At 72.2% G+C, this 57,671-nt stretch carries 47 protein-coding genes (2 of these 47 cut by a window edge); 36 read left to right on the forward strand and 11 right to left on the reverse strand.

Features of this window, described 5'->3' with window-relative positions:
* The 3 genes from KUM39_RS03255 to KUM39_RS03265 form a co-directional block, all read left to right on the forward strand.
* Positions 1–268: the 3' end of an ABC transporter ATP-binding protein gene (locus KUM39_RS03255; RefSeq protein WP_308288025.1), read on the forward strand. 1,115 nt of this gene lie to the left of the window's left edge; only the last 268 of its 1,383 coding nucleotides appear in the window; its start codon lies beyond the left edge, outside the window; the stop codon is at positions 266–268.
* Between the two features lie 123 nt (positions 269–391).
* Complete coding sequence (locus tag KUM39_RS03260) at positions 392–1,786, forward strand: M1 family metallopeptidase (protein WP_217783818.1); 1,395 nt, start codon at positions 392–394, stop codon at positions 1,784–1,786.
* A gap of 135 nt (positions 1,787–1,921) precedes the next feature.
* A complete protein-coding gene (locus tag KUM39_RS03265) occupies positions 1,922–2,590 on the forward strand; it encodes a trimeric intracellular cation channel family protein (RefSeq protein ID WP_217783819.1) in 669 nt (222 codons plus the stop codon).
* On the opposite strand, the gene KUM39_RS03270 is transcribed toward KUM39_RS03265, so the two are convergent.
* Positions 2,490–3,839 carry an alpha/beta hydrolase gene (locus KUM39_RS03270; protein WP_217783820.1) on the reverse strand — a complete coding sequence of 450 codons (1,350 nt, stop codon included), beginning with the start codon at positions 3,837–3,839 and terminating at the stop codon, positions 2,490–2,492. The two genes, KUM39_RS03265 and KUM39_RS03270, sit on opposite strands and share 101 nt — an antisense overlap.
* Before the next feature lie 210 nt (positions 3,840–4,049).
* On the opposite strand from KUM39_RS03270, the gene KUM39_RS03275 reads away from it, so the two are divergent.
* The gene (locus tag KUM39_RS03275; protein WP_217783821.1) at positions 4,050–4,916 is read left to right on the forward strand and encodes a thioesterase family protein; all 867 of its coding nucleotides are present in this window, start codon (positions 4,050–4,052) and stop codon (positions 4,914–4,916) included.
* A 49-nt stretch (positions 4,917–4,965) separates the two neighbouring features.
* Here KUM39_RS03275 and KUM39_RS03280 read toward each other — a convergent pair whose 3' ends face one another.
* On the reverse strand, positions 4,966–5,598 hold the full coding sequence (locus KUM39_RS03280) for a TetR family transcriptional regulator (protein ID WP_217783822.1): 633 nt from the start codon (positions 5,596–5,598) through the stop codon (positions 4,966–4,968).
* A gap of 144 nt (positions 5,599–5,742) precedes the next feature.
* Here KUM39_RS03280 and KUM39_RS03285 point away from each other — a divergent pair, with 144 nt between their 5' ends.
* The 3 genes from KUM39_RS03285 (at position 5,743) to KUM39_RS03295 (ending at position 7,533) form a co-directional block, all read left to right on the forward strand.
* The gene (locus KUM39_RS03285; protein ID WP_217783823.1) at positions 5,743–5,904 is read left to right on the forward strand and encodes a hypothetical protein; all 162 of its coding nucleotides are present in this window, start codon (positions 5,743–5,745) and stop codon (positions 5,902–5,904) included.
* A 70-nt stretch (positions 5,905–5,974) separates the two neighbouring features.
* Positions 5,975–6,274, forward strand: a complete 300-nt coding sequence (locus KUM39_RS03290; protein ID WP_217783824.1) for a DUF4190 domain-containing protein — start codon at positions 5,975–5,977, stop codon at positions 6,272–6,274.
* Between the two features lie 89 nt (positions 6,275–6,363).
* Positions 6,364–7,533 carry a cysteine desulfurase family protein gene (locus KUM39_RS03295; RefSeq protein WP_217783825.1) on the forward strand — a complete coding sequence of 390 codons (1,170 nt, stop codon included), beginning with the start codon at positions 6,364–6,366 and terminating at the stop codon, positions 7,531–7,533.
* Positions 7,534–7,549: 16 nt separating this feature from the next.
* On the opposite strand, the gene KUM39_RS03300 is transcribed toward KUM39_RS03295, so the two are convergent.
* Positions 7,550–8,215: an N-acetylmuramoyl-L-alanine amidase gene (locus tag KUM39_RS03300; protein WP_217783826.1), complete on the reverse strand. Its 666-nt coding sequence runs from the start codon at positions 8,213–8,215 to the stop codon at positions 7,550–7,552.
* Positions 8,216–8,274: 59 nt separating this feature from the next.
* Here KUM39_RS03300 and mnmA point away from each other — a divergent pair, with 59 nt between their 5' ends.
* Positions 8,275–9,405, forward strand: a complete 1,131-nt coding sequence (gene mnmA, locus KUM39_RS03305) for a tRNA 2-thiouridine(34) synthase MnmA (RefSeq protein WP_217783827.1) — start codon at positions 8,275–8,277, stop codon at positions 9,403–9,405.
* A gap of 122 nt (positions 9,406–9,527) precedes the next feature.
* Here the strand turns inward: mnmA and KUM39_RS03310 are convergent, their stop codons facing one another.
* Together KUM39_RS03310 and KUM39_RS03315 are read right to left on the reverse strand one after the other, a co-directional pair.
* Entirely contained in the window at positions 9,528–10,313 is a 786-nt protein-coding gene (locus KUM39_RS03310) for an alpha/beta fold hydrolase (RefSeq protein WP_217783828.1), read from the reverse strand.
* A 51-nt stretch (positions 10,314–10,364) separates the two neighbouring features.
* A complete protein-coding gene (locus KUM39_RS03315; protein ID WP_217783829.1) occupies positions 10,365–10,688 on the reverse strand; it encodes a DUF427 domain-containing protein in 324 nt (107 codons plus the stop codon).
* A gap of 95 nt (positions 10,689–10,783) precedes the next feature.
* On the opposite strand from KUM39_RS03315, the gene KUM39_RS03320 reads away from it, so the two are divergent.
* The 11 genes from KUM39_RS03320 to KUM39_RS03370 all read left to right on the forward strand — a co-directional run bounded on the left by KUM39_RS03320 (position 10,784) and on the right by KUM39_RS03370 (position 23,215).
* On the forward strand, positions 10,784–11,323 hold the full coding sequence (locus KUM39_RS03320; protein WP_217783830.1) for an LOG family protein: 540 nt from the start codon (positions 10,784–10,786) through the stop codon (positions 11,321–11,323).
* Positions 11,324–11,351: 28 nt separating this feature from the next.
* Positions 11,352–12,029: an SDR family oxidoreductase gene (locus KUM39_RS03325; protein ID WP_217784008.1), complete on the forward strand. Its 678-nt coding sequence runs from the start codon at positions 11,352–11,354 to the stop codon at positions 12,027–12,029.
* A 149-nt stretch (positions 12,030–12,178) separates the two neighbouring features.
* Positions 12,179–13,135, forward strand: a complete 957-nt coding sequence (locus KUM39_RS03330) for a methionine synthase (RefSeq protein ID WP_246619531.1) — start codon at positions 12,179–12,181, stop codon at positions 13,133–13,135.
* A 15-nt stretch (positions 13,136–13,150) separates the two neighbouring features.
* The gene (gene ligA, locus KUM39_RS03335) at positions 13,151–15,346 is read left to right on the forward strand and encodes an NAD-dependent DNA ligase LigA (RefSeq protein ID WP_217783832.1); all 2,196 of its coding nucleotides are present in this window, start codon (positions 13,151–13,153) and stop codon (positions 15,344–15,346) included.
* Positions 15,347–15,654: 308 nt separating this feature from the next.
* Positions 15,655–17,880 (forward strand): putative bifunctional diguanylate cyclase/phosphodiesterase, encoded by a 2,226-nt coding sequence (locus KUM39_RS03340; RefSeq protein WP_217783833.1) that lies wholly within the window; start codon positions 15,655–15,657, stop codon positions 17,878–17,880.
* Positions 17,881–18,065: 185 nt separating this feature from the next.
* Positions 18,066–18,362 (forward strand): Asp-tRNA(Asn)/Glu-tRNA(Gln) amidotransferase subunit GatC, encoded by a 297-nt coding sequence (gatC, locus tag KUM39_RS03345; protein ID WP_006130840.1) that lies wholly within the window; start codon positions 18,066–18,068, stop codon positions 18,360–18,362.
* A 6-nt stretch (positions 18,363–18,368) separates the two neighbouring features.
* Entirely contained in the window at positions 18,369–19,868 is a 1,500-nt protein-coding gene (gene gatA / locus KUM39_RS03350) for an Asp-tRNA(Asn)/Glu-tRNA(Gln) amidotransferase subunit GatA (protein ID WP_217783834.1), read from the forward strand.
* The gene (locus KUM39_RS03355) at positions 19,865–20,104 is read left to right on the forward strand and encodes a hypothetical protein (protein WP_217783835.1); all 240 of its coding nucleotides are present in this window, start codon (positions 19,865–19,867) and stop codon (positions 20,102–20,104) included. The genes gatA and KUM39_RS03355 overlap by 4 nt, the downstream gene beginning before the upstream one ends.
* A gap of 16 nt (positions 20,105–20,120) precedes the next feature.
* Positions 20,121–21,635: an Asp-tRNA(Asn)/Glu-tRNA(Gln) amidotransferase subunit GatB gene (gene gatB / locus KUM39_RS03360; RefSeq protein ID WP_217783836.1), complete on the forward strand. Its 1,515-nt coding sequence runs from the start codon at positions 20,121–20,123 to the stop codon at positions 21,633–21,635.
* Positions 21,636–21,842: 207 nt separating this feature from the next.
* Positions 21,843–22,421 carry a GNAT family N-acetyltransferase gene (locus KUM39_RS03365; RefSeq protein WP_217783837.1) on the forward strand — a complete coding sequence of 193 codons (579 nt, stop codon included), beginning with the start codon at positions 21,843–21,845 and terminating at the stop codon, positions 22,419–22,421.
* Positions 22,422–22,546: 125 nt separating this feature from the next.
* A complete protein-coding gene (locus KUM39_RS03370) occupies positions 22,547–23,215 on the forward strand; it encodes a hypothetical protein (protein ID WP_217784009.1) in 669 nt (222 codons plus the stop codon).
* 32 nt (positions 23,216–23,247) lie between these two features.
* On the opposite strand, the gene KUM39_RS03375 is transcribed toward KUM39_RS03370, so the two are convergent.
* Positions 23,248–24,393, reverse strand: a complete 1,146-nt coding sequence (locus tag KUM39_RS03375) for a PQQ-dependent sugar dehydrogenase (RefSeq protein WP_246619512.1) — start codon at positions 24,391–24,393, stop codon at positions 23,248–23,250.
* Positions 24,394–24,708: 315 nt separating this feature from the next.
* Between KUM39_RS03375 and KUM39_RS03380 the strand changes: the two genes are divergently transcribed.
* From KUM39_RS03380 to serA, 6 genes are all read left to right on the forward strand, one after another.
* Positions 24,709–25,662 carry a 2-hydroxyacid dehydrogenase gene (locus tag KUM39_RS03380; protein ID WP_217783839.1) on the forward strand — a complete coding sequence of 318 codons (954 nt, stop codon included), beginning with the start codon at positions 24,709–24,711 and terminating at the stop codon, positions 25,660–25,662.
* 368 nt (positions 25,663–26,030) lie between these two features.
* A complete protein-coding gene (locus KUM39_RS03385) occupies positions 26,031–29,051 on the forward strand; it encodes a putative bifunctional diguanylate cyclase/phosphodiesterase (protein ID WP_217783840.1) in 3,021 nt (1,006 codons plus the stop codon).
* Positions 29,052–29,312: 261 nt separating this feature from the next.
* Complete coding sequence (locus tag KUM39_RS03390) at positions 29,313–31,163, forward strand: acetolactate synthase large subunit (protein WP_217783841.1); 1,851 nt, start codon at positions 29,313–29,315, stop codon at positions 31,161–31,163.
* A 26-nt stretch (positions 31,164–31,189) separates the two neighbouring features.
* Positions 31,190–31,714 (forward strand): acetolactate synthase small subunit, encoded by a 525-nt coding sequence (gene ilvN, locus KUM39_RS03395; RefSeq protein ID WP_018544678.1) that lies wholly within the window; start codon positions 31,190–31,192, stop codon positions 31,712–31,714.
* 111 nt (positions 31,715–31,825) lie between these two features.
* The gene (gene ilvC / locus KUM39_RS03400) at positions 31,826–32,824 is read left to right on the forward strand and encodes a ketol-acid reductoisomerase (RefSeq protein ID WP_217783842.1); all 999 of its coding nucleotides are present in this window, start codon (positions 31,826–31,828) and stop codon (positions 32,822–32,824) included.
* Positions 32,825–33,078: 254 nt separating this feature from the next.
* Positions 33,079–34,668 (forward strand): phosphoglycerate dehydrogenase, encoded by a 1,590-nt coding sequence (gene serA, locus KUM39_RS03405; RefSeq protein WP_217783843.1) that lies wholly within the window; start codon positions 33,079–33,081, stop codon positions 34,666–34,668.
* Between the two features lie 75 nt (positions 34,669–34,743).
* Here the strand turns inward: serA and KUM39_RS03410 are convergent, their stop codons facing one another.
* On the reverse strand, positions 34,744–35,940 hold the full coding sequence (locus KUM39_RS03410) for a PucR family transcriptional regulator (RefSeq protein ID WP_217783844.1): 1,197 nt from the start codon (positions 35,938–35,940) through the stop codon (positions 34,744–34,746).
* 178 nt (positions 35,941–36,118) lie between these two features.
* Between KUM39_RS03410 and KUM39_RS03415 the strand changes: the two genes are divergently transcribed.
* From KUM39_RS03415 to cimA, 6 genes are all read left to right on the forward strand, one after another.
* Positions 36,119–37,045, forward strand: a complete 927-nt coding sequence (locus KUM39_RS03415) for a proline dehydrogenase family protein (RefSeq protein ID WP_217783845.1) — start codon at positions 36,119–36,121, stop codon at positions 37,043–37,045.
* A 130-nt stretch (positions 37,046–37,175) separates the two neighbouring features.
* Complete coding sequence (gene pruA / locus KUM39_RS03420) at positions 37,176–38,807, forward strand: L-glutamate gamma-semialdehyde dehydrogenase (RefSeq protein WP_217783846.1); 1,632 nt, start codon at positions 37,176–37,178, stop codon at positions 38,805–38,807.
* Between the two features lie 380 nt (positions 38,808–39,187).
* Positions 39,188–39,319: a hypothetical protein gene (locus tag KUM39_RS28515; RefSeq protein ID WP_281425613.1), complete on the forward strand. Its 132-nt coding sequence runs from the start codon at positions 39,188–39,190 to the stop codon at positions 39,317–39,319.
* Positions 39,320–39,490: 171 nt separating this feature from the next.
* Positions 39,491–40,534, forward strand: a complete 1,044-nt coding sequence (locus KUM39_RS03425; protein ID WP_217783847.1) for a 3-isopropylmalate dehydrogenase — start codon at positions 39,491–39,493, stop codon at positions 40,532–40,534.
* 243 nt (positions 40,535–40,777) lie between these two features.
* Entirely contained in the window at positions 40,778–41,887 is a 1,110-nt protein-coding gene (locus KUM39_RS03430; protein ID WP_217783848.1) for a branched-chain amino acid aminotransferase, read from the forward strand.
* Between the two features lie 415 nt (positions 41,888–42,302).
* Entirely contained in the window at positions 42,303–43,913 is a 1,611-nt protein-coding gene (cimA, locus tag KUM39_RS03435) for a citramalate synthase (protein ID WP_217783849.1), read from the forward strand.
* Positions 43,914–43,938: 25 nt separating this feature from the next.
* Here the strand turns inward: cimA and KUM39_RS03440 are convergent, their stop codons facing one another.
* Both KUM39_RS03440 and KUM39_RS03445 read right to left on the reverse strand, forming a co-directional pair.
* Positions 43,939–44,571, reverse strand: coding sequence for a GPP34 family phosphoprotein (locus KUM39_RS03440; RefSeq protein ID WP_217783850.1), 633 nt, complete (start codon positions 44,569–44,571; stop codon positions 43,939–43,941).
* Positions 44,572–44,747: 176 nt separating this feature from the next.
* On the reverse strand, positions 44,748–46,631 hold the full coding sequence (locus tag KUM39_RS03445) for an RICIN domain-containing protein (protein ID WP_217783851.1): 1,884 nt from the start codon (positions 46,629–46,631) through the stop codon (positions 44,748–44,750).
* Positions 46,632–46,877: 246 nt separating this feature from the next.
* Between KUM39_RS03445 and KUM39_RS03450 the strand changes: the two genes are divergently transcribed.
* Both KUM39_RS03450 and KUM39_RS03455 read left to right on the forward strand, forming a co-directional pair.
* On the forward strand, positions 46,878–49,901 hold the full coding sequence (locus KUM39_RS03450) for a glycoside hydrolase family 3 protein (protein ID WP_217783852.1): 3,024 nt from the start codon (positions 46,878–46,880) through the stop codon (positions 49,899–49,901).
* A gap of 50 nt (positions 49,902–49,951) precedes the next feature.
* Positions 49,952–51,355: a hypothetical protein gene (locus KUM39_RS03455; RefSeq protein ID WP_217783853.1), complete on the forward strand. Its 1,404-nt coding sequence runs from the start codon at positions 49,952–49,954 to the stop codon at positions 51,353–51,355.
* Between the two features lie 93 nt (positions 51,356–51,448).
* On the opposite strand, the gene KUM39_RS03460 is transcribed toward KUM39_RS03455, so the two are convergent.
* The gene (locus KUM39_RS03460; protein ID WP_217783854.1) at positions 51,449–52,060 is read right to left on the reverse strand and encodes a YceI family protein; all 612 of its coding nucleotides are present in this window, start codon (positions 52,058–52,060) and stop codon (positions 51,449–51,451) included.
* A 299-nt stretch (positions 52,061–52,359) separates the two neighbouring features.
* On the opposite strand from KUM39_RS03460, the gene KUM39_RS03465 reads away from it, so the two are divergent.
* From KUM39_RS03465 to KUM39_RS03475, 3 genes are all read left to right on the forward strand, one after another.
* A complete protein-coding gene (locus KUM39_RS03465; RefSeq protein WP_217783855.1) occupies positions 52,360–52,884 on the forward strand; it encodes a hypothetical protein in 525 nt (174 codons plus the stop codon).
* Between the two features lie 316 nt (positions 52,885–53,200).
* Positions 53,201–54,784, forward strand: a complete 1,584-nt coding sequence (locus KUM39_RS03470; RefSeq protein ID WP_217783856.1) for an acyl-CoA carboxylase subunit beta — start codon at positions 53,201–53,203, stop codon at positions 54,782–54,784.
* Positions 54,785–54,807: 23 nt separating this feature from the next.
* Positions 54,808–55,005 carry an acyl-CoA carboxylase subunit epsilon gene (locus KUM39_RS03475; RefSeq protein WP_217783857.1) on the forward strand — a complete coding sequence of 66 codons (198 nt, stop codon included), beginning with the start codon at positions 54,808–54,810 and terminating at the stop codon, positions 55,003–55,005.
* Between the two features lie 26 nt (positions 55,006–55,031).
* Here the strand turns inward: KUM39_RS03475 and KUM39_RS03480 are convergent, their stop codons facing one another.
* Positions 55,032–57,671 carry the 3' portion of an NACHT domain-containing protein gene (locus KUM39_RS03480; RefSeq protein ID WP_217783858.1) on the reverse strand. 243 nt of this gene lie beyond the right edge of the window, so only the last 2,640 of its 2,883 coding nucleotides appear in the window; its start codon lies beyond the right edge, outside the window — the gene reads right to left on this strand; the stop codon is at positions 55,032–55,034.

Genomic DNA, 57,671 nt, shown 5'->3' on the forward strand with positions numbered 1-57,671 from the left:
GCTGGTCCCGGACGCGGTCCTGGAGGAGTCGGCCGAGCAGACGGCCACCGCGGCGCCCGAGGAGCCGGAGCCCGCCGCCACGACGGAGCCCGCGCCCGAGGCCAAGACGGAGACCCCCGCCAAGACGGAGGCCGAGACCCCCGCCAAGACGGAGGCCGAGACCCCCGCCGAGACGGAGACCCCCGCCACGGCGGAGGCCAACTCCCCTTCCCCCGAAGCCGCTTCGGTGGAGGCCCCCGCCCCCGGCGAGGAGCCCCCCGCCAAGTAGCCCGCTCCGCATGACAACTCCATAAAGTCATGTACATGGCCGAACGGGAGAGTGCACAGTCCTCGTGTCCGATGCGAATCCGGAACACGTGCAACACGTACGACACGTACGAAGGGACTGGACATGGCACTCTCCCGTTCGGCACGCACGGCGGTCGTCGTCGCCACCGCGGCGGCCTCCTTCCTCAGCATCGCCGCCTCGCCCGCGCCGCGCCCCGGCGCGCCCGGCATCGGTGATCCGTACTTCCCCGAACTGGGCAACGGCGGTTTCGACGCCCGCCATTACGACCTGAGCATCGGCTACGCCCCGGACACCGGCCGCCTGGACGGCAGGGCCACCCTCACCGCGCGGGCCACGCAGCACCTCTCCTCCTTCGACCTGGACCTCCAGAAGCTGACGGTCACGAAGGTCGAAGTGGACGGCCGGAGCGCCCGGTTCACGCGGCACGGCGACGAGATCATCGTGACCCCGCGCCAATCCCTACGCGCGGGACGGGACTTCCAGGTCACCGTCACCTACGGCGGGATACCGCAGCCGCTCAGCGGCCCCATCGTGTTCGGCTCCAAGTACGGCTGGATGAAGACCGCCGACGGCGTCTTCGTCGCCTGCGAGCCCAACGCCGCCTCCACCTGGTTCCCGTCCAGCGACCACCCCTCCGACAAGGCGACCTACGACATCCGGATCAAGGCGCCCAAGGGCCTGACCGGCGTCTCCAACGGCCGCCTGATCTCCCACTCGACCAAGGGCGGCTTCAGTTACGCGCACTGGCGCGAGAGCCGCCCGATGGCGACGTACCTGGCGACCGCGACCATCGGCAGGTTCGACGTGCGCACCGGCCGCACCCCGGCCGGGACCCCGATCTACGTGGCGATCGACCCGGTGCTGAAGGGCAGCAACAAGGTGGACGTGTACGCGGTCACCGCCGAGGCCACCGACTACTGGTCGAAGGTGTTCGGGCCGTACCCGTTCGAGGAGACCGGCGCGATCGTGGACGACATGCCGGAGGCCGGGTTCTCGCTGGAGGTGCAGAGCAAGCCCGTCTACTCGGCCGTGCGCAGCGAGTCCACCATCGTGCACGAGCTGGCCCACCAGTGGTTCGGTGACTCGGTCAGCGTCCGGCAGTGGAAGGACATCTGGCTGAACGAGGGCTTCGCCACCTACGCGCAACTGCTCTGGCGCGAGCACAAGGGCACCCAGTCCGCCCACGACGCGTTCGTCGAGGAGTACAACGACATCCCCGCCGACGACGACTTCTGGCAGATCAAGGTCGCCGACCCGCAGCGGGACACCATGTTCTCCGGCGCCGTGTACGACCGGGGCGCGATGACCCTCCAGGTGCTGCGCGACCGCATCGGTGACAAGGCGTTCTTCCGGCTGCTGCCCGCCTGGACCGCGCAGAACCGCTACGGCAACGCGAAGACCGCCGACTTCGTCGCCCTCGCGGAGAAGATCAGCGGCCAGGATCTGCGTGGCCTGTTCCACGACTGGATCTACACCACCGGCAAGCCCGCCCTGTAGCCGACCCGCCCTGTAGCCGACCCGTCCTGTCCCCGGCCCGCCCTGTGTCGGGCCCATCCTGTGGCAAGCCCGTCCAACAGTACGGGCGGCCTGGCTTTATAAGGTTCGCGGGCTCTGACGGGTAAGAATGTCAGGGTGCAGCTCCAGCAACTCTTCAGTCCCTCCGTCCAGCACACGCTCGATGTGATCGGCATCTTCGTGTTCGCCATCTCCGGCGCGCTGCTGGCCGTCCGGAAGAACTTCGACGTGTTCGGCATCGCCGTACTCGCCGAGGTCACGGCGCTGGGCGGGGGGCTCTTCCGCGACCTGGTCATCGGGGCCGTGCCACCGGCCGCCTTCACCGACATGGGGTACTTCCTCACCCCGCTGCTCGCCGCCCTCCTGGTGATCTTCTGGCACCCGCACGTCGAGCGCATCCAGAACGGGGTGAACGTCTTCGACGCGGCGGGCCTCGGCCTGTTCTGCGTCACCGGCACCACCAAGGCGTACTCCTACGGCCTCAATCTCACCGCCTCCGCCGCCCTCGGCCTCGCCACGGCCGTGGGCGGTGGTGTGCTGCGCGACGTGCTCGCCAACGAGGTGCCCTCGCTGCTGCGCTGGGACCGCGACCTCTACGCGGTTCCGGCGATCGTCGGCGCCGCGCTGGTCGTCCTCTGCATCCGCTACGACGCGCTGACCCCGCTCACCAGCGGCGTCGCGGCCGTCACGGCGTTCGTGCTGCGACTGCTGGCGATGCGGTACCACTGGCGGGCACCACGGGCGTGGAACCGGCGTTCGACGGTGAGCGAGGAACCGACGCCGTGACGCGCCGCCCCGCCGGGACCGCGGGCACCCCGGCCCCGGCCGGGGGGTCGGGCGCCGGGTGCCCGGAGACGCCGCGGCCGATCACCCCGGTGCGCGCGGCGGCGCCCCGCGCGGCGGGTCCGACGTGCGTCTCGCCCATCACCTCGGTCAGCCAGCGGAACGAGGGGACCACCTGCGGGCGCCACAGCGCCATCGTGTGCCCGCCCGCGCTGCGCGGCAGATAGACCACGTGCACCGAGGTCGGCGCCTTCGCCTCGGCGGCCAGCGCCTCGGCCGACTCGTAGCCGTCGCCGGGCTCGCCGGAGATGTACAGCGCGATCCGGGGCGGCACGGGGTAGTGGCGGAGCAGAAGGTACGGGTTGTTCTCGGCGCGCAGCACCGGGTTGTGCGCGGCGAGCGAGGCGGACTCGGCCGCCGGGTCGTTGTAGCCGGACATGCTGATCGCGGCCCGGTACCGGTCGGGGTGGGCCACCGCGAGCTTCACCGCGCAGTGCGCACCGGCCGAGTACCCGGCGGTCGCCCAGCCGTCGGGGGCGGGCTGGGCGCGGAAGTTCTGCGTCACCATGCGCGGCACGTCCACGCTGAGCCAGCTGTCGGCGTTCACCTGGCCGGGGACGTTGGCGCAGCCGGTGTCGGCGTCGGGCAGCAGGCTGGTGCGCGGCGCGACCAGGATGAACGGCGCGATCTTCCCGCTCTCCATCTCGGGCAGCAGTTGCTGGTGCGCGTGCATCGCCCCGAACCAGGCCGTGGCGGAGCCGGGGTAGCCGGGCAGCACCTCGACCACCGGGAACCGGGTGTGCCGGTAGGCGGCCTCGTGGTACTGCGGCGGCAGCCACACGTACACCTCGGCGTCCACGCCGGACACCTGGCCCTTGAGCTGGGTGACCTCCACCCCGCCGGCCGCGCCCATCGTCGGCCCGGAGGCGGGCTCGAAGTGCTGCACCACACGGGGCAGCCGCTTCAGCGCTATGTCGCCGGTGCCGCTGGTGCCGAGGTTCGCGGCCTGCTGGACGTGGTCGCCGGTGCCGAGCAGGTCGGACCAGTTGGAGTAGAGGTTGTTCTGGTTGTTGACCATCACGAAGACCAGGGTGATGGCCGTGCACTGGGCGAACAGGAGCATCAGCACCCGGCCGCCGATCCTGACGGCCTTCGGCCCGCGCATCCGCGACCAGAGCACCAGCGGCAGCAGCAGCGCGACGACGGCCAGCGCGATCGACGTGTAGAGGAACGAGGTCCCGGTGAGGCTCATGTCCCCATAGAGGGGAATCGCGGGCCGGGGGTTTCGGACATCTGCGGACACTTACCTGGATATTGCCGGAACCTCACCCAGGGGGAGGCGTGCCGGTCCGGGGTGACGCGGGGTGGTCGGCCGGGTGGTAGGCCGGGTGGTCGGCCGGGCCGGGGTGTGCGCGGAAGGTACAAGCTACCGCTTAGTAACGTGCCGGGGTATCGTGCTGTCATGCCAGACGCAGCTTCCGCCCCCGGTGCCCGGGGCACGATCGGTGCCAGCGAGTTCGACCGCGACACGGCGGTCACCCGGCGTGCCGACGGGGTCTACGACATCGACCTCTCCGCGGGCTGGACCATTATCAGCGCCGTCAACGGCGGCTATCTGCTGGCCGTGCTCGGCCGGGCGCTCGCGGACGCGCTGCCCCACCCGGACCCGTTCACCGTCTCCGCGCACTACCTCACCGCCTCCCGCCCCGGCCCGGCCGTGGTGCGCACCGGGACGGTCCGCACCGGCCGCACCCTCTCCACCGGCCAGGCGTCGCTGTTCCAGTACGACGACGACGGCACCGAGGTCGAGCGCATCCGTGTCCTCGCCTCCTACGGCGACCTCGACGCCCTCCCCGACGACGTGCGGACGACCGCGAAGCCGCCGCTGATGCCCCCGCCGGAGAGCTGCGTCGGCACCGGCGATCCGGCCACCCCCAGTCCGGTGCCCGGCAGTTCGGCCATCACCGAGCGGCTCGATCTCAGGCTGGACCCGGCGACCCTCGGCTGGGCCCTCGGCAAGCCCTCCGGGAACGGCGAGATGCGGGCCTGGTTCGGGCTCGCGGACGGCCGCGACGCCGACCCGCTCTCGCTGCTGCTCGCGGTGGACGCCCTGCCGCCGACCGCCTTCGAGATCGGCATCATGGGCTGGGTGCCCACCGTCGAACTCACCGTGCACGTCCGCTGCCGCCCGGCCCCCGGCCCGCTCCGGGTCTCGATCACCACCCGGAACCTGGCGGGCGGCTTCCTGGAGGAGGACGCCGAGGTCTGGGACAGCGCGGACCGACTGGTGGCGCAGTCACGGCAGTTGGCCCGGGTGCGGCTGGGCTGACACGCGGGGCCGCGGGGGCGGGAGTCGGCCCGGCGGGCGCGGGGCGGGGTCAGTCCCGGTCCAGCCAGTGCCTGCGCCCCGCGCTGATCAGCAGCAGTTGCCGGGTGGCCAGACGGGCAGCCCGGCGCCGCTCCTCCTCGGGGGCGTCCAGCGTCTCCAGGAACAGGGACGCGGTGATCAGCATCTGGTCCACATAGAGGTGGGCCAGCATCAGCAGGTCGTCGTCGCTCCACCCCGCCGCCTGCGGGTCGGCGGCGAGCTCGGCGCGCACCTCCTCGGCGAACCGGGCCAGTTGGGCCTGGATGGCCTCCCGTACCGGCTGCACACCGCCGTGCCGCTCGCGGGCGACGAAGCGGACGTGCGCCGGGAACGCGGCCACGTGCCCGGCGATCAACTCCACGGCGCGGGCGATGCGTTCGGAGGTGTCACCGGCGGTGGACACCGTCGTGCTCACCATCGGGTGCAGGCTGCCGAGCGCCTCCTCGACCAGGGCCACCCCGAGGTCCGCGACGGACGGGAAGTGCCGGTAGAACGCGGTCGGGGCGACGCCCACCGCGCGGGTCACCTCGCGCAGTCCGAGGCTGCTCAGGCTCTGTTCCTCCAGCAGGGAGAGGGCGGCGTCCAGGAACGCCTGCCGGGTCTTCCGCTTCTGGGCCTGCCGGACGCCGAGGGTGTGACTCATGTCATCCAGTTAACAACTGTTCTCCGTAATTGGAAAGCCGGGCGGCGCGCTAGACTCGGAAATCAGTGAACAACTGTTACTACAACTGTTCACCCAGACGTCACGGGGACGCAACACCAGCCGTCCCGGAGGGGGCTCAACGCCATGCTGATCCTGGTCGCCGCACTGATGCTGCTCGGCGTCGTCCTGGGCACCGTCGCCCACGCGCCGCTGACCGTCACCGCCGCCGGAGCCGCCGTCGTCGCGCTCTGGCTCGCCGTCTTCGCCGTCCGCGAGCGCCACCGCCGCCGCTCCCAGGCCCGCTGACCCCCCGACCGGACCCGCGGACACCCCTGGTCCGCGCCCGCCGACACCCCATACCCCGGAGCTGAGCAGCATGCGTCTCACCGCACCCGCACCCACGTCCGCGTCCGGCGCCGACGTCCGGTCCGCCGGGCGCCCCCGGCAGAGTGACGCCGACGGCATGGCCGTGGCCTCCTTCATCCTGGGCCTCCTCGGTCTGCTGGTCCTCAACGTCGTCCTCGGCCCGATCGCCCTCGTGCTCGCCGCCGTCGCCCTCTGGCGGGGCACCACCCGCCGGGGCCGCGCCTTCCTCGGCCTGGTCCTCGGCGCCGCCGACCTGGCCGTCCTCGCGGTCACCATGCAGATGGCGCACACGGTGTCCTGGAGCCTGTGAGCACCCTCCCCGAGATCCCGGCGCCGGGGTCCGCGCCGGACGAGGCGGCAGCGAAGCGGCCACCGGACGCGCCGTAGAATCGGGGAATCATGGCTTACCTCGACCACGCCGCCACGACGCCGATGCTGCCCGAGGCGGCGGAGGCGCTGACCGCCCGACTGGGCGTCACCGGCAACGCGTCCTCCCTGCACGCCTCCGGCCGCCGGGCCCGCCGCACGGTCGAGGAGTCCCGCGAGAGCTTCGCCGAAGCGCTCGGCGCCCGCCCCAGCGAGGTCGTGTTCACCTCCGGCGGCACCGAGGCGGACAACCTCGCGGTCAAGGGGCTGTACTGGTCCCGCCGCGCCGCCGACCCCGCCCGCGTCCGGGTGCTGGCCAGCCCCGTCGAGCACCACGCCGTCCTCGACGCCGTGCACTGGCTCGGTGAGCACGAGGGCGCCACCGTCGAATACCTCCCCGTGGACGCCCACGGCCGCGTCCACCCCGAAGCGCTGCGCGAGGCGATCGCCCGCGCGCCCGAGGATGTCGCGCTGGCCACCGTGATGTGGGGCAACAACGAGATCGGCACGCTGATGCCGGTGCGTGAACTCGCCGACGTGGCCGCCGAGTTCGGCATCCCGCTGCACGCCGACGCGGTGCAGGCGCTCGGTCAGGTGCCGGTCGATTTCGCCGCCTCAGGGCTCGCCGCGATGACCGTCTCCGGGCACAAGGTCGGCGGCCCGTACGGCATCGGCGCGCTGCTGCTGGGCCGCGAGCACACCCCCGTACCCGTCCTGCACGGCGGCGGCCAGGAACGCCATGTGCGCTCCGGCACGCTGGACGTGCCCGCCATCGCCTCGTTCGCCGTGGCCGGGCGCATCGCCGCCGAACGGCGCGCCTGGTTCGCGGAGGAGATCGGCGCCCTGCGCGACGAACTCGTGGACGCCGTACGGGAAGCGGTGCCGGACGCGATCCTCGGCGGCGACCCCGCACCCGGCGGACGCCTGCCCGCCAACGCCCACTTCACCTTCCCCGGCTGCGAGGGCGACTCCCTGCTGCTCCTGCTGGACGCCCAGGGCATCGAGTGCTCCACCGGCTCCGCCTGCACCGCCGGGGTCGCCCAGCCCAGCCACGTCCTCCTCGCCACCGGCACCGACCCCGACCTCGCCCGCGGCACCCTCCGCTTCTCCCTCGGCCACACCTCCACCCGCTCCGACGTGGAAGCGGTCGCCAAGGCGATCGGCCCGGCGGTCGAGCGGGCCCGCGCGGCCGGGCTGGTCTGACACGGCACGGCGCCGCTCACGCGCGGGCGGCCCGCCGGACCAGCTCCAGATAGCGGTCCCAGTCCCAGTGCGGGCCGGGGTCGGTGTGGTCGGTGCCGGGCACCTCGACGTGCCCGATGATGTGCTCCCGGTCCACCGGGATGCCGTACCGGGCGCAGACGGTGGCCGTCAGACGGGCCGAGGAGGCGTACATCGCGGGCGTGAACGAGGACGCCCGCTCCACGAAGCCCACGTGCTCGATGCCCACGCTGCGTTCGTTGAAGGAACGGTTGCCCGCGTGGAACGCCACGTCCAGCTCGCGGACCAGCTGCGTGACCGCGCCCCCGGCGTCCACCACGTAGTGCGCGGCGGCGCCGTGCGCCGGGTCCTGGAACACCTTCACCGCCGACGCGTACCCGCCCTGCGTGACATGGACGACCACCCGGTCCACCCGGTAGTCGTCCGGGCGGTCCGCGCGGCGGTAGTTGGCCGGGGACGCGGCCACCCAGCGCGCGCCCCGGAAGTCCACCGCGCCCGCCACCCGGGGCCGCTCCACACCGGGCAGCCGCCACCACAGCCGCGCCAGCTCCCCGCGCGCCAGCACCGCCGAACCGGCGGCCGTGGCCAGCCCGCCGACCAGCAGCGCCCGCCGCCCGATCCGCCGGTCCCGGTCGCTCCCGGCACCACCCCGCACGTCCCCCATGTGATCGTCAACGCACGGCAGTCCACCCCGGTTCCCGCGGCCCGTACCCTGGAGGGGCTATGACTGAGACCCCGCCGCGCACCCGCCCCCTCCGCGTCCTCGCCGCCATGTCCGGCGGCGTGGACTCCGCCGTCGCCGCCGCCCGCGCGGCCGAAGCGGGCCACGACGTCACCGGGGTGCACCTCGCGCTCTCCGCCAACCCCCAGTCCTTCCGGACCGGCGCGCGCGGCTGCTGCACCATCGAGGACTCCCGCGACGCCCGCCGCGCCGCCGACGTCATCGGCATCCCCTTCTACGTCTGGGATCTCGCCGACCGCTTCCGCGAGGACGTGGTCGAGGACTTCGTCGCCGAGTACGAGGCCGGGCGCACCCCCAACCCGTGCCTGCGCTGCAACGAGAAGATCAAGTTCGCCGCGCTGCTCGACAAGGCCCTCGCCCTCGGCTTCGACGCCGTCTGCACCGGCCACTACGCCCGGGTCGTCACCGGCGCCGACGGCGACCGCGAACTGCACCGCGCCTCCGACATGGCCAAGGACCAGTCGTACGTCCTCGGTGTGCTGGACGACCGGCAGCTCGCGCACGCCCTGTTCCCGCTCGGGGACACCGTCACCACCAAGGACGAGATCCGCGCCGAGGCCGAGCGCCGGGGCCTCGCGGTCGCCAAGAAGCCCGACTCGCACGACATCTGCTTCATCGCCGACGGCGACACCCAGGGCTTCCTCGCCCGTCGGCTCGGCAGGGCCGAGGGCGACATCGTGGACGAGTCCGGCGCCAAGGTCGGCAGCCACGAGGGCGCGTACGGCTTCACCATCGGCCAGCGCAAGGGGCTGCGCATCGGCACGCCCGCCGCCGACGGCAAGCCGCGCTATGTCCTGGACATCTCCCCGGTCACCAACACCGTCACCGTCGGCCCCGCCGCCGCCCTCGACGTCACCGCGCTCACCGCGATCAGGCCCCGCTGGTGCGGCACCGCCCCCGAGGACCCCGGCACCTACACCGCCCAGCTCCGCGCCCACGGCGACGAGACCCCGGTACGCGCCGAGCTGGTGGAGGGCGAACTCCGCGTCACCTTCACCGAGCCGGTACGCGGCGTCGCCCCCGGCCAGGCGGTCGTCCTCTACGACGGCACCCGCGTCGTCGGCTCGGCCACCATCGCGTCCACGGTGCGGGCGGAGTCGGCGGCGGTGTGACTCCGCGGGTTCGGGACTCCGGGGGTCCGGGACTCCGGGGGTTCAGGACTCCGGGGGTTCAGGACTCCGGGGGTCCGGGACTTCGCGGTTCACGTTTCCGTGGGTTACAGGGCTCCTCGGGCTCAGGCGCCGCCGGTGAAGTCCGCCAGCACCGGGGCCACCACGTCCGGCTCCACCATGTGCGTCTGGTCGGGCAGTTCGCGGTACGTCCCGTCCGGCACCGCCTCCGCGACCGCCCGGCCCGCCGCGCGCAGCCAGTCGGGGCTGGCCCCGCCCGTCAGCGCCAGCACCGGTACCGGGACGGCGGCCAGCACCTCGCGCGGCAGCAGGCCCCCCGCCAGCACCGCGTCGTCGTAGGCCAGGCTCGGCGCGACCGCCTCCATCCCGGCCCACATCGGGGACTGCCGGGCGCGGTCGATCATCTCCTCCGCGAGCCCGGTCAGCCGCAGGAACAGGGCCACCGCGTCCCCGCCGCGGCCCGCGCCGAGCGCCGCTGACAGCTCCGTGCCGTACCGCGCCATCCGTTCGGCGCCGCCGTCCAGGAAGTCCGCGTACGGCGGCTCGTACACCGCGACCGAGCGCACCGGAACTCCGGCCGCCGCCGCGCGCAGTGCCAGCGCGCCGCCCGAGGACACCCCGAACAGCGCCGCGTCGCCGCCCACCGCCGCGACCAGCGCGGCCAGGTCCTCGATCTCGCGCTCCACGGCGTACGGCGCGGTGTCACCGCTGGCGCCCCGGCCCCGGCGGTCGTACACCACGGCCGTACAGCGGTCCGCGAGCCGCGCGGCCAGCGGCGCCGTCGTACCACCGGTGGACATGGCGCCGCTCACCAGGATCACGGTCGGACCCCGGCCGGTCACGTCGTAGGCGAGCGGGGTGCCGTCGGGGGAAGTCGTCGTGCTGTCCATACGGGGCAGACTGCCGCAGGGGGCGGGACTCATCGGCGCGACACGGCGCGGTCAGAGCACCTCGGTGTCGTAGAAGCAGACGTGGTCCCGGATGGCGGCCACGTCCGGTATCGGGTCCGGGTAGGCCCAAGCCAGGTCCGGGGCGCCGGGGCGGGACCAGTAGGACGCGGTGCCCTTGAACGGGCAGACGGTGTGCGTGTCGGAGGGGGTCAGCAGGTCGAACCGTACGTCCTCGGGCGGCAGGTAGTAACGGTCCTGGCAGCCCGTCTCGCGCAGGACGAGGGGGCGGTCCGAGCGCGCCAGCTCCTGCCCGTCGCGTACGACGCGCACCGGGCGGTCGGCGGCCTCCACCGTGATCGTGTGTCCTCGTGTCATACCGGTGACAGCGCTCGCGGGGCCGCGCGTCTTCCCGCGTACGACGGTCTTCGCCCGCGTACGGCGGTCTTCGCGCCCCGCGTACGGTGGTCGGCATGAACATCTGCGTCTTCCTCTCCTCCGCCGACCTCGACGAGCGGTACACGCGCCCCGCGCGGGTGTTCGCGGAACTGCTCGGAGAGCGCGGCCACACCCTGGTCTGGGGCGGCTCGGACACCGGGCTGATGAAGGTCGTGGCCGACGGGGTGCACGAGAAGGGCGGACGGCTGGTCGGTGTCTCCGTCGAGTTCCTCGCCCACAAGACGCGGCCCGGCGTGGACGACATGGTGATCGCCGCCGACCTGGCCGAACGCAAGCGGCTGCTGCTGGAGAAGGCCGACGCCGTCGTCGTCCTGGTCGGCGGTACGGGCACGCTGGACGAGGCCACCGAGATCCTGGAGCTGAAGAAGCACGGGCGGACCGAGATGCCCGTGGTGCTGCTCAACTCCGCCGGGTTCTACGACGGTCTGGAGACCCAGTTCCGCCGCATGGACGCCGAGGGCTTCCTGCCCCGTCCCCTGTCCGAGCTGGTGTTCTTCGCCGCCGAGCCGGAGGACGCGCTGTCCTACCTGGAGGAGTCCCGCCACAGCCGGTGATGCGAGCATGGCCGTCATGACTACTCATGTGATCACCGGGGCCGGTTCCGGCATCGGCGCGGCCGTCGCCCGGCGGCTGCACGCGCGCGGGGACGACCTCGTGCTGCACGCGCGGGACGCGGGGCGGGCGAAGGAACTCGCCGCCGAGTTCCCCGGTGCGCGCACGCTCGTCGGCGACCTGGCCGACCCCGAGCGGCTCTCCTGGGCGCTGTCCCACCAGACCGTGCCGGACCGTATCGACAGCCTGCTGCACATCGCGGGCGTCGTGGACCTCGGGGAGGTGGGGGAGCTGAGCGCCAAGTCCTGGCGCCACCAGATCGCCGTCAACCTCCTCGCCCCCGCCGAGCTGACCCGGCTGCTCCTGCCGTCCCTGCGGGCCGCCCGCGGGCACGTCCTCTTCGCCAACTCCGGCGCCGGGCTCACCGCCCACGCCAACTGGTCGGCGTACAGCGCCTCCAAGCACGGCCTCAAGGCCCTCGCGGACTCGCTGCGGCTGGAGGAGCACGGGAACGGGGTACGGGTCACCAGCGTCTACCCCGGCCGCACCGCCAGCCGCATGCAGGCCCAGATCCACCAGCAGGAGGGACGTGAGTACGACCCCGCCGCGTGGATGTCCGCGGAGTCCGTGGCCACGACGATCCTGACGTCCCTGGACCTCCCCCGCGACGCCGAGATCCACGACCTCTCCGTCCGCCCCGGCAAGTAACCCACCCCACCGCCCCTGGCATGGGCCCCGCCCCCGCACCCCGGCCTGGGCCGGAGCCCCTGGGGTGCCGGGGGCTGTGCGGAGCGCATACTTTCCGGGTGAGTCAGCGCAGCGAGCAGCAGTTGGGTGGGGCCACCGGGGTCGGGTCGATGCCCGGGGTGGACGTCCGGGAGGCCGTCAGGACCGTCACCGGGGTTTTCGAGGACTTCGTGCATGTGCCGGAGCTGCCCGCCAGGGGCCCCGGCGCGGACATGGTCGGGCGTACCGCCGGGATGCTGGTGGAGATGTACGCGCGGGTGGAGCCCAGCGGATGGCGGCTGGGGGACCGGCCGGGGCGGGACACCAGGCGGGCCCACGCGTGGCTGGGGGAGGACCTGGACGCGCTGGAGGAGTACACGCAGGGGTACACCGGGGACCTGAAGGTCCAGGCGGTCGGGGTGTGGACGCTGGCCGCCGCGCTGGAGCTGCGCAACGGGGAGGCCGTGCTGTCCGATCCGGGCGCCTGCCGGGACCTCGCCGCCTCGCTCGCGGAAGGGCTGCGGCTGCATCTGGCCGAGGTGCGGCGACGGGTGCCCGGCGCCCGCGTCGTCCTCCAGCTCGACGAACCCTCGCTGACCTCCGTGCTGCGCGGGCGCATTCGCACCGCCAGCGGCTACCGCACGCACCGCGCGCCGGACCGCCAGGTCGTGGAGTCCGCGCTGCGCGACCTGATCGCGGTCACCGACGGCGGACCCGCCGTCGTGCACTCCTGCGCGCCCGACGTGCCGTTCGCGCTGCTGCGGCGGGCCGGTGCGGCAGCCGTCTCCTTCGACGCCTCGCTGCTCACCGAACGTGACGACGATGTGATCGGGGAGGCCGTGGAGGCGGGCACCGGGCTGATCGCCGGTGTCGTACCGGGCACGGACGGCCCGTTGTCGGACCCTGCCGGTAGCGTCATGGGTGTCAGGACGCTGTGGCGCAGGCTGGGGCTGCGACCTGGGCTGCTCGCGGAAGCGGTCACGGTCGCCCCGGCGTGCGGTCTCGCGGGTGCCTCCCCGGAGTACGCCCGCCGGGCGCTCACCCACTGCGTCCGGGCGGCGAGATCCCTCGCGGACAACCCTGAGTAACGGGAGGACCAGACGGTGGCCGGCGACAAGCAGGCGGAGACGACGGCGGTGCCCGCCGAAGCACGCGACCAGCACGCCCAGCTCGCGGAGCAGATCGAGGAACACCGCTTCCGCTACTACGTGAAGGACGCCCCGGTCGTCAGCGACGCCGAGTTCGACCGGCTGCTGAAGGACCTGGAGGCACTGGAGCGGTCGTACCCGGAGCTGCGCACCCCCGACTCGCCCACCCAGAAGGTCGCCGGGTCGTACGAGACGGAGTTCACGGCCGTCGAGCACCGCGAGCGGATGCTGTCGCTGGACAACACGTTCAACGACGAGGAGATGGCCGCCTGGACGGACCGCATCGCCCGCGAACTCGGCGACCAGACCTACCACTTCCTGTGCGAGCTGAAGGTGGATGGCCTCGCCGTCAACCTGACGTACGAACACGGAAGGCTGACCCGCGCGGCGACCCGCGGCGACGGCCGCACCGGCGAGGACATCACGCCCAACGTCCGCACCATCGCGGAGATCCCGGACCGGCTGCACGGCGACACCGTCCCCGACGTGGTGGAGATCCGCGGCGAGGTCTACTTTCCGATGGAGAAGTTCCTCGAACTGAACGAACGCCTGGTCGCCGCCGGGGACAAGCCGTTCGCCAACCCCCGCAACGCGGCGGCCGGTTCACTGCGCCAGAAGGACCCGCGCGTCACCGCCTCCCGCCCGCTGCACATGGTGGTGCACGGCATCGGCGCCCTCCAGGGGTACACGGGCATGACCCGCCTCTCCCAGGCGTACGAACTCCTGCACGGCTGGGGCCTGCCCACCTCCCGGCACAACAAGGTGGTCAACAGCCTCGACGGCATCCGGGAGTTCATCGCGTACTACGGCGAGAACCGGCACTCGGTGGAGTTCGAGATCGACGGCGTCGTCGTCAAGCTCGACGAACTCCGCCTCCAGGGGCGGCTGGGCTCCACCGCCCGCGCCCCCCGCTGGGCCATCGCGTACAAATACGCGCCGGAGGAGGTCAACACCACGCTCCTCGACATCAAGGTCGGCGTCGGCCGCACCGGCCGCGTCACCCCGTACGCCCAGGTCGAACCGGTGACCGTGGCGGGCAGCGAGGTCGAGTTCGCCACCCTGCACAACCAGGAGGTCGTCAAGGCCAAGGGCGTGCTCATCGGGGACACCGTGGTGCTGCGCAAGGCCGGTGACGTCATCCCGGAGATCCTCGGCCCCGTCGCCGACCTGCGGGACGGCAGCGAGCGGGAGTTCGTGATGCCCGCCGAGTGCCCCGAGTGCGGCACCCCGCTGCGCGCCATGAAGGAGGGCGACATCGACCTCCGCTGCCCCAACGCCCGTTCCTGCCCGGCCCAGTTGCGCGAACGCCTCGCCTACCTCGCGGGCCGCGAGGCGCTGGACATCGAGCACTTCGGGCAGGTCGCCGCCGCCGCCCTCACCCGCCCCCTGGAGCCCGCCGACCCGCCTCTGGTGGACGAGGGCGACCTGTTCGACCTGACGGTGGAGAAACTCCTCCCCATCAGGGCGTACGTCCTCGACCCCGACAGCGGGCTGCCCAAGCGCGACCCGAAGACCGGCGAGGAGAAGATCGCCACCGTCTTCGCCAACCAGAAGGGCGAGCCGAAGAAGAACACCCTCGCCCTGCTGGAGTTCATCGAGGCCGCCAAGCAGCGCCCGCTCGCCCGGTTCCTCAACGGCCTCTCCATCCGGCACGTCGGACCGGTCGCCGCGCAGGCGCTCGCCCGTGAGTTCCGCTCCCTGGACCGCATCGAGGCCGCCGGTGAGGAGGAGCTGGCCGCGACCGAGGGCGTCGGCCCGATCATCGCCGCCGCCCTCAAGGAGTGGTTCGCGGAGGACTGGCACCGCGAGATCGTCCGCAAGTGGAAGGCGGCCGGAGTCCCGCTGGAGGACGAGGCGTCCGGCGAGGACGAGGGCCCGCGCCCGCTGGAGGGCCTGACCGTCGTCGTCACCGGCACCCTGGAGAACTTCACCCGCGACGGCGCCAAGGACGCCCTCCAGAGCAGGGGCGCCAAGGTGACCGGTTCCGTCTCCAAGAAGACGTCCTTCGTGGTCGTCGGCGACAACCCCGGCTCCAAGTACGACAAGGCCATGCAGGTGAAGGTCCCGGTGCTCGACGAGGACGGTTTCTCCGTGCTGTTGGAGCAGGGCGCCGAGGCCGCGGCGGAAGTCGCCCTTCCGGTCGAGGAGTAGGCGGGGCGCGGCGGCCCGTACGGCAGAGGGGACGGCCGCGCTTCCGACCGGTGAGTAGCGGTTGAAGGCGACCCGTTCGGCGCATACCAGATGCATACGGGTGGCCCGGTCGTATTCGGGCAACCATCGACGACCGCTGCCCCAGGAAGCCTTCGGCGGCCTACTGTTGGCACCGGCGCCTGCCGTGTACCGCACGGCCGACGCGACCTCGTCCGCCGGGACGGGGGAGGCCGCCACACGCGGCCGGTGATGGTTGTCCGGCATCGGGCCGCGTGGCGTGGGCACCGCCGGCTGTGAGAGGGACGGGAATGAAACCGACCGAGAGCGCCGTTCCGGACGCACACCCGCGCCGCCGTACCAGCGCCTGGCGAGCCGCCCGCCGGACCGCCGGGGCCGTCGCCCGCTCCGGCCACCGCACCCGCGCCTCCGGCCCCCGGGCCGCCGACCCGCACCCCCCGATACCCCTGGCCCTCGCCCCGGCGCCGCCCGGCCCCGAACCCCGGCGCCGACTGCCCTGGCCGCCGCTGCCCTCCGCCGTGGTCGCCGTCGCCGCGCTCGCCCTCGCCGCCGGGTTCTACGCCGCCCGCTCCCACGACCACGCCCTGTTCCCGGACGGCACCCTCGGCTGGTCCCTCGCCCTGCTCGCCGGGATCGTCGTCGGTCACCTCGTGATGCTCGGCCGCGCCCGCTGGTGGGGCGGCACCGGCTCCGGCGCCGCCCTCACCCTCGCCGTCCTCCTCCTCTACGGCTGGATACCGGCGGGCCTGGTCAGCCTCACCGTCGTCGTCCTGGTCGGCGCCGCCCGGCGGCAGCGCTGGCGGCAGGGCGTCCTGCACGGCGCGGTGGACATCCTCGGCATCGGCGCCGGGGCGCTGGTGCTGGCCGCCTTCGGCCGCGTACCCAGCGTCGAACACCCCTGGCGGCCCGACGCCTGGAGCCTCGCCACCGTCCCCGAGGTCGTCCTCGTCACCGCCGCCTACCTCGCCGCCGGACGCGGACTGCTCTGGTACCTGCACGCTCCGCGCGGCGGCGGACTGCCCACCGCCGTCCGCCAGGCCCTGTTCAGACAGGGCCTGGTCGCCGTCGCCCTGCTCGGCATCGCCCCCCTGGTGTGTGTCGTCGCCGACGGCAGGCCCGTCCTGCTCCCGCTGTTCGCCGTCCCGCTGATCGCCCTCGACTCCACGCTGTGGATGGCCCGCGCCCGCGCCGAGGAACAGCTCCGCGACCCGCTCACCGGACTGCCCAACCGGCAGTGGCTGCTGGAGCGGATCTGGACCGCCCTCGACGACGCCGAACGCATCGGCGCCCGCTCCGCCCTCATGCTCATCGACCTCGACCGGTTCCGGTCGGTCAACGACACCCTCGGCCATCTCGCGGGCGACCGGCTGCTCCTCCAGATCGCGGACCGGCTGCGGCTCGCCCTGCCGCGCGGCGCCGAGGCCGCCCGGCTCGGCGGCGACGAGTTCGCCGTACTGCTGCCCGTCGCGGACTCCATCACCTCCGCCACCCGCGTCGCCCGCGGCCTCGTCGCCGCCCTCGGCTCCCCGCTCGACCTCGACGGCCTCACCCTCGTCCTGGAGGCCAGCGCCGGGGTCGCCGTCTCGCCCGAGCACGCGATGGACGCCGAAGGGCTGCTCCGCCGCGCCGACGTGGCGATGTACCAGGCCAAGCGCGACCGCACCGGCGTCGAGGTCTACGAGTCCAAGCGGGACTCCAACACCCCCGACCGGCTCGGCCTGCTGGGCGACCTGCGGCGCGCCCTGGACGCCCACGAAGTGCAGCTCCACTACCAGCCCAAGGTGCGCTTCGACGGTCAGGTGGCCGGACTGGAGGCACTGGTGCGCTGGGTGCATCCCGAGCGCGGCAAGGTCCCGCCGGACGAGTTCATCGCCATCGCGGAGACCTCCGGGCTGATGCCGCACCTCACCGAGTACGTCCTGGAGACCGCGCTCGGCCAGGTCGCCCGCTGGCGCGCGCAGGGCCTGCACGTCCCCGTCGCCGTCAACGTCTCCCCGCGCGACGTGCACACCCCCGGCTTCGCCGGGTCCGTCGCCGCCCGCCTCGCCCGGCACGGTGTCCCGGCGGGCGCGCTCCAGCTGGAGATCACCGAACACGTCCTGCTGGAGGACCCCCAGCGCGCCGCCGACACCCTGGCCGCGCTCACCGGGCACGGCGTGAAGATGTCCCTGGACGACTTCGGCACCGGCTACTCCTCCCTCGTCCACCTGCGGCGGCTACCGGTCAGCGAACTCAAGATCGACCGCTCCTTCGTGGCCCGGCTCGCCGTGGACGCCCAGGACGCCGAGATCGTCCGCTGCACCCTCGACCTCGCCCACTCCCTCGGCCTCCTCGTCGTCGCCGAGGGCGTCGAGGACGACGAGACCTGGGAGCGCCTGCGGGACCTCGGCTGCGACGCCGTCCAGGGCTGGCTCGTCGCCGCCGCCATGCCCCCCGAGGAGACCACCGCCTGGCTCCGCGCCCGGGGCACCAGGGGCTGGCAGCGCCCCCGCGCGGCCCTCCCGGCGGGGGAGTAGCGCCCCCGCCCCGGCCCCCGGTCCGCGCCCTGTGGCGAACCCCCGTACGCCCCTCCGGCCACCCCCGGCGCACGTACCCCCGCGGGCCCGTGCGCCCGTCCCCCGGCAAACCCCTGCGCGGGCACCCCGCGGTGACCCATAGGATTGGGCCAAACCACACACACTCACCCCCAGAGGATCGCTGCATGCCTGGCATCACGCGCGAGGAGGTCGCCCACCTCGCCCGGCTGGCGCGTCTGGAGCTGAAGCCCGAAGAACTCGACCACTTCGCCGGCCAGCTCGACGACATCATCGGCGCGGTCGCCCGCGTCAGCGAGGTCGCCGACCAAGACGTACCGCCGACCTCCCACCCGCTGCCGCTGACCAACGTCATGCGCGCGGACGAGGTCCGTCCCTCGCTCACCCCCGAGCAGGCGCTCTCCGGCGCCCCGGCCCAGGAGCAGCAGCGTTTCAAGGTGCCGCAGATCCTGGGTGAGGAGTAGAAAGCAATGACGGACAGCACCATCATCAGGCTCACGGCCGCCGAGACCGCCGGGAGGATCGCCGCGGGCGAACTGACCGCCGTCGAGGTCACCGAGGCCCACCTCGCCCGTATCGAGGCCGTGGACGAGAAGGTCCACGCCTTCCTGCACGTGGACCGCGAGGGCGCTCTCGCCCAGGCCCGCGCCGTGGACGAGAAGCGGGCGCGCGGCGAGAAGCTCGGCCCGCTGGCCGGTGTCCCGCTCGCCCTGAAGGACATCTTCACCACCCGGGGCGTGCCGACCACCGTCGGCTCCAAGATCCTGGAGGGCTGGATTCCGCCGTACGACGCGACGCTCACCAAGCGCCTCAAGGACGCCGACGTCGTCATCCTCGGCAAGACCAACATGGACGAGTTCGCGATGGGCTCCTCCACCGAGAACAGCGCCTACGGCCCCACCGGCAACCCCTGGGACCTCACCCGCATCCCCGGCGGCTCCGGCGGCGGCTCCTCCGCCGCGCTCGCCTCGTACCAGGCCCCGCTGGCCATCGGCACCGACACCGGCGGCTCCATCCGCCAGCCGGCCGCCGTCACCGGCACCGTCGGTGTGAAGCCGACCTACGGCTCGGTCTCGCGCTACGGCATGGTCGCCTTCTCGTCCTCCCTGGACCAGGGCGGCCCCTGCGCCCGCACGGTGCTCGACGCGGCCCTGCTGCACGAGGTCATCGCCGGGCACGACCCGATGGACTCCACCTCCATCGACGCCCCCGTCCCGCCGGTCGTCGAGGCCGCGCGCAACGGCAGCGTCGCCGGGATGCGGGTCGGCGTGGTCAAGCAGTTCCGCGGCGAGGGCTACCAGGCCGGTGTCGTCCAGCGCTTCGACGAGTCCGTCGAACTGCTCAAGGAACTCGGCGCCGAGATCGTCGAGCTGGACTGCCCGTCCTTCGACCTCGCCCTGTCGGCGTACTACCTGATCGCGCCCTCCGAGTGCTCCTCCAACCTCGCCCGCTTCGACGGCCTGCGCTACGGCCGCCGTACCGGTGACGACGGCACGCACTCCGCCGAGGAGGTCACCTCGCTCACCCGCGAGGCCGGCTTCGGCGACGAGGTCAAGCGCCGCATCATGCTCGGCACCTACGCCCTGTCCAGCGGCTACTACGACGCCTACTACGGCTCGGCGCAGAAGGTCCGCACGCTGATCACGCGGGACTTCGAGAAGGCGTTCGAGCAGGTGGACGTGATCGTCTCTCCGACGACCCCGACCACCGCGTTCCCGATCGGCGAGCGCGCCGACGACCCGATGGCCATGTACCTGGCCGACCTGTGCACCATCCCCACCAACCTGGCGGGCAACGCGGCCATGTCGCTGCCCTGCGGTCTCGCCCCGGAGGACAACCTCCCGGTCGGGCTGCAGATCATCGCCCCCGCGCTGCGGGACGACCGGCTGTACAAGGTCGGTGCCGCCGTCGAGGCCGCCTTCGTGGAAAAGTGGGGCCACCCGCTGCTGGAGGAGGCTCCGTCGCTGTGAGCGCACTGAACAAGGCCAAGGGCTTCAAGAAGTCGAAGTCGGGCACGTACCTGTCCATCGCCGGGACCGCGTTCAGCGCGCTCGGCGTGGCCAAGCAGATCAAGAAGGCGCGGGCCGAGCAGGACACCCTGCGGCTGCTCGACGCCACCGTGTCCGCCGTCGCCATCGTCACCGGCCTCGCCCTCCTCTACCGCGAGCTGAAGCGGCTGGGCGACGACGACGTCCTGCTGGGCTGAGAGGGAAGTTTTCACCGTGACCACCACGACCGAACTGGTGTCGTACGAGGACGCGCTGGCGTCGTACGACCCCGTCATGGGCCTTGAGGTCCATGTCGAACTCGGCACCAGGACGAAGATGTTCTGCGGCTGCTCGACCGAGCTGGGCGCCGAGCCCAACGCGCAGACCTGCCCCGTCTGCCTCGGCATGCCCGGCGCGCTGCCGGTCGTCAACGCGACCGGCGTCGAGTCCGCGATCCGCATCGGCCTCGCGCTGAACTGCTCCATCGCCGAATGGTGCCGCTTCGCCCGGAAGAACTACTTCTATCCGGACATGCCGAAGAACTTCCAGACCTCCCAGTACGACGAGCCGATCGCCTTCGACGGCTACCTCGACGTGCAGCTGGAGGACGGGGAGACCTTCCGGGTGCAGATCGAGCGCGCCCACATGGAGGAGGACACCGGCAAGTCCACGCACGTCGGCGGCGCCACCGGCCGTATCCACGGCGCCTCGCACTCGCTGCTGGACTACAACCGGGCCGGTATCCCGCTGATCGAGATCGTCACCCGGCCCATCGAGGGCGCCGGCGAGCGGGCCCCCGAGGTCGCGCGGGCCTACGTCCGCGAGCTGCGCGAGGTCATCCGGGCGCTCGGTGTCTCCGACGCCCGCATGGAGATGGGCCAGATGCGCTGCGACGTCAACCTGTCGCTGCGCCCGAACGGCACCGAGAAGTTCGGCACCCGTTCGGAGACGAAGAACGTCAACTCGCTGCGCTCGGTGGAGCGTGCCGCGCGCTTCGAGATCATGCGGCACGCGGCCGTGCTCTCCTCCGGCGGCACCATCGTCCAGGAGACCCGCCACTTCCACGAGGACACCGGGTCCACGACCTCGGGCCGCGTGAAGGAGGAGGCCGAGGACTACCGGTACTTCCCGGAGCCCGACCTCGTCCCCGTGGCGCCGTCGCGCGAGTGGGTCGAGGAGATCCGCGCCGCGCTGCCGGAGATGCCGCTGGCCCGCCGCACCCGCCTGCTGGCGGACTGGGGCATCTCGGCCACCGACATGCAGTCGATCCTGAACGCCGGTGCGCTGGACCCGATCGTCGCCACCATCGACGCCGGTGCCGACGCGGCCTCCGCCCGCAAGTGGTGGATGGGCGAGCTGGCCCGCAGCGCCAACGAGTCCGGGAAGTCGCTGGACGAGCTGGCCATCACCCCGGCCCAGGTGGCGCGGGTGACGGAGCTGGTCACCAAGGGCGACCTGAACGACAAGCTGGCCCGCCAGGTCATCGAGGGCGTTCTCGCGGGCGAGGGCACCCCGGACGAGGTCGTGGACAAGCGCGGTCTGAAGGTCGTCTCCGACGACTCCGCGCTCGGCACGGCCGTGGACGAGGCCATCGCCGCCAACCCCGGTGTCGCGGACAAGATCCGCGGCGGCAAGGTCGCCGCCGCCGGTGCCCTGGTCGGCGCGGTCATGAAGGCCACCCGCGGCCAGGCCGACGCCGCCCGCGTCAAGGAGCTGATCCTCGACCGCCTCGGCGTCACCGAGGGCTGACCCGCCCGGCACCACCAGCACCCCGAGGCCCCGGCGGCCGTACACCCGTACACCGCCGGGGCCTTCGCCGTACCCGTGCCCGCGCCGTACCCGTGCCTGGGCGTACCGGGCCGGGGTGGCGCCCGTCGGCGGACGTGAAAGGCTCGGGGGTACGGACCACCGGGGCCGTCGGCCGCCGGGCGTCGGCGGAGGTACGGGAGGAGCGCCGTGTACGCGGTATCGCTGGGCGACGACGGGGCCGAACTGCGTCCCCTGGAGGTGTGGCACGCGGCCGAGCTGCTCGCCGACATCGACCGGGGACGGGAGTTCATCGGCCGCCACGTCGGCCTGCCCGACGTGGTGACCGACCTGGACAGCGCCCGCGCCTATCTGCGGTCCTACGCCGAGAAGCGCGCCGCCGACACCGGCAGCCTGCACGGCCTGTGGTCCGGCGGGCGGCTCGTCGGCGGACTGCTGTTCCGGGTGTGGGACACCCCGTCCGGTGTCTGCGAGGCGGGCTGCTGGCTGGAGCCGGACGCGACCGGCCGGGGCCTGGTCACGCGGGGTCTGCGGGTCCTGCTCGACTGGGCGTTCACCGAGCGCGGCATGCACCGGGTGGAGTGGCACGCCTCCTCCGCCAACGGGCCCAGCCTCGCCACCGCCCGCCGCCTCGGCATGACCCGCGAGGGTGTCCTCCGAGAGAACTACCCGCACCGGGGCGTGCGGACCAGTACCGAGATCTGGTCGGTGCTGGCACCCGAGTGGCGCACCGGAGGCGCGGACCCCGCGCATCCCGACGATCATTGAGCGAACTCTCATACGGCGTCCGTACGGTGCCCCGCATGGCATCGAAAGCAGCGAACATCACCCACGACGACGCCGGGACAGCGGGGGAGCAGGACACGGTGGCGACGGGAGAGGAAGGCATCACCATGACGGCCGAGAAGGACGAAGCGGCGACGGGCGGGACCGAGCCCACGACGACGGGAGGGGAGGGCATCGGAAGCACCGCCCCCGCCGGAGGCACCGCCCCCGCCGGAGGCACCGCCCCCGCCGGAAGCACCGCCCCCGCCGGAAGCACGGCGACCGGCGGCACCGGCGGTACGGGCACCCCCGCCGACGGCGTCACCGACCACGGGGACCACGTCGAGGACGGGGAGTTCACCGAGGACGGCGACGGCCCGCACGGCACGGACGGCCGGACACCGGGGGTCGGCCAGGGCGCCGCCGCCGTCGTCTCCGCCGCGCTCGGCCTGGTCTCGCTCACCGGCGGCTGGATCGGCACGGTCGCCGCCGCCCGCCAGACCCTGATCGGCCAGCTCCGCACCTCCTCGTCGGCGGACGTCGCCACCCAGATCAAGGAGGTCTACGGCAACGCCTGGCACGCCACCGCCCTCTGCGCGGGCGCGTTCGCGCTGGCCGCGCTGATCGTCGGCGCCGTCGTCCTGGTCCGGCCCGCGTTCGGCACCCCCGGCCGCGTCCTCCAGGCGCCCTGGATCAAGTCGGTCGCCTGGGCGGGCGTCGTGCTCGGCGTCGTGGGACTGCTGCTGGCGGTCCTCAAGTACTCCGACGCGCTGCTCGGGTTGCCGACGGCGGGCTGACAAGGCCGCCGCCCCGGCCGGTGTGGGTGCGGTCAGCGCACCCGCACCTCCAGCACCCGGTCGTCGCCCCGCTTCGGCGTGCCCCGGCCGTCGGTGTTGCTGGTGACCAGCCACAGCCGGTCACCGCCCGCCGCCACGACCGTACGCAGCCGCCCGTACTCACCCTTCAGGAACGCCTGGGGTTCGGCCGCCGCCGAGGTGCCCTTCAGCGGGACGCGCCACAGCCGCTCGCCCTTGAGCCCGGCCATCCACACGACCCCGCCGACGTAGGCGATGCCGCTCGGGGAGACGTCGTCGGTGTGCCACTGGGCGATCGGGTTCACGAAGCGGGAGTTCCCCGCCTTCCCCTCCGCGTCCGGCCAGCCGTAGTCACCGCCCGGCCGGACCGCGTTCAGCTCGTCCCAGGTGTCCTGCCCGAACTCCGAGGCGAACAGACGCTGCCGGGAGTCCCAGGCCAGCCCCTGCACATTGCGGTGCCCGTACGAGTAGACGGGCGAGCGCGGGAACGGGTTGCCCGGCGCAGGGTCGCCCTCCGGGGTGAGCCGCAGGATCTTGCCGCCCAGCGAGTCCCGGTCCTGTGCCAGGCCCCGCTGTCCGCTCTCGCCGGTTCCCGCGTACAGCATCCCGTCCGGCCCGAACGCGATCCGGCCCCCGTTGTGGACGAACCCCTTGGGGATGCCCTTGAACACCGTGTCGGGAGCGCCCAGTTGCTCCCCGGGCGGCTTCTCCTCGGCGTAGCGCATCCGTACGATCCGGTTGTCCGACGCCGAGGTGAAGTACGCGTACACCATGTGGTCGTCGGCGTACTCCGGTGACAGCGCGATGCCCAGCAGGCCGCCCTCCCCGTTCGCCGCCACCCCGGACACCGAGCCGACCTCCGTCGTCGCCCCGCTCTTCGCATCGACCCGGCTCAGCGTCCCGTCGTCCCGCGAGGACACCAGCAGATCCCCGCCGGGCAGCACCGCGAGCCCCCACGGCGTCTTCAGTCCCTCGGCGACGGTACGCACCACGGTGGCCGACCCCTCGGCGGGCGCCGCACTCTCCCCGGGGGCGCGCACGGAAGCGGTGACCGTGGGAGAGGGGGAGACCCCGGCCTCCCCTCCGGAGGAGCACCCCGCCAGAGCGACCAGCGCGGTGACGGCCACCGAAGCAGTCACTGAACGTCCCCGCACACCCATGCTCCCTCCACCTCACCTCCCACCCACGTACCCCGATCCGCCCCCGGCCACAGCGATCCGGGCCGAGTTTCCCGAACCCGCGCGTTCCCTCCCGAGGGCGGAAGCCGGGGCGCGCGCCGGAGCTCCGCCCCGCGCGTTCGTCCACGGCGCACACGCCCGGCGCATACACCTTCCCGGCGTGCGCCCGCGTCCGTCGGCTCCCTCTCCGGGCGGCCCCCGCGCCGACCGTCCCGCGCTCCGCCCGCCCGCGCGCCTCCCCCTCCGGAGTTCCGGCCGGCCCCTCCACACGACGGGCCGCTGACATAGCCTCCTGCCATGAGCACTGACGTATGGCTTCCCATCCCGCCGCAGGAGATCGAGGGGCTGCCCGCCGGACCCCGCTACCTCTTCTGGGACGGCGGTGACAGCGGTGACCAGGATTTCCCCGGCGACCCCGCCGACTGCGCGATGTACGTGGTGCCGTATCTGAAGCGGCAGCCCGTCAAGGTCCGCCCGCTGGAGCACCTCAGGCGCGTCCAGGTCGTGCAGACGCTCTCCGCCGGGGTGGACGACATCACCGCCCGCCTCGACTCGATCGTCCCCGGCGTACGGCTCTGCAACGCGCGCGGTGTGCACGAGGCGAGCACCGCCGAACTCGCGCTGACCCTCACTCTGGCCAGCCTGCGCGGCCTCCCCGGCTTCGTGCGCGCCCAGGACGCCGAGCACTGGCAGAGCGGTTTCCACCCGTCCCTCGCCGACCGGACCGTCCTGATCGTCGGCTACGGCTCGATCGGCGCCGCGATCGAGGACCGGCTCGTGGGCTTTGAGGTCGCGCGGGTCGAGCGCGTCGCGCGCTCCGGGCGCACCACCGAGCGCGGACCGGTGCACCCGCTCACCGAACTGCCCACCCTGCTCCCGCACGCCGATGTCGTGATCCTCTCCACGCCCCTGACGGACTCCACCCGCGGCCTGGTGGACGCCGACTTCTTGGCCCTGATGAAGGACGGGGCGCTGCTGGTGAACGTGGCACGCGGCCCGGTCGTGGACACCAAGGCGCTGCTGGCGGAGACGCAGAGCGGACGGATCTCCGCCGCCCTGGACGTCACCGACCCCGAACCCCTGCCGCCGGGGCACCCGTTGTGGACGACCCCCGGTGTGCTGATCACCCCGCACGTCGGCGGTCCCACGTCCGCGTTCCTGCCCCGCGCGAAGCGGCTCCTCGTGGACCAGTTGCACCGTTTCGTGAACCACGAGCCGCTCCGCAACGTGGTCCTGACCACCGGGGCGTAACCCGCTTCCGGCACCCTCCGCAACCCTCCGGATGCGGCCCGTACCCGCATATGCCCAGGTCGTCACGGAGCGTAGAGAAGCTATGTCCCTGAGTGACATTCCTGGTGTATCGTCCCGACAGGGGCTGCGCCGGGCTCAACTCCGGCGCCGGGGACGGACATGTCAGATTGGTGAGGGGGGCGACGGACGATGCACGGCCTATGGACGAACGATCCGACGCGGCGGAGCCGCCGCCGACGACCCTGGGGAACGACGGCGCGCAGGCGCGGTCACCGCACCGACCTCCCGGCCCGGCCCCGCAGGACGGCGGGCCGGGGACGGCAGGCGCTGAGGCCCGAGCCCGGAGCGGGACGGACCGGGAGGCCCCGGTGAACGCCCCGGCCCCCGCCACCGCCTCCCTGGACGCACCCCGCGCGCATCCCCCGGGGGCGCCGCTGCCGCCCCGACCGCCGGTCTCCGGCGACGGCGCGCGGCTGGTCCAGCAGCTCCTGCTCGCCCTGATCTGCGCCGGATACGTGGTGGGGTCCCTGCTCGACTGGGGGTCCAGCCGTGTCGCGCTCGTCATGGGCGACTTCGGACTGAGCGCGGCGGCCGGTACCGCCGCCGTCTCCTGCTTCCTCTACGCCCGCAGCACCCGCGTCCGCTTCCGGCCCGCCTGGCTGCTGTTCTCCCTCTCCTCCGCGATGGCCGCCCTGGGCAACGGCATCTGGGGCTGGTACGAAGTCGTCCTCCAGGAGCGGGTGCCGAGTCCCAGCTGCGCGGACCTGTTCTTCCTGTGCTTCGCGCCGCCCGCCATCGTCGGCCTGCTGGTCCTCGCCAAACGGCCGCTCACCCGCGCCGGGTGGATCTGCCTCGGGCTCGACGCCTGGCTGATCGGGGGCTCGCTGCTCACCCTGTCCTGGTCGCTGGCGCTCGCCCAGGCCGCCCGCTTCGACGGGCCGAGCGTCGCGCACACCGCGCTGTCGCTGGCGTACCCGCTGCTGGACATCGTGCTGGTCAGCATGGTGCTCGCGCTGCACTTCCGCCGCTCGCCGGGCAACCGCACCGCCGTCAACACCGCGATCGGCGCGCTCGCCCTCACGGTGATGTGCGACGCGCTGTTCACCTCCCCGCTGCTGCACAGCAGTTACCGCTCCGGGCAGCTGCTGGACGCGGGCTGGTTCGCCGGTTCGCTGCTGCTCGCCTACGCCCCCTGGGCGGCCCCCCGGCGGGTGCCCGCGGCGGACGGCGCCGGGCGGACGCCGGACGCGCACGGCCGCGTGGTCCACGAGCACGTGCCGGGACAGCGGCCCGCCGCGCACCCCGGCCGGTCCGCCGCCGCCCCCGCGTCGCCGGGCGACCAGCCGCGCTACCCGGCCGGGCGGCCCATCACCGGATCGCTCGCCGCGCTCACGCCGTACCTCGCGGCGGCCGTCTGCACCCTCGGCATCCTGTACAACGTGCTCAACGGCCGCCGTCCCGACCACGTCGTGCTGATCACCGCGGGTGCCGTCGTCCTGGCCCTGGTCATCCGCCAGGGCATCATGCTGATCGACAACATCACCCTCACCCAGGAACTGGCGCAGAAGGAGAACCACTTCCGCTCCCTGGTGCAGGGCTCCAGCGACGTCATCATGATCGCCGCCCCGGACGGCGTGCTGCTCTACGTCTCCCCGGCCGCCGCCAAGGTCTACGGCCGGGGCGCCGAGGAACTCGTCGGCACCGAACTGGCCGCGCTGATCCACGGCGACGACCTGGGCTGTGTCATCCACGAGGTGCGCCGCTTCCTCGCCGCCAGCCCGGCCGAGGAGCCCACCACCCGCATCGAGTGCCGCTTCCGCTCCGGCGAGGGCGGCTGGCTGAACGTCGAGTCCACGGTCAACCGGCACCACGGCGGGCTGATCTTCAACAGCCGGGACGTCACCGAACGGGTGCGCCTCCAGGCCCAGTTGCAGCACAACGCCGAGCACGACCCGCTCACCGACCTGCCCAACCGCGCCCTGTTCACCCGGCGGGTGCAGCAGGCGCTGTCCGGGCGCCGGGTCACCGACCGGGGCGGCTCGCTGCGCGGCACGGCCGTCCTCTTCATCGACCTGGACGGCTTCAAGGGCGTCAACGACACCATCGGCCACCAGGCGGGCGACGAACTCCTGGTGCAGGCCGCCCGCCGCCTCCAGGACGCCGTACGCCAGGGCGACACCGCCTCCAGGCTCGGCGGTGACGAGTTCGCCGCGCTCATCGTCGGGGACGGCACCCGTGACCTCGCCGACCGCGAACGCGACATCCTGGACCTCGCGGACCGGCTGCGCACCACCCTCTCCCAGCCGTACGCCATCGACGGCAACGATGTCCGGATCAACGCCTCCATCGGCGTCGCCTTCGCCGAACCCGGCCTCGGCGCGGGTGAGTTGCTGCGCAACGCCGACCTCGCCATGTACCGGGCGAAGGCGGCGGGCAAGGGCCGGGTGGAGCTGTACCGGCCGCAGATGCAGCAGGACGTGGTCCGCAAGGCCGAGCTGGCCGGGCGGCTGCGGGCCGCGCTGCACGACGGGGAGTTCGCGCTGCTCCACCAGCCGGTGGTCCGGCTGGACACCGGCCGGGTCGCCGGGGTCTCCGCGCAGGCCCGCTGGCGCTCCTCGCAGGGCGTGCTGTTCACCCCGGCCGAGTTCCTGCGGGTGGCCGAGGACGCCGACAAGACCGCCGAGCTGGACCGCTGGGTGCTCCAGGAGGCCGTGCAGCAGGCCGCCGAACGCGCCGTCACCGGGGTCGTCGTCCCGGTGACGGTCCGGATGAGCGCCCGCCGCCTCCTCGACCGCACCGTGCCGTTCGGCTCCGTCGAGGCGCTCCTCACCCGATACGGCCTGCCCCCCGGCGCGCTGGTGGTCGAGCTGTCCGACAGCGACCCGAGGACCCCGCTGGACGAACTGGAGCGGCGCCTGACCGCGCTCAGCCGACTCGGGGTGCGGATCGCGCTGGACGGCTTCGGCGGCGGCTGCGCGGCCATCACCGCGCTGCGGCGGCTCCCGGTGGACATCCTCAAGCTCGACCGGAGCCTCGTCGAAGGTGTGGTGGAGTCCGCCCGGCTGCACAAGATCACCAGCGGGCTGCTGCGGATCGCCGGGGATCTCGGCCTCCAGTCGGTGGCCGAGGGGGTCGATCTGCCCGAACAGGTGGTGGCGCTGCGCGCGATGGGCTGTACTCACGGACAGGGCATGGCGTTCGCCGGGCCGCTGGACGAGTACCGGCTGCGCCGGGCGCTCGGCGCGGGCCGCTACCCGGTCCCGCACGCCCCCGCCGAACCCGCTTTCGCGGGTGGGGGAGCGGGGATGTACCGGCAGGGTGTGTCCGCCGTCCTCGGTGGTGGAAGCGGCCTCCGCTCACATGATGAGACGGCCGTCCCACCCACTTGACACGTCAGGCGTGCCGGGGGGAGGGTCAGTTCCATGCGCACCCGAATTCTCGTACTTGGACAGCGCGTCGGCTGAGCTGGGACGCACCGGAGACGATCCGGAACTCCCAGCGACCCTCACCGGCGCGCTCCCCTCGCTTGCCTCACGGCACGAGGGGTTTTTTGTTGCACAGGCAGCCCCCACAGCACGGCACGCACCGTCACCACACGGCCCACACCGTCCGAAACCTCGCAAAAACCTCAGCATCGAGAAGAGAAGCCGATGACCGAGCAGGCCACCGGGGCGCATCCGCAGCCCCGGCCCCGATCCGGAGGACCGCAGTCCGCCCCCGTCGAGCACGTCACGGGCGCGCAGTCCCTCATCCGCTCGCTTGAAGAGGTCGGCGCTGACACGGTGTTCGGCATCCCCGGCGGCGCGATCCTGCCCGCCTACGACCCGCTGATGGACTCCACCCGCGTCCGCCACGTGCTGGTCCGCCACGAGCAGGGCGCCGGACACGCGGCCACCGGGTACGCGCAGGCCACCGGCAAGGTCGGCGTGTGCATGGCCACCTCGGGGCCCGGTGCCACCAACCTCGTCACCCCCATCGCCGACGCCCACATGGACTCGGTGCCGCTGGTGGCGATCACTGGCCAGGTCGCCGCCAAGGCGATCGGCACGGACGCCTTCCAGGAGGCGGACATCGTCGGCATCACGATGCCGGTCACCAAGCACAACTTCCTGGTCACCAAGGCCGAGGACATCCCCCGGATCATCGCGCAGGCGTTCCACATCGCCTCCACCGGCCGCCCCGGCCCGGTCCTGGTGGACATCGCCAAGGACGCCCTCCAGGCGCGGACCACCTTCAGCTGGCCGCCCGTCATGGACCTGCCCGGCTACCGCCCGGTGACCAAGCCGCACGCCAAGCAGATCCGCGAGGCCGCCAAGCTGATCACCACCGCCAAGCGGCCCGTCCTCTACGTCGGCGGCGGGGTCCTCAAGGCGCACGCCACCGCCGAGCTGAAGGTCCTCGCCGAACTCACCGGCGCGCCCGTCACCACGACCCTGATGGCGCTCGGCGCGTTCCCCGACAGCCACCCGCTGCACGTCGGCATGCCCGGCATGCACGGCGCCGTCACCGCCGTCACCGCACTCCAGAAGGCCGACCTCATCGTCGCCCTCGGTGCCCGCTTCGACGACCGCGTCACCGGGAAGCTCGACAGCTTCGCGCCGTACGCCAAGATCGTGCACGCCGACATCGACCCGGCCGAGATCGGCAAGAACCGCACCGCCGACGTGCCGATCGTCGGGGACGCCCGCGAGGTCATCGCCGATCTGGTGCAGGCCGTGCAGAAGGAGCACAGCGAGGGCGGCCAGGGCGACTACACCGCCTGGTGGAGCGACCTCAACCGCTGGCGCGAGACCTACCCGCTCGGCTACGACCAGCCCGCCGACGGCTCCCTCTCCCCGCAGGCCGTCATCGAGCGCATCGGCCAACTCGCCCCCGAGGGCACGGTGTTCGCGGCCGGTGTCGGCCAGCACCAGATGTGGGCGGCGCACTTCGTGCAGTACGAGCGCCCCGCGAGCTGGCTCAACTCCGGCGGCGCCGGGACGATGGGCTACGCGGTCCCGGCCGCGATGGGCGCCAAGGCGGGCGTCCCCGACCGCACCGTCTGGGCGATCGACGGCGACGGCTGCTTCCAGATGACCAACCAGGAACTCACCACCTGCGCGCTGAACAACATCCCGATCAAGGTCGCCATCATCAACAACGGCGCCCTCGGCATGGTCCGCCAGTGGCAGACCCTCTTCTACAACCAGCGCTACTCCAACACCGTGCTGCACAGCGGCCCCGGCGCCGACGGCAAGCAGCCGAGCGCCGGTACCCGCGTCCCGGACTTCGTGAAGCTGTCCGAGGCGATGGGCTGCCACGCCATCCGCTGCGAACGCCCCGAGGACCTCGACAAGGTCATCGAGGAGGCCAACGCGATCAACGACCGCCCGGTCGTCGTGGACTTCATCGTCCACGAGGACGCGATGGTCTGGCCGATGGTCGCCGCCGGTACCTCCAACGACGAGATCATGGCCGCCCGCGACGTCCGCCCCGACTTCGGCGACGGCGAAGACGACTGACGAGAAGGCAAGGAAGCGCAACCGACATGTCCAAGCACACGCTCTCCGTCCTGGTGGAGAACACGCCGGGCATCCTCGCCCGCATCGCCGCCCTCTTCTCCCGCCGCGGCTTCAACATCGACTCCCTCGCGGTGGGCGTCACCGAGCACCCCGACATCTCCCGCATCACCATCGTGGTCGGCGTCGAGGACCTCCCGCTGGAGCAGGTCACCAAGCAGCTCAACAAGCTCGTCAACGTGCTGAAGATCGTCGAGCTGGAACCCGGCCAGGCCGTGCAGCGCGAACTCGTCCTGGTGAAGGTCCGCGCCGACAACGAGACCCGCTCCCAGATCGTGGAGATCGTCCAGCTCTTCCGCGCCAAGACGGTGGACGTCTCCCCGGAGGCCGTGACCATCGAGGCCACCGGCTCCGGCGAGAAGCTGTCCGCGATGCTGAAGATGCTGGAGCCGTTCGGCATCAAGGAACTCGTCCAGTCCGGCACCATCGCCATCGGCCGCGGCGCCCGCTCCATCACCGACCGCTCGCTGCGCGCCCTCGACCGCTCCGCCTGACCCCCGCGCGCCGGGCGGCCTGGCACCGCCCGGATGCCGAGATCCACAAGCCCCCGTCCACCCACCGGCATACGGTGGGCGCACAACCCGCACACCAAGGAGAGATTCCAAGTGGCCGAGCTGTTCTACGACGCCGACGCCGACCTGTCCATCATCCAGGGCCGCAAGGTCGCGGTCATCGGCTACGGCAGCCAGGGCCACGCGCACGCCCTGTCGCTGCGCGACTCCGGTGCGGACGTCCGGGTGGGTCTGCACGAGGGGTCGAAGTCCAAGGCCAAGGCCGAGGAGCAGGGCCTGCGCGTGGTGAGCCCGGCGGAGGCCGCCGCCGAGGCCGACGTCATCATGATCCTCATCCCGGACCCGATCCAGGCCCGCGTCTACGAGGAGTCCATCGCCCCGAACCTGAACGACGGGGACGCCCTCTTCTTCGCCCACGGCTTCAACATCCGCTTCGGCTTCATCAAGCCCCCGGCCGGTGTGGACGTCGCCCTGGTCGCCCCGAAGGGCCCCGGCCACCTGGTGCGCCGCCAGTACGAGGAGGGCCGCGGCGTCCCCGCCATCGCCGCCGTCGAGCAGGACGCCACCGGCAACGCCTTCCCGCTGGCCCTGTCGTACGCCAAGGCCATCGGCGGCACCCGCGCCGGTGTCATCCGGACCACCTTCACCGAGGAGACCGAGACCGACCTGTTCGGCGAGCAGGCCGTGCTCTGTGGCGGTACGTCCGCGCTGGTCAAGGCCGGGTTCGAGACGCTGGTCGAGGCGGGCTACCAGCCCGAGATCGCCTACTTCGAGTGCCTGCACGAGCTGAAGCTGATCGTGGACCTCATGTACGAGGGCGGCCTGGAGAAGATGCGCTGGTCCATCTCCGAGACCGCCGAGTGGGGCGACTACGTCACCGGCCCGCGCATCGTCACCGACGCCACCAAGGCCGAGATGAAGAAGGTCCTCGCCGAGATCCAGGACGGCACCTTCGCCACCAACTGGATGGACGAGTACAACGGCGGCCTGAAGAAGTACAACGAGTACAAGCAGCAGGACTCCGAGCACCTGCTGGAGACCACCGGCAAGCAGCTCCGCAAGCTGATGAGCTGGGTGGACGAAGAGGCGTAAGCCTCCCGTCAGGGGGCCGGGGCACACTGCTCCGGCCCCCTTGCCCACACCGCCGCCACCCGGTCGTCAACCCGCCCCCGCCACGGACGGGTGACCCCTCGGCAGCCGCCTGGCACGAAGACCCCGGCGCACTAGACTGCACAACCACATACGCGTCAGGCCCACAGCGTCGTGCGTCTTCCACGCGGCTAGCACCCCTCCACCGCCTGCGGCCGTCGGGACGGCCGTCCGCACTGGGACTTGTGAGGACTCACGTGAGCTCGAAACCCGTCGTACTCATCGCTGAAGAACTGTCGCCCGCCACCGTGGACGCCCTCGGGCCGGACTTCGAGATCCGCCACTGCAACGGAGCCGACCGAGCCGAACTGCTCCCCGCCATCGCCGACGTGGACGCCATCCTGGTCCGTTCCGCCACCAAGGTGGACGCCGAGGCCGTGGCCGCCGCGAAGAAGCTCCGGGTCGTCGCGCGCGCCGGGGTGGGCCTGGACAACGTGGACGTCCCCGCCGCCACCAAGGCCGGGGTGATGGTCGTCAACGCCCCCACCTCCAACATCGTCACCGCCGCCGAACTCGCCTGCGGCCTGATCCTCGCCACCGCGCGCAACATCCCGCAGGCCAACTCCGCGCTGAAGAACGGCGAGTGGAAGCGCAGCAAGTACACCGGCGTGGAACTGGCGGAGAAGACCCTCGGCGTCGTCGGCCTCGGCCGCATCGGCGCGCTGGTCGCGCAGCGCATGTCCGCGTTCGGCATGAAGGTCGTCGCCTACGACCCGTACGTGCAGCCCGCGCGCGCCGCCCAGATGGGCGTCAAGGTGCTCTCCCTGGACGAGCTGCTGGAGGTCTCCGACTTCATCACCGTCCACCTGCCCAAGACCCCCGAGACCGTCGGCCTCATCGGTGACGAGGCGCTGCGCCGGGTCAAGCCGACGGTGCGGATCGTCAACGCGGCGCGCGGCGGGATCGTGGACGAGGCCGCGCTGTACTCCGCGCTCAAGGAGGGCCGGGTCGCGGGCGCCGGGCTCGACGTGTACGCCAAGGAGCCCTGCACCGACTCCCCGCTGTTCGAGTTCGACCAGGTCGTGGCCACCCCGCACCTCGGCGCCTCCACCGACGAGGCCCAGGAGAAGGCGGGCGTCGCCGTCGCCCGCTCGGTCCGGCTCGCCCTCGCGGGCGAACTCGTCCCCGACGCGGTCAACGTCCAGGGCGGGGTCATCGCGGAGGACGTCAAGCCCGGTCTGCCGCTCGCGGAGCGCCTCGGCCGCATCTTCACCGCGCTCGCCGGTGAGGTCGCGGTCCGGCTCGACGTCGAGGTCTACGGCGAGATCACCCAGCACGACGTCAAGGTGCTCGAACTCTCCGCGCTCAAGGGCGTGTTCGAGGACGTGGTGGACGAGACCGTCTCCTACGTCAACGCCCCGCTGTTCGCCCAGGAGCGTGGCGTCGAGGTCCGCCTCACCACCAGCTCCGAGTCGCCCGAGCACCGCAACGTCGTCACCGTGCGCGGCACCCTCGGCGGTGGCGAGGAGGTCTCCGTCTCCGGCACCCTCGCCGGTCCCAAGCACCTCCAGAAGATCGTCGCCGTCGGTGCGTACGACGTCGATCTCGCCCTCGCCGACCACATGGTCGTCCTTCGCTACGAGGACCGCCCCGGCGTCGTCGGCACCGTCGGCCGCGTGCTCGGCGAGGCCGGTGTCAACATCGCCGGGATGCAGGTCGCCCGCGCGGCCGTCGGCGGCGAGGCCCTCGCCGTCCTCACCGTGGACGACACCGTCTCCCCGACGGTCCTGGCGGAACTCGCCGAGGAGATCGGCGCGACGTCGTCCCGCTCGGTGAACCTGGTCTGACCCGCTCGCCCGCGGCTGGGCCGCACCCGCACCCAGCCGTGGGCGACCACGCGATCGGCCCCGCGGAAGCACGCCCTAGGGGAAAAGGCGCGCCCGCTTCAGGGTCATGTGCAGGAGCAGCCGCGCTTCCCCCTCGTCCAGATCCAGTCCCGTCAGCTGTTCCACGCGGGACAGCCGGTAGTACAGGGTCTGCCGATGGATACCCAGCTCCGCCGCCGTGCGCCCCGCCTGCCCCGCGTGATCGAGGAACACCTCGGCGGTGCGGGCGAGTTCACGGTGGGCGGGGGAGAGGAGGGCCCCGGCGACGGGGTCCTCGGGCGCGTCCGGGGGGAGGGCGGTGAGCAGACGGTAGGGACCGATGTCCCGCCACTGCGCGACCGGCCCGAACCGGGGTTCCGCGAGAGCGGCCCGCGCGGCGGCGGACGCCTGCGACCACGCCGTACCCAGCTCACCGAGCCCGAGCAGCGGCTCACCCACCCCGGCAGCCCGCCCGGCGCCGGGGGCCTCCCGCAGCAGACGCGCCGCCGCGGCCAGCGCGGGCGTCGCCGCGTCCGGGGTGCGCAGCCGGACCAGGGCGGCGAGACTCTGCCCGGCCGCCCCCCACGGCACCAGGCACAGCGCCGTGGCGTGCGGAACCGTACGCGCCGAAGGGGCCTCGTCCGGGTCCGGCGACGGCCAGGGCGCCACGCAGACCAGGGTGTGCGGGGCCTCGGCGCGCGGCCCGAGCGCGGCGCGCAGCTCGGCCAGCGCCGCGTCCCGGCGCCAGCCGCGCTCGGCGGTGAGCACCGCCCGCAGCTCCCGGCTGAGCCCCGCCCCGGCCTGCGCCTCGTCGGCGAGCAGCGCGCCGACGCGCGCCGTCACCTGCATGGCGGCGGCCAGCTGGGCGTCGGTGGGTCCGGGTTCGTCGGCGAGCAGCCACACATAGCCGAGGACGACGCCCCGGTGCCGTACCGGAAGGCAGACCCGGCCCCGGTGCACGCCCGCCTCCGGGGTGGGCGGGATGCGGACCGGGCCGGTCGCGCGGGTGATGCCGAACCCCTCGAACCAGGCGCGGACGGCGGCGGTGGAGCGCCGGGTGAGGATCGAGCGGGTGCGGACCGGGTCCAGCGCCGCCGGGTCCAGCTCGCCCTCGCTGTCGTACGCGCCGAAGGCGATCAGCTCGAAGTCGCGGTTCTCCAGGGTCGCGGGCGCGCCCAGCAGCTCGGAGATCTCGTCCACCAGCTCCTGGAAGTCACCCTTGTAGTCCGTCGCCACCGGGGCATTCTCCCGCATTCCGGCCCGCTTTCATACATCTGTCTGAGATACCGGGCGCGGATGCGTGACGTCTGTCGATGGTCCACGATCCGACTGATCCCTAAGTTTCACGGTGGTTCTCCGTGCCGTCCCCGTCCTGTCGGACGGCGGCCGTTTCCGCTGCTCCCGCTCTGTTCTTCGCCTGTGGAGGTGCCCCGTGCTGGGTCCCGTGATTCTCGCCGCCTCGCGCAGCGACCGGATGCGACGCCTGATCTCGGCGGCACCGGTGACCAAGCAGGTCGTGGACCGCTTCATCCCCGGCGAGACCGTCACCGACATCGTGCCGATCGTCCGCGAGCTGACGGACCGGGGCCTGGAGCTGACGATGGACGTCGTCGGCGAGGACATCACCAACCCGGAGCAGGCCGCCGCCGCCCGCGACGCCTACCTCGCGCTGATCGCCCACCTCAAGGACCTGGAGCTCGGCGAGCGCGTCGAGATGAGCGTCAAGCTCTCCATGTTCGGCCAGGCGCTGATCAACGGCCACGAGCTGGCCCTCGCCAACGTCCGCCCGGTCGTCGAGGCCGCCGCCGCGATCGGCACCACGGTCACCCTGGACGCCGAGGACCACACCACGCTGGACTCGATGTTCGCCATCCACGAGGAGCTGCGGAAGGACTTCCCGCAGACCGGCTGTGTCATCCAGGCCTACCTGTTCCGCACCGAGGCCGACGCCCGCCGCCTCGCCGCCGCGGGCAGCCGGGTGCGGATCGTGAAGGGCGCGTACAAGGAGCCCGCCGAGGTCGCGTACCAGCAGAAGCACGAGATCGACAAGGCGTACGTGCGCGTCCTGCGGACGCTGATGGACGGCGAGGGGTACCCGATGGTCGGGTCCCACGACCCGCGCCTGATCGCCATCGCCCAGGAACTCGCGCACCGCGCGGGCCGCAAGGCCGACGAGTACGAGTTCCAGATGCTGTACGGCATCCGCGGCGACGAGCACCTGCGGCTGGCCGCCGAGGGCCACCGGATGCGCGTCTACACCGCGTACGGCACCGACTGGTACGGATACTTCATGCGCCGTCTCGCGGAGAAGCCGGCCAACCTGCGCTTCTTCCTCCGCTCGATGGTCAGCAAGGGCTGAGCCCACCCGCCGGGGGCCGAGCCCCCTCGACCCGGCAGGGGCCGACCCGCCCCACCACCGGCACGGGCAGACCGCCCCCACCCGCTCGCGTGGCCCAACCACCCGCTCACGTATAGGAGTTACGGATCTCATGGACGCTGTGACCCAGGTCCCCACCCCCGTCAACGAGCCGGTGCACGGCTATGCCCCCGGCTCGCCCGAGCGCGCCCGCCTGGAGGCGAAGCTCAAGGAACTGGCCGAGAACCCGGCCGACCTGCCGATGACCATCGGCGGCGAGAAGCGGATGGGCGGCGGCGAGCCGTTCCAGGTCGTGCAGCCGCACAACCACAAGGCCGTCCTCGGCACCCTGCGCAACGCCACCACCCAGGACGCGCAGGACGCCATCGACGCGGCCCTCGCCGCCGCGCCCGCCTGGCGCGCGATGGCCTTCGACGACCGCGCCGCGATCATCCTGCGCGCCGCCGAACTGCTCTCCGGCCCCTGGCGCGAGACCATCGCCGCCTCCACCATGCTGGGCCAGTCCAAGACCGCCCAGCAGGCCGAGATCGACTCGCCCTGCGAGCTGGTGGACTTCTGGCGCTTCAACGTCCACTACGCCCGGCAGATCCTCGCCGAGCAGCCCCCGGCCAACTCGCCGGGCGTGTGGAACCGCCTGGACCACCGCCCGCTGGAGGGCTTCGTCTACGCGATCACCCCGTTCAACTTCTCGGCCATCGCGGCGAACCTGCCCACCGCCCCCGCCCTGATGGGCAACGTCGTGGTGTGGAAGCCGTCCCCGACGCAGACGCACGCCGCCGTGCTGCTGATGGCGCTGCTGGAGGAGGCCGGGCTGCCCAAGGGCGTCATCAACCTGGTCACCGGCGACGGCATCGCCGTCTCCGAGGTCGCCCTCGCCCACCGGGACCTGGCCGGTATCCACTTCACCGGCTCCACGAAGACCTTCCAGTACCTGTGGAAGACGGTCGGCAACAACATCGAGAACTACCGGTCCTACCCGCGTCTGGTCGGCGAGACCGGCGGCAAGGACTTCCTGGTCGCCCACCCGAGCGCCGACCGCGCCGCGCTGAAGACCGCGCTGACCCGCGGTTCCTTCGAGTACCAGGGCCAGAAGTGCAGCGCCACCTCCCGCGCCTACGTCCCCGCCTCGATCTGGAACTCCGGCTTCAAGGAGGAGTTCGCGGCCGAGGTGGACGGGCTGAGCATGGGTGACGTCACCGACCTGTCGCACTTCATCGGCGCCGTCATCGACGAGCGGGCCTTCGCCAAGAACAAGGCCGCCATCGACCGCGCCGAGTCCGACCCGGCCTGCACCATCGTCGCCGGTGGCAGCTACGACGACTCGGTCGGCTACTTCGTCCGCCCGACCGTCATCGAGTGCTCCGACCCGGAGAACGAGGTCTTCCGCACCGAGTACTTCGGCCCGATCCTCGCCGTGCACGTCTACGAGGACGACCAGTACGACGCGATGCTCGACCAGATGGAGTCCGTCTCGGACTACGCCCTCACCGGTGCCGTCGTCGCCAACGACCGTGCCGCGGCGGCCCACACGATGGAGAAGCTCCGCTACGCGGCGGGCAACTTCTACATCAACGACAAGTCCACCGGCGCCGTCGTCGGCCAGCAGCCCTTCGGTGGCGGCCGTGCCTCCGGCACCAACGACAAGGCCGGTGCCCCGCAGAACCTCCTCCGCTGGACGCTGACCCGCGCCATCAAGGAGTCCCTGGTGCCGCCGACCGAGTACGGCTACCCGCACATGGGCTGACCCCGACCGGCGGGCCCACGAACGACGGGCCGGAACCCCGACGCACGAGCGGGGTTCCGGCCCGTTTTCCATGCCCGGACGCCGGACGGGCGCACGGTGCCCGAACGCGTGTCGCACGGGCCGGTGGAGCGGCGGTGGAGAGGGCGTCTCAGATAGTAGGACGTCCGAGTAATGATGCAGACAGGCCGGGAAGGCTCCCTTAACGTGAAAGCAGCCGAGCGTCTCGCGGAATCCCGCGAGTGGCGGTCGTGAGCCGTGCCCTCTGACAGGCAACCCCTGTCGCGCCGGCCCGCCCGCCCCGGCCCCCAGGGGAGACCTCGTCCCCCTTTTTCCTCACACCTCACCGCCGTGCTCCGGTCTGCCGAAGGAGTCGAATTCTCATGGCCGAGACGACCGTCCGACGCCGCGCCCGCCACGCCTCCCGCGTGAGCGAGTCCGACCGCAAGAACGCCGCCGCCGCCCTCCAGCGAGCCCTCGACCGCCGCGACAACGGCGGCGAGACCGGCCACTGAGCCACTGCCGTCCGGCACATCCCGGCCCGCCGCACCCCCGCGCTCCGCGCCTCGGGTCCGGCGGGCCGCCGTGCCACCCGGGCCCGACCCGGCCGGGTTCCGCGGACGACGGGTGGTCCGCATCGTGGACATGTGGTGTCAGCCAATGGGACGCGGAGTAGGGTGCCGGGCATGGCTCGCAGCATCAATCTCGCAGTGATTCCCGGTGACGGCATCGGCCGAGAGGTCGTGGCCGAGGGGCTCAAGGTTCTCTCGGCCGTCCTGCCGCAGGACGTGAAGCTGGAGACCAGGGAGTACGACTTCGGGGCCCGGCGCTACCACGCGACCGGTGACACCCTCACCGACGCGGACCTGGACGCGCTCAAGCGGCACGACGCGATCCTGCTCGGTGCCATCGGGGACCCGTCGGTGCCGTCCGGGGTGCTGGAGCGCGGGTTCCTGCTGAAGCTCCGGTTCGCCTTCGACCACCACGTCAACCTGCGGCCCTCCAAGCTGCTCCCCGGTGTCGCCAGCCCGCTGGCCGGGCAGCCGGAGATCGACTTCGTCGTGGTCCGCGAGGGCACCGAGGGGCCGTACACCGGCAACGGCGGCACCATCCGCAAGGGCACCGAGCACGAGGTCGCCACCGAGGTCTCGGTGAACACGGCGTACGGCGTCGAGCGTGTCGTCCGCGACGCCTTCGCCCGTGCCCAGGCCCGGCCCCGGAAGAAGCTCACGCTGGTCCACAAGAACAACGTGCTGACCTTCGCCGGACACCTGTGGACGGACATCTTCCAGAAGGTCGCCGCCGAGTACCCGGACGTCACCACGGACTACCTGCACGTGGACGCGGCGACCATCTTCCTGGTCACCCAGCCCGAGCGGTTCGACGTGATCGTCACCGACAACCTGTTCGGCGACATCATCACCGACCTCGCCGCGGCCGTCTCCGGCGGCATCGGCGTCGCGGCCTCCGGGAACATCAACCCCGCCCGCGACTACCCGTCCATGTTCGAGCCGGTGCACGGCTCCGCCCCGGACATCGCGGGCCAGGGCAAGGCCGACCCCACCGCCACGGTGCTCTCGGTCGCCCTGCTGCTGCGCCACCTCGGCCACGAGGCCGAGGCCGACCGCATCGACGCGGCCGTCGCCGCCGACCTCGCCGCCCGCGGCGACGGCCCGGTCCGCGGTACCGCCGAGATCGGCGACGCGCTCGCGGTACGCGTAGCCGGCTGACCCGCCGCCACACCGCCGCCGGGTCGCCACCGCGCCCGGCGGCTTTCCCATGCCGTCGCCGGGTGTCACCATCAGACCTCGGGCCGCATTCACCCCGATTCCTACCGGTCGCCTGCCGCGCGCGATAATCGAACGCGGAGCCGCGCCGAGGGAACGCCCGGACGTCCACGCACCGCACCGGCGGAGCCGGACCCGCCGGACGTGAGCGCGGCCCGTCACTACAACCGGTGAAGGAACACACCCATGACGACGACGCCGACGACGCCGACGACGCCCACGATCGAGCTCAAGCCCTCCGCCCACCCGCTCGCCGCCGCCGAGCGCGAGGCGATCCTGGCGAGCCCCGGCTTCGGCCGCCACTTCACCGACCACATGGTGACCATCAAGTGGACCGAGGGCCGCGGCTGGCACGACGGACAGCTCGTCCCGTACGCGCCGATCCCGCTCGACCCGGCCACGCAGGTCCTGCACTACGCGCAGGAGATCTTCGAGGGCCTCAAGGCGTACCGCGGGCCCGACGGCTCGGTCGCCACCTTCCGCCCGGACCGCAACGCCCTGCGCTTCCAGCGCTCCGCCAAGCGGCTCGCCATGCCCGAGCTGCCGGTGGAGACGTTCATCGAGGCGTGCGACGCGCTCGTCCGGCAGGACCGGGACTGGGTGCCCGCGCACGGCGGCGAGGAGTCGCTCTACCTGCGCCCCTTCATGATCGCCACCGAGGTCGGCCTCGGTGTCCGGCCCGCCAACGAGTACCTGTTCCTGGTCATCGCCTCCCCGGCCGGGGCGTACTTCCCCGGCGGGGTCAAGCCGGTCTCCATCTGGGTCTCCGAGGACCGGGTCCGCGCCGTCCCCGGCGGCATGGGCGACGCCAAGACCGGCGGCAACTACGCGGCCTCCCTGCTCGCGCAGGCCGAGGCCGCCGCCAAGGGCTGCGACCAGGTCTGCTACCTCGACGCGGTCGAGCACCGCTGGGTCGAGGAACTCGGCGGCATGAACCTGTACTTCGTGTACGGCGACCGGATCGTCACCCCCACCCTCACCGGCTCCATCCTGGAGGGCGTCACCCGCGACTCCCTGCTCACCGTCGCCCGTGACCTCGGCTACACCTCCGAGGAGGGCCGGGTCTCCGTGGACCAGTGGCAGCGCGACGCGGAGAACGGCACCCTCACCGAGGTCTTCGCCTGCGGCACCGCCGCCGTCATCACCCCGGTCGGCACGGTCAAGCGTTCCGGCGCCGCGTGGCAGTTCGGCGGCGGCGAACCCGGCGAGGTCACCCTCCGGCTCCGCCAGGCCCTCCTGGACATCCAGCGCGGCACCGCCGAGGACACCCACGGCTGGATGCACGAGCTGGCCTGACCCCCCGGCCGCACCGGCCCTCCCCTCCGGCTGAAGCACCCCCGAGCCGCCCCGGACCTCCCTCGTCCGGGGCGGCCCCCGCGCGCCGCTCGCCGGTGGTCCCGGCACCGCCGAGCGGACCGCATCCTGAGACAAACGGTCCACCGCCGCTCCCGCTGTGCCAGACTGGCCACGTGCCCTCGTTCGCCATGATTATCGGCAGCAGGCGCGCCGGTCCGCAGTGACCATCCCGCACGACCAGGTGCGAGTGGACACCGTCGTCCTCGACCCGCGCGCAGACCTCTCGCACCCGCGAGGGGTTTTTTCGTTTTCCGGCCCACCCACACCCGGGAACGGCGGCGCGACGGAGGCCAGGGGACGGTGGAGCCGGTCCATCCGGTATGACCGAAGCAGTGACCATCAGGAGCCTTGAGACATGACCGAGACGGCAACCAACGAGCTGGACGACTCGTTCCACGTCTTCGACACCACGCTGCGCGACGGGGCGCAGCGCGAGGGCATCAACCTCACCGTCGCGGACAAGCTCGCCATCGCACGGCACCTGGACGACTTCGGCGTCGGCTTCATCGAGGGCGGCTGGCCGGGCGCCAACCCGCGGGACACCGAGTTCTTCGCCCGCGCCCGCCAGGAGATCCGCTTCACCCACGCCCAGCTCGTCGCGTTCGGCGCCACCCGCCGCGCCGGCGCCCGCGCCGCCGAGGACCCGCAGGTCAAGGCGCTGCTCGACTCCGGCGCCGAGGTGATCACCCTGGTCGCCAAGTCGCACGACCGGCATGTGGAGCTCGCCCTGCGCACCACCCTGGACGAGAACCTGGAGATGGTCCGCGACACCGTCTCCCACCTGCGGGAACAGGGCCGCCGGGTGTTCGTGGACTGCGAGCACTTCTTCGACGGCTACCGCGCCAACCCCGCGTACGCGAAGTCCGTCGTCCGGACCGCCGCCGAGGCGGGCGCCGACGTCGTCATCCTCTGCGACACCAACGGCGGGATGCTCCCCGCCCAGATCCACGCCGTCGTCGCCACCGTCCTCGCCGACACCGGCGCCCGGCTCGGCATCCACGCCCAGGACGACACCGGCTGCGCGGTCGCCAACACCCTCGCCGCCGTGGACGCGGGCGCCACGCACGTGCAGTGCACCGCCAACGGCTACGGCGAGCGGGTCGGCAACGCCAACCTGTTCCCGGTGGTCGCCGCGCTGGAGCTGAAGTACGGCAAGAAGGTGCTGCCCGACGGGCGGCTGCGCGAGATGACCCGTACGTCGCACGCCATCGCCGAGGTCGTCAACCTGACGCCCTCCACCCATCAGCCGTACGTGGGTGTCTCCGCGTTCGCCCACAAGGCGGGGCTGCACGCCTCCGCGATCAAGGTGGACCCCGACCTCTACCAGCACATCGACCCCGAGCGGGTCGGCAACACCATGCGGATGCTCGTCTCCGACATGGCCGGACGCGCCTCGATCGAGCTGAAGGGCAAGGAACTCGGCATTGACCTCGGCGGCGACCGGGAACTGGTCGGCCGGGTGGTCGAGCGGGTCAAGGAACGCGAGCTGAAGGGCTACACCTACGAGGCCGCCGACGCCTCCTTCGAGCTGCTGCTGCGCGCCGAGGCGGAGGGGCGCCCGCTGAAGTACTTCGACGTGGAGTCCTGGCGGGCCATCGTGGAGGACCGGCCCGACGGGACCCACGCCAACGAGGCCACGGTCAAGCTGTGGGCCAAGAGCGAGCGGATCGTCGCCACCGCCGAGGGCAACGGGCCGGTCAACGCGCTGGACCGGGCGCTGCGGGTGGCCCTGGAGAAGATCTACCCGCAGCTCGCCAAGCTCGGCCTCGTCGATTACAAGGTGCGCATCCTGGAGGGCGTCCACGGCACCTCGTCCACCACACGGGTACTGATCTCCACCTCCGACGGGTCGGGGGAGTGGGCCACCGTCGGCGTCGCCGAGAACGTCATCGCCGCGTCCTGGCAGGCGCTGGAGGACGCGTACACCTACGGGCTGCTGCGGGCCGGGGTGGACCCCGCCGCGTAGGCGTGCGCGCCGGGCGCCCGGCCGCTCAGGGCGCCCGCCACACGTTGTCGTACGCGTCCTGCTCGATCTGGCGGCGCTGGCGGACCGCCTCCAGCTCGGTCAGCGCGTCGCCCACCGACGCGAGGACGGTCTCCACCGCGTCCGTGTCCTCACCCGCGGGCGGGTCGGTGCGCTCGGACGGGGGCGCGTCCTCGATGCCGAGCGCCCCCGCGAGGGCGACCAGCACCGGGTCGTGCGCGTTCCAGCGCTCCGTGGCGTGCAGCCGGGCGGGGGTACGGGGCGTCTCCGGGCGGGCGTCCGGGTCGCCGCGGTGGAACAGGCGGCGGAACGACAGGGGCGCGGGGCGGTCCTCCTGCGCGGCGAGCGCCCCCGCGTAGACGGCGGCCAGGCCGCTGCCCCTGCGCCACAGCCACTCCTCGACGTTCTCGTACGGGGGCTCCGTGCGCAGCTCGGCGGCGGCCTTGTCCAGCAGTTCGTCCCCCGTGGAGGGTCTCAGGGGGGCCGGTACGATCAGTTCGGCGTCCAGGGTGAGGGTGCGTGCCTCCAACAGGTCGATCAGTTCCGCACCGGCCAGCGCGAGGGACAGGTCCCCCTGCTGCACGGGGTGCGTGGACGGTATTTCCAGGGCGACGATCAGCAGATCCTGTGCGGTGCTCATCCCCCCACGATGAGGCGTCCGGCGTTCCCGCGCCCTGTTTTCCACCCACTCGCCCGAAACTTTCGGCCACATCCGCCCCGCCCGGACGCTCCGCCCCCCTCGCCCCCACAGCCCGAGGAGACCCACCGCCCCCCCCCGGTCGGGGAGGGCGGTGGGCCGCCGGGGTCAGCGCGGGGTCACTGGAGACGCCAGCTCTGATTCCCCGCACCGGTGCACGACCAGATCTGTGTCTTCGTACCGTTGGCGGACGTGTTGCCCGTGACATCCAGGCACTTGCCCGAGCCGGAGTTCACCAGCGTGCCCGCGCCGGAGTTGTAGGTCCACTGCTGGGCTCCGGTGCCGTTGCAGTCGTACATCTGGACCTTCGCCCCGTCGGCGGTGGAGGCGCCGGTGACGTCGAGGCACTTGCCGAGGGCCTGGACGGAGCCGTCGGCCTGGACGGTCCACTTCTGGGCCGTACCGCCGGTGCAGTCCCAGATCTGCACCGGCGTGCTGTTGGCGCTGGACCCGTCGGTGACGTCGAGGCACTTCCCGGCGAGCCCGACGAAGGAACCGGTCTTCGCGGTGCCGCCGCCCCCGCCGCCTCCGCCGGACTGCGTACCGCCCCAGGTGAAGGTCGCGGAGGTCTTGCCGGGCAGGGTGTACGTGGCGTGCTGGCCGCCCCAGTTGATGGTCATCGTCTTCGCGCCGGAGGAGTCGTTGTACGCGATCAGCGCCTTGCTGCCGTCCGGGTTGCGCCAGGCGACGTTCGGCACCTGGCCGGACGCGGTGGAGGCGATGCGCTGGGCGCCGGGCCGGACGAACTTGGTGAGCTGGCCCATCGTGTAGTACTCGACGGTGTAGTCCACCTGACCGCTCGCGCCGTCACCGTTGTGAACGGTGATGAGGCCGGTGCAGTTGCCGCAGCCGCCGCTGTGCGGGCCGTTGTTCTGGTCCACGGCGAGCGACCACTTGACCACCGACTTACCCCAGTTGCGGGTGTAGTCGATGATGTTGTTCATGTCCTCGCGCTGCTGGTTGACGATCCAGCCGCCCCCCGAGTGCTCGGTGTCGAACGCGTCCATCGTCGGGTACCGGTTGTGGATGTCGGTCTGGGTGCCGACGTTGCCGAGGTAGCCGTGCCAGGCGATGCCGCCGAAGTTGGGGTGGTTGCGCACGGCCGCGTCGTCCACGGTCTGGGCGGCGTACGCGTCGTAGCTGTCGGGGTTCCAGTCCAGTGCCAGGACCTTGGTGGACAGCCCGGCCGCCTGGAGCTTGGGCAGCAGCTCGGACTTGGTGAAGTAGGCCAGCCCGTTGCCGTTCCAGTTCATCGACTCGTAGCCGCCGCAGCAGGTCGGCTCGTTCTGCACGCTGACGTACTGGACGTTGACGCCCTGCGCCTTCCACCCCTGGAGGTACTTCACGAAGTACGAGGCGTAGGTGCCGTAGTTCTCGGACTTCAGCCAGCCCTGGTTCAGGCTGCCGTTGTCCTTCATCCAGGCGGGCGCCGACCAGGGCGAGGCCATCACCGTGATCGCCGGGTTCAGCTGGAGCGCCTGCTTGGTGAGCGGGAGGACGTCCCGGTCGTTGTCGAGGGAGAACCGGGTCAGCGAGGGGTCGGTCTGTCCCGCGGGCACGTCGTCGTAGGTGTAGCCGTACCGGGCGAGGTCGGAGCCGCCCATCGGGTTGCGCAGGAACGACAGCCCGATGCCGTCGGTGGGGGAGAACAGCTTGCGCATCGTGGCGTCACGGGTGGACTGCGACAGCGCGCCGCTGCCGTTCATCAGCCAGGCCGCGGTGTCGGTGAAGGACGCGCCGCCGCCGGTGAAGGTCTGGTAGCGGGTGTTCTCGTCCACGGTGATGTTCTCGCCGCCACCGCCCGCTCCGGCCTGGAACGCGAACGGGGTCTGTGCCTGGAGACCGCGTACGACATGCCGTCCGGCGTCGTCGTCGGTGGTGGTGAGGTAGGCGGTGACCTGCTCACCGGCCGCGTGCGCGGCCGGGGCGCCGAGCGTGGCGAGCCCGGCGGTGGTGAGCAGCCCGGCGACCAGCAGCCGGGCCGCGCGGAGGCGTCCTGTCATGGAGCGCCGCCCTTCTTGGGGTGGGGGTATGGGGCGTGCGAGCCGTGAGTAAATGACTGCTTCACCAGCGCGTCAAGAGGTCGCGCATTCACTTTTCGAAGACACAACTCCCGTGATCCAGCCGCCCGTTGATCCCTTGGACCCCGCGCACCACTTCTGACGTGAACTCTTGACGGTCCCGTGGCGGCCCAGTTAACTCACGGCGTGATCTAAGTCCTGAGTGAAATCTGAGCCGAGGGAAGGTACATGCGAAGAACCGCCCTGCTCCTCACCGCCGCGCTGCTGACCGCGACGCTGCCGATGGCCGCGGCGACCGCCGCGGCGGGTGCGGAGGGCGATCCCGCCCCCGTGCCCGTGGACCGCTTCGAGGGCGAGGTGCCGTTCGCCGCCCAGCCCGCCGAGGGGATCTTCACCTGGGGAGGCGACGCCGACGACCCGCCCACCCTCAGGCTGGACGCCCGCCCCGACGCCCCCGAGGGCGCCAAGGTGCTGTCCGGCAGCTACGACATCAGCGGCTACGGCGGCTTCACCCACGACTACGCGGCCACCGCGCCCGCCCACGACTGGTCCGCCCGCAAGGGCATCCGGTTCTGGTGGGAGGGCCGGAACAACGGGAAGAAGTTCGCGTTCGAGATCAAGGACGGCGGTGCCAACGGCGAGGCGTCCGAGCTGTGGACCACCTCGTTCACGGACGACTTCACCGGCTGGAAACAGGTCGAGATCCCGTTCTCCGACTTCACCTATCGAACCGACTACCAGCCGGTCGGCGGCATCGACCACATCCTCGGCCTGACCCAGATGTGGGGCTACGCCGTCACCCTCCCGCCCGGCACCAAGGGCGACTTCGCGATGGACGGCGTCGAACTGTACGGCCGCGCCGACCAGTCGCTGAGCGTCGGCGTCACCACCGACGCCGCCGTCTACCCGGTCAAGGAGGGCGGCACCGCCACCGTCCGGGTCACCGTCGGCGCCACCGGCTCCGGCGCGCTCACCGAGCCCGTCACCGTCGCCTGGGCCACCGGCGAGGGCACCGCCGAGCCGGGCAAGGACTACCGGCCCGCCTCCGGCACCCTGACCTTCCCGACCGGTACCGCCTCCGGCACCGCGCGGACCCTGACGGTGCCCACCCTCAAGGACTCCGCCGCCGAGAACGCCGAGACCATCCCGGTGAAGCTGACCGTCACCGGCGCCAAGGCACCCGCCGAGAACCCGCAGGTCGTCATCGACGCCCACGGGCTGCCGTACCTCGACTCCCGGCTGCCGGTGAAGAAGCGCGTCGCGGACCTGCTCGGCCGGATGACCCTCGCCGAGAAGGCCGGGCAGATGACCCAGGCCGAACGCGGCGCCATGACCGCCCCCGGCGACATCGCCGTGTACGGCCTCGGCTCCCTGCTCTCCGGCGGCGGCTCCACACCCACCCCGAACACCGCGCAGGCGTGGGCGAAGATGATCGACGGCTTCCAACTGCGCGCCCAGGCCAGCCGGTTCCAGATTCCGCTGATCTACGGCGTGGACGCCGTGCACGGCCACAACAACCTCACCGGCGCCACCGTCCTGCCGCACAACATCGGCCTCGGCGCCACCCGCGACCCCCAACTCGCGGAGAGGACGGGCGCGGTGGCCGCCGCCGAGGTCCGCGCCACCGGCGTCCCCTGGGACTTCGCCCCCTGCCTCTGCGTCACCCGTGACGAACGCTGGGGCCGCTCCTACGAGTCCTTCGGTGAGGACCCCGCGCTGGTCCAGTCGATGGAGACCGTGATCCAGGGCCTCCAGGGCCGCGCCGACGGCAGCGACCTCGCCCGCCGCGACAAGGTCCTCGCCACCGCCAAGCACTTCGTCGGCGACGGCGGCACCTCCTACGAGCCCAAGCCGGGCGGCGGCTACCCCATCGACCAGGGCGTCACCCGCGTCACCCGGCAGGAACTGGAGGCCGTCCACCTGGCGCCGTTCCAGACCGCCGTGGACCGGGGCGTCGGCTCGGTCATGCCGTCCTACTCCTCGCTGGACATCACCGGCGACGGACAGGGCCCGGTGAAGATGCACGCTCGCGCCGACATGATCAACGGCGTGCTCAAGGACCGCATGGGCTTCGACGGCTTCGTCATCAGCGACTGGAACGCCATCGACCAGCTCCCCGGCGACTACGCCTCGCACGTCCGGCTCTCGGTCAACGCCGGGCTGGACATGATGATGGTGCCCTACACCTACAGGGAGTTCTCCGGCACGCTCATCGACGAGGTCAAAGCCGGACGGATCAGCCAGGCCCGCATCGACGACGCCGTGAGCCGCATCCTCACCCAGAAGTTCCGCCTCGGCCTCTTCGAGCACCCCTACGCGGACACCAGCGGCGCCGCCGACATCGGCTCCCCGGCCCACCGCGCCGTCGCCCGGCAGGCCGCCGCCGAGTCCCAGGTGCTGCTGAAGAACGCGGGCGGTCTGCTCCCGCTGAAGAAGTCCCAGAAGGTGTACGTCGCCGGGTCCAACGCCGACGACATCGGCAACCAGTCCGGCGGCTGGACCATCACCTGGCAGGGCGGCTCGGGCGACATCACCCCCGGCACCACCATCCTGAAGGGCATGCGCGAGGCCGGCGGGAACGTCACCTACTCCAAGGACGCCTCCGCGCCCACCTCCGGCTACGACGTCGGTGTGGTCGTCGTCGGGGAGACCCCGTACGCCGAGGGCATGGGCGACGTCGGCAACGGGCACAGCATGAACCTGTCGGCCACCGACCGGGCAGCCGTGGACAAGGTGTGCGCCGCGATGAAGTGCGCCGTGCTGATCGTCTCCGGGCGCCCCCAGCTCGTCGGGGACCGGCTCGGCTCCATCGACGCCCTGGTGGCCTCCTGGCTGCCGGGCACCGAGGGCGCGGGCGTGGCCGACGTGCTCTACGGCAGGCGGGCGTTCACCGGGCAGCTCCCGGTGACCTGGCCCAGGTCCGAGGCCCAGCTCCCGATCAACGTGGGCGACACCTCCTACGACCCGCAGTTCCCGTACGGCTGGGGCCTGACCACGCTCGGCTCCGTACCGCGCGGCGGTGCGGTCACGCTGGCCGCGCTGAAGATCGCGGCCACGGCGGCGACGCGGGTGCACGCGGACCGGCTCGGGCGTGAACTGGTCGCCCAGGCGCGGCTGATCGTCCAGCAGAAGGCCGACGGGCACCTCACCGCCGCGGTGTCCAAGCCCTTCGCGGACGCCGATCACCTGCTGCTCACCGGCGACTACGCGAAGGCGGTGCAGAAGCTGACCGAGGCGTACCGGGCCGCGTAGCGCCGGTCCGCGTGTCCCGTGCGGGGAGGCTTCGGGGTACCGTCGAACACATGACCTGTGTCCAGCGGTCCCGGAGTCTTCCCGCACTGCTGCTGGCGGTGCTGGCGCTGGTCCTGCTGACCGCCGCCGCACCGGCGGCGGGCGCCGCGAGCGGCTCGGCCGGCGTCTCCCGGGCGACGCCCAGTGTGTCCACCGTCGCGGACGCCCTGCGCGAGAACCCCGTCTACGTCGATCCCGCCGCCGCCTCCCAGCTGTCCGCCGCCGACGCCGACCGCCTCGCGGACCGGATCAGGGCCGCGGACAAACCGCTGTTCGTCGCGGTGCTCCCGGCGGACTACCCCACCGAGAACCTCTTCGCCGACCTGCGCACCGCCACCGGCATCACCGGTCTGTACGCGATACGCCTCGGGGACCGCTTCGACGCCCGCGCCGACGCCTCGGTGCTCGCCCCGACCGCACGGGAGAACCTCGTCTCCAGCGTGCGCGGCGAATCGGCGTCCGCGCAGCTGGCGGACTTCACCGACCGCGCCCTGACCAGCATGGGCGGGCACGCGCCCGCGTCCTGGGGCGGCGGCTCCGGCGGCGGGAGCTCCCCGGCCGCGCTGATCGGCGTGGCGGCCGTGGTCGTCGTCGGCGGCGCGGGTGCCTACGCCCTGGTCCGCCGCAACCGGCGCCGCCGGGCCGAGGAGCAGCGCGTGGCGCTGGAGCGGCTGCGCGTGGTCGTGGACGAGGACATCACCGCGTTCGGCGAGGAACTCGACCGGCTCGACTTCCACCCGGCCGAGGCCGGCGCCGACGACGCGATGCGCGGCGACTACGAACGGGCGCTGGACGCCTACGAGAAGGCCAAGCAGTACATGGCCGACGCCCGGAAGCCCGAGGACGTGCGCGGTGTCACCGGCGCGCTGGAGGACGGCCGGTTCTCGCTCGCGCTGCTCGCCGCCCGGCGCGAGGGACGCCCGCTGCCCGAGCGGCGCCCGCCCTGCTTCTTCGACCCCCGGCACGGCCCGTCCGTCACCGACGCGGCCTGGACACCGGCGGGCGGCGCGGCCCGCGAGGTGCCGGTCTGCGCGGCGGACGCCGCCCGGCTCGCGGACGGCCGCGACCCGGCGGTCCGCGAGGTCGAGACCGAGTACGGCCGCCGCCCCTACTGGGACGCCGGTCCCGCGTACGGCCCGTGGGCGGGCGGCTACTTCGGCGGCGGCCTGCTGCCCGGTCTGCTCGTCGGCACCATGCTCGGCGGCCTGATGTCCGCCCCCGCCTACGCGGCCGACTACGGCAGCGGGTACGGCGACTTCGGGGGCGGCTTCGACGGCTACCAGGGCGGTGACGTGTCCGGCGCGAACTTCGACCCCGGCGACTTCAGCGGCGGGTTCGGGGACGGCGGCGGCTTCGACGGGGGCGGCGGTTTCGACGGCGGAGGCGGGGGAGGGGACTTCGGCGGGGGCTTCTGAGCCCCGGGTGCCCGTGCGCCGCGCCCGCCGAAGTCCTCCGTCACCCGCCCGACAGCACCGCCCGACAGCTCCGCCCGCCGGAGGCGCGGGGCGTCAGGCGTTGCGGATCGCGGAGACGTCGAACTGGAGCTTGATCTTGTCGGAGACCACGACACCGCCCGTCTCCAGCGCCGCGTTCCAGGTCAGCCCCCACTCCGAGCGCAGGATCTCCGCCTTGCCCTCGAACCCGGCGCGGTCGTTGCCGAACGGGTCCTTGGCGGCGCCGTTGAACTCCAGGTCGATGGTGACCGGCTTGGTGACACCGAGCAGCGAGAGGTCACCGGTGATCCGGTAGTCGTCGCCGCCCAGCGACTCCGCCTTGGTGGAGCGGAACGTCATGGTCGGGAACTCGTCCGTGCGGAAGAAGTCGGCGGTCTTGAGGTGGCCGTCGCGGTCCGGGTTGCCGGTGTCGATGCTGTCCATGCGGACGTCCAGCGTCGCGGTGGACCGGGACGGGTCGGCGCCGTCCAGGTGCAGCGTGCCGGTGAAGTCGGTGAACCGGCCCCGGACGTTGGTGACCATCGCGTGCCGCGCGACGAAGCCGACCGTGGTGTGCGCGGGGTCGATGGTCCAGTCACCGGTCAGCGAGGCCAGACCGGCGTCGGCGGCGGCCGGTGCGTCGGTGGTGGTCTCGGGGGTGCTGTCCTTGCGGCCGAAGATTCCCATGACCTGACTCCTTGAGGGACGGGCGCGGCCTTCGGGTAAGGCGCCGCGCCGACTGTGCGGGTGAGCGTTCTGTGGGGCTGCGCGTTCCATGAGGTTGAACGTTGTACGAAACCTGTCGATTCCCGACGTTAGCCCCATTCCGTTGAGGCTTCAACGTCATCCGGTGTGTGTCTCCATCATCGCGCGGAGTGATTCCGTACGCCCTCTGGCGGACGCGCGTAGATGTCGGGCACCATCTCCCTGCACCACCTGCACTGCCGCCCCACTCCCCCCAACGGCCCCCAGCAGGAAGGCACTTCATGAAGTTCCGCAGGAACGGAAAGGTCTCCGCGGTCCGCTCCGCCGTGACCGCGCTCGCCCTGGTCGTCGCCCCCGGCGCCGCGGTCGTCGGCACCTCCACCGACGCCTTCGCGGTCAGCAAGATCAGCCACGCCACCGCCATCGGGATGTTCAGCAACGTCGGCATCACCTGGTCGTCCTCCGGCGGCTGCTCCAACCGGAACGTCTCCACCTGTACGTCGTTCGACCAGCTCAACCTGCCCACGGCCCAGGGCGCCCAGACCCTGAAGCGGTCCAGCGGCTGCGCCCTGAACATCACCGGCGGCACCGAGACCGGCCACGCCTCCGGCACGTACTCGCACTGGAACGGCTACAAGCTCGACTTCGGCAAGGCCACCTGCCTGACGTCGTACATCAAGAACAACTTCGGCTACATCGGGCTGCGCGGCGACGGCGCGCCGCAGTACCAGTCCGGCTCGGGCAACATCTACGCCGACGAGGGCAACCACTGGGACGTCCTCTACTACAACTGCGGCGGCTGCTGACCCGGGCACCGACCCCGCGCACCGCGACCGCCCCGGCCCCGACCGGCGGCGGGTCCGCGCCCCGGACCCCCGGACGTCCTCCCGACGGAGTATCGTCCGGGGGTCCGTTTCACTCCGGCGATGGCATGTGCCGACCCTGAATCAGGGGTGACCGCACCGTGACGGGTTTGTGGCATCCCTACAACGCCGGAGCCCTCTGAGCAGTCGGAACGGCTGCATCGCCGCCGGGTTCTGTTCAGTGGCACCAGGAAAACGGGCCGGAGACTGTACGGAACCGACGGCTCGCAATCCCCCTCGCTCTTCGTAAGGTCGCTACATGACCGTTTTGGAAGAGACGACGGGTGAGCCCACGGACGCGCGCGGGCGGGTGGCCGAGCTGCACGACATCCGGGCGAAGGCCGTGGCCGGACCGGGTGAGAAGGCGACCGCGGCGCAGCACGCCAAGGGCAAGCTGACCGCACGGGAACGCATCGAGCTGCTCCTCGACGCGGGGTCCTTCCAGGAGGTCGAGCAGCTCCGGCGGCACCGCGCCACGGGCTTCGGCCTGGAGGCGAAGAAGCCGTACACCGACGGTGTCGTCACCGGCTGGGGCACGGTCGAGGGCCGCACGGTCTTCGTCTACGCCCACGACTTCCGCATCTTCGGCGGCGCCCTCGGCGAGGCCCACGCCGCCAAGATCCACAAGATCATGGACATGGCCATCGCGGCCGGTGCCCCGCTGGTCTCCCTCAACGACGGCGCCGGTGCCCGCATCCAGGAGGGTGTCTCCGCCCTCGCCGGGTACGGCGGCATCTTCCAGCGCAACACCCGCGCCTCCGGTGTCATCCCGCAGATCAGCGTGATGCTCGGCCCGTGCGCGGGCGGCGCGGCCTACAGCCCCGCCCTCACCGACTTCGTGTTCATGGTCCGCGAGACCTCGCAGATGTTCATCACCGGACCCGACGTCGTCAAGGCGGTCACCGGCGAGGAGATCAGCCAGAACGGCCTGGGCGGCGCCGACGTGCACGCCGAGACCTCCGGCGTCTGCCACTTCGCCTACGACGACGAGGAGACCTGCATCGCGGAGGTGCGGTACCTCCTCTCGCTGCTCCCGCAGAACAACCGGGAGAACCCGCCGCGCACCGACTCCTCCGACCCCGTGGACCGGCGCGGCGAGTCCCTGCTCGACCTCGTCCCGGCCGACGGCAACCGCCCCTACGACATGGCCAAGGTCATCGAGGAGCTGGTGGACGACGGGGAGTACCTGGAGGTCCACGAGCGCTGGGCGCGGAACATCATCTGCGCGCTGGCCCGCCTGGACGGCCAGGTCGTCGGCATCGTCGCCAACCAGCCCCAGGTGCTGGCCGGTGTCCTCGACATCGAGGCCTCCGAGAAGGCGGCTCGCTTCGTCCAGATGTGCGACGCCTTCAACATCCCGATCGTCACCCTGCTCGACGTCCCCGGCTTCCTCCCCGGCGTGGACCAGGAGCACGGCGGCATCATCCGGCACGGCGCCAAGCTGCTCTACGCCTACTGCAACGCCACCGTGCCGCGCATCTCCCTGATCCTGCGCAAGGCCTACGGCGGCGCCTACATCGTCATGGACTCCCAGTCCATCGGCGCCGACCTCACCTACGCCTGGCCCACCAACGAGATCGCCGTCATGGGCGCCGAGGGCGCGGCCAACGTCATCTTCCGCCGCCAGATCGCGGACGCCGAGGACCCCGAGGCGATGCGCCAGAAGATGGTCAAGGAGTACAAGGCCGAGCTGATGCACCCGTACTACGCGGCCGAACGCGGCCTCGTGGACGACGTCATCGACCCCGCCGAGACCCGCGAGGTGCTCGTCAAGTCCCTCGCCATGCTCCAGTCCAAGCACGCCGACCTGCCGTCCCGCAAGCACGGCAACCCCCCGCAGTAACCTCACCAGGAGACCGAAGCGCCATGAGCACTCCCGACATCCGCGTCGAGAAGGGGCACGCCGCCCCGGAGGACATCGCCGCCATCACGGCCATCCTCCTGGCCCGCGCCGCCCACCGCCCCGCCGAGATCCCCCCCGGCCACCACACCCGCCCGAAGGCGCGCTGGCGCCGACTGGAGCGCGAGCCGGGCTTCCGGGCCCCGCACAGCTGGCACGGCTGAGGGTTCGCTTCGCTGGATTCGGCTTGCTAGTCCGTGATGCGCACGTTGACGCCGGGGAATTGGAGCATCTGATGATCGTCGGGCAGTAGACAGCCCATGAGATGCAGATGCTTCACCGGTGGAGGCCTGAAATCGGGGGTCTGCAACCAGGCCACGATGTCGATGCCTTGCAGATCCAGCCATTCCGTCCGAGGCAGAGTGTTCAGGCCGAGCGGCAGAACATACTGGTCAGCCCACAGCACCACCTGGTTGATTCCCTCGCGGAGACGCAGTTCTTTGAGGTCGGTGGTCTCGGTAACTCTGAGGACGAGCGCCTCCAGCTGAGGCAGCCGTTCCAGCGTGTCCAGCCCGATGAGTCCGTTCCACCACGCCAGGGACAGGACCGTCAGGGAGGGCAGCTCCGGCAACGCCTTGAGGTCGATCATGGGGTAAGCGATGATGACGCGTTTCGCGGCGAACCGATGGAGCGCGGATAGCTGACCGGAGTGGCTCACTAGGATGTCGAGCTCCCCGAGCTGGACTCCTGAGAGGACCGTGTCGGCATACGCGTCCGCCGGGAAGTAGCGCCAGCTTGAAATGAGCTGAGCTATTACCGACTCCCGCTCGTCGCCCGCATACCCCGACAGCACCTCCAGCGCCTCACGCCCCCCGATCATCGCCACCGTTTCCACGGTCCGCACTGCGGCCTTCTCCGAAAGCTCCCCGAGCGACCTCGGCATCTTGCGCAGCAGACTGGTTCCCACTGCCGCCAACCCCACCGGATCAGTGGCCCGCTGCGGCGGCAGTAGCGCGTCCACCGCCGAGTCCACCCGTTCCGCGAGCTCCCCCGACAACTCCGGCACCGTCTCCTGGCAGGAAGCCGCCAGCAGCCGCAGCTTGCGCGCATGGCGGGGCTCGCTCGACGCCCGGTCCAGAATGCCGCCCAGCAGCTCCTCCCGCTGAGGCCGGTTGACGTGACCGGCGGTCATGATGATCGTCTCGCGCCACAGGTCCAGATGCGCCCGCTCGACCAGATTCCCGATCCGGTCCTCAGCAGCCGCCTCCTCGGCCGCCAGGTACTCCTGAATGCTCCGGTGGACGAAGTCCAGCCGCCCCAGAGTGGGGGAGCGCAACACCCCGGAGCGCGCCCGGAGCTGCTCCAGCACCGCGGCCCCGTCGCCCTCCTCCAGGTGCCGCATCCCCGCCAGCTTGCGTCCGACGAAGCCCGCCGCCTGCTCCAGCGGGATCTCACTGCGGTTGTTGTCGGAGAGCCGCCAGGCCAGGTCCCGCAGCAGCACCAGCTTGTCGCCGAGGCTGAGGCCGCTGCGCACCGCGCTGGGGACATTGCGGTCGGCGTCCCGTTCGTGGACCAGGGTGTGCAGGGCGTTGCGGTACAACTCCATGCGGTCGCGCGGGAGTTGGCTGCCCCGGTTGAGGTGCATCGCGCAGAGCATCGCCGCCAGCAGCGGGGTGCCCGCCAGGGACTGGAGATGCGGCCGGTCCTTGAGGCTGGTCAGCAACGACTGTTCGTAGCGCGGGAGTTCCTCCACCGGGCAGGGCAGTTCCTCGCCCAGTTCGCGCACCGCCCGATGCCACTGGCGGACGAAGGCCGCCAGGTCGGGCGGGGTCATCCGGTCCAGGTGCAGCGCGGTGAACTCCTCGCGGCGCAGCCAGTCGGGACCGGCCGCCGCCGGACGCGAGGTCACCACCATGCGCACGTCCGGATACGCGGCCAGCAGCCCGCGCAGCCACTCGCGGACGCCCCGCCGCTCGGAATCGAGGAGTTCGTCCACGCCGTCGATCAGCAACAGCGCGTTGCCCTCGGCGAGTTGACGCTCCACCCACGCCTTCGGCATGACCCCGGTGATCTGCCCGGCCACCGAGTCGAGCATCGCCTCCGGCTTTGGCATCCGGGCCCCGCTGTACTCCCGGAGCTTCACCAAGAGCGGGGTCAGGCCGTTCCACCCGGCCAGGTCACCGCTGAACGCGCCACGCGCGGCCGTCACCGCGAGCCAGCGCAGCAGGGTCGTCTTGCCGGACCCGGCCTCGCCGCGCAGCAGCACCCGCGAGGCACCGCCGAGCGCGGTCTCCACCCGCATCCCGGCGCCGTCGCCCCCGGCCGGTTCCCAGTCGCTCATCTCCGGGCGCGGTGACGGCAGCGGCGCCCGCCGGGCGGTGCCCCGGCGCGGGCGGCCGTCCCCGCCGGTCGCGCGGAGGCTGACGTACGCCACCGACAGGCGTATCTGCGCCGTCGCCCGGTCGGAGGTGCTGCGGAACAGCTCCAGCTCGTCCAGGCTGTCGCTGAGCAGTTCCAGATAGCGGCGCCGGAACTCGCCGTCCCGGTCGGCACCCTCCGGGGCGAACAGCGAGCGGTCCGGGAGCCGTTCGAGGACGCGGGCGATCTCCGCGCCGAGCGAGGTGGTCCGGGCGAGGAGTTCGGTGAGGGCCCGCTCCTCGAAGACGGGCAGACCCTGCACGATCCGTACGTAATACTCCACGCACTCCGCGAGCAGCATCTCGTGGAGACGGCTCTCCGCCTCGCCCAGCCCCACCGGCGGGCGGGTGGTCGCGGAGATCCGCCGGACCAGCTCCGCCGGGCGCACGTCCGCCCCGAGGAGTGCCGCGTCCGACAGGTCCGCCGCCGCGAACGTGTCGCACACCGCGTCGATCACGCTCAGCCGCCCGGA

The organism is Streptomyces corallincola (assembly GCF_019104725.1).
In the GTDB taxonomy this organism is placed as follows: domain Bacteria; phylum Actinomycetota; class Actinomycetes; order Streptomycetales; family Streptomycetaceae; genus Streptomyces; species Streptomyces corallincola.

Coding starts and splice junctions, on each gene's coding strand:
- KUM39_RS03470 (WP_217783856.1), top strand. CDS start 53,201: ATGACCGTTTTGGAAGAGACGACGGGTGAGCCCACGGACGCGCGCGGG.
- KUM39_RS03275 (WP_217783821.1), top strand. CDS start 4,050: ATGCCAGACGCAGCTTCCGCCCCCGGTGCCCGGGGCACGATCGGTGCC.
- KUM39_RS03390 (WP_217783841.1), top strand. CDS start 29,313: ATGACCGAGCAGGCCACCGGGGCGCATCCGCAGCCCCGGCCCCGATCC.
- KUM39_RS03475 (WP_217783857.1), top strand. CDS start 54,808: ATGAGCACTCCCGACATCCGCGTCGAGAAGGGGCACGCCGCCCCGGAG.
- KUM39_RS03285 (WP_217783823.1), top strand. CDS start 5,743: ATGCTGATCCTGGTCGCCGCACTGATGCTGCTCGGCGTCGTCCTGGGC.
- cimA (WP_217783849.1), top strand. CDS start 42,303: ATGACCGAGACGGCAACCAACGAGCTGGACGACTCGTTCCACGTCTTC.
- KUM39_RS03315 (WP_217783829.1), bottom strand. CDS start 10,688: ATGACACGAGGACACACGATCACGGTGGAGGCCGCCGACCGCCCGGTG.
- KUM39_RS03300 (WP_217783826.1), bottom strand. CDS start 8,215: ATGGGGGACGTGCGGGGTGGTGCCGGGAGCGACCGGGACCGGCGGATC.
- KUM39_RS03270 (WP_217783820.1), bottom strand. CDS start 3,839: ATGAGCCTCACCGGGACCTCGTTCCTCTACACGTCGATCGCGCTGGCC.
- mnmA (WP_217783827.1), top strand. CDS start 8,275: ATGACTGAGACCCCGCCGCGCACCCGCCCCCTCCGCGTCCTCGCCGCC.
- ilvN (WP_018544678.1), top strand. CDS start 31,190: ATGTCCAAGCACACGCTCTCCGTCCTGGTGGAGAACACGCCGGGCATC.
- KUM39_RS03430 (WP_217783848.1), top strand. CDS start 40,778: ATGACGACGACGCCGACGACGCCGACGACGCCCACGATCGAGCTCAAG.
- KUM39_RS03440 (WP_217783850.1), bottom strand. CDS start 44,571: ATGAGCACCGCACAGGATCTGCTGATCGTCGCCCTGGAAATACCGTCC.
- KUM39_RS03455 (WP_217783853.1), top strand. CDS start 49,952: ATGACCTGTGTCCAGCGGTCCCGGAGTCTTCCCGCACTGCTGCTGGCG.
- KUM39_RS03375 (WP_246619512.1), bottom strand. CDS start 24,393: ATGGGTGTGCGGGGACGTTCAGTGACTGCTTCGGTGGCCGTCACCGCG.
- KUM39_RS03460 (WP_217783854.1), bottom strand. CDS start 52,060: ATGGGAATCTTCGGCCGCAAGGACAGCACCCCCGAGACCACCACCGAC.
- KUM39_RS03380 (WP_217783839.1), top strand. CDS start 24,709: ATGAGCACTGACGTATGGCTTCCCATCCCGCCGCAGGAGATCGAGGGG.
- KUM39_RS03445 (WP_217783851.1), bottom strand. CDS start 46,631: ATGACAGGACGCCTCCGCGCGGCCCGGCTGCTGGTCGCCGGGCTGCTC.
- KUM39_RS03330 (WP_246619531.1), top strand. CDS start 12,179: ATGCCCGGGGTGGACGTCCGGGAGGCCGTCAGGACCGTCACCGGGGTT.
- KUM39_RS03260 (WP_217783818.1), top strand. CDS start 392: ATGGCACTCTCCCGTTCGGCACGCACGGCGGTCGTCGTCGCCACCGCG.
- KUM39_RS03465 (WP_217783855.1), top strand. CDS start 52,360: ATGAAGTTCCGCAGGAACGGAAAGGTCTCCGCGGTCCGCTCCGCCGTG.
- gatA (WP_217783834.1), top strand. CDS start 18,369: ATGACGGACAGCACCATCATCAGGCTCACGGCCGCCGAGACCGCCGGG.
- KUM39_RS03410 (WP_217783844.1), bottom strand. CDS start 35,940: ATGCGGGAGAATGCCCCGGTGGCGACGGACTACAAGGGTGACTTCCAG.
- pruA (WP_217783846.1), top strand. CDS start 37,176: ATGGACGCTGTGACCCAGGTCCCCACCCCCGTCAACGAGCCGGTGCAC.
- KUM39_RS03450 (WP_217783852.1), top strand. CDS start 46,878: ATGCGAAGAACCGCCCTGCTCCTCACCGCCGCGCTGCTGACCGCGACG.
- KUM39_RS28515 (WP_281425613.1), top strand. CDS start 39,188: ATGGCCGAGACGACCGTCCGACGCCGCGCCCGCCACGCCTCCCGCGTG.
- KUM39_RS03280 (WP_217783822.1), bottom strand. CDS start 5,598: ATGAGTCACACCCTCGGCGTCCGGCAGGCCCAGAAGCGGAAGACCCGG.
- KUM39_RS03320 (WP_217783830.1), top strand. CDS start 10,784: ATGAACATCTGCGTCTTCCTCTCCTCCGCCGACCTCGACGAGCGGTAC.
- KUM39_RS03340 (WP_217783833.1), top strand. CDS start 15,655: ATGAAACCGACCGAGAGCGCCGTTCCGGACGCACACCCGCGCCGCCGT.
- KUM39_RS03425 (WP_217783847.1), top strand. CDS start 39,491: ATGGCTCGCAGCATCAATCTCGCAGTGATTCCCGGTGACGGCATCGGC.
- KUM39_RS03370 (WP_217784009.1), top strand. CDS start 22,547: ATGACGGCCGAGAAGGACGAAGCGGCGACGGGCGGGACCGAGCCCACG.
- gatC (WP_006130840.1), top strand. CDS start 18,066: ATGCCTGGCATCACGCGCGAGGAGGTCGCCCACCTCGCCCGGCTGGCG.
- KUM39_RS03290 (WP_217783824.1), top strand. CDS start 5,975: ATGCGTCTCACCGCACCCGCACCCACGTCCGCGTCCGGCGCCGACGTC.
- KUM39_RS03295 (WP_217783825.1), top strand. CDS start 6,364: ATGGCTTACCTCGACCACGCCGCCACGACGCCGATGCTGCCCGAGGCG.
- KUM39_RS03310 (WP_217783828.1), bottom strand. CDS start 10,313: ATGGACAGCACGACGACTTCCCCCGACGGCACCCCGCTCGCCTACGAC.